This window comes from Flavobacterium aquidurense, from assembly GCF_002217195.1.
GTDB classification, from domain to species: domain Bacteria; phylum Bacteroidota; class Bacteroidia; order Flavobacteriales; family Flavobacteriaceae; genus Flavobacterium; species Flavobacterium frigidimaris.
Genome location: NZ_MUGR01000011.1, coordinates 1 through 57,671, shown reverse-complemented (window position 1 = coordinate 57,671; position 57,671 = coordinate 1). Strand labels below are relative to the sequence as shown.

At 35.9% G+C, this 57,671-nt stretch carries 46 protein-coding genes (1 of these 46 running past the window's edge); 18 read left to right on the top strand and 28 right to left on the bottom strand.

Annotation, left to right across the window (positions count from 1 at the left end; translation table 11 throughout):
- The 11 genes from B0A67_RS06845 to B0A67_RS06795 form a co-directional block, all read left to right on the top strand.
- On the top strand, positions 1–223 hold the 3' portion of the coding sequence (locus B0A67_RS06845; RefSeq protein ID WP_072956303.1) for a glutamine synthetase III family protein. 1,967 nt of this gene lie to the left of the window's left edge; the window shows 223 of its 2,190 coding nt (coding positions 1,968–2,190); its start codon lies off the left edge, out of view; it ends in the stop codon at positions 221–223.
- 395 nt (positions 224–618) lie between these two features.
- On the top strand, positions 619–1,464 hold the full coding sequence (locus tag B0A67_RS06840; protein ID WP_072956300.1) for a hypothetical protein: 846 nt from the start codon (positions 619–621) through the stop codon (positions 1,462–1,464).
- 70 nt (positions 1,465–1,534) lie between these two features.
- The gene (locus B0A67_RS06835; protein WP_072956297.1) at positions 1,535–2,056 is read left to right on the top strand and encodes a hypothetical protein; all 522 of its coding nucleotides are present in this window, start codon (positions 1,535–1,537) and stop codon (positions 2,054–2,056) included.
- Positions 2,057–2,065: 9 nt separating this feature from the next.
- Positions 2,066–2,470: a curli-like amyloid fiber formation chaperone CsgH gene (gene csgH, locus B0A67_RS06830; protein WP_072956293.1), complete on the top strand. Its 405-nt coding sequence runs from the start codon at positions 2,066–2,068 to the stop codon at positions 2,468–2,470.
- 23 nt (positions 2,471–2,493) lie between these two features.
- Complete coding sequence (locus B0A67_RS06825) at positions 2,494–2,796, top strand: CsgE family curli-type amyloid fiber assembly protein (protein ID WP_072956290.1); 303 nt, start codon at positions 2,494–2,496, stop codon at positions 2,794–2,796.
- 16 nt (positions 2,797–2,812) lie between these two features.
- Positions 2,813–3,217 (top strand): curli production assembly/transport component CsgF, encoded by a 405-nt coding sequence (locus B0A67_RS06820; protein WP_072956287.1) that lies wholly within the window; start codon positions 2,813–2,815, stop codon positions 3,215–3,217.
- A 1-nt stretch (position 3,218) separates the two neighbouring features.
- Positions 3,219–4,580, top strand: coding sequence for a CsgG/HfaB family protein (locus B0A67_RS06815; RefSeq protein WP_072956284.1), 1,362 nt, complete (start codon positions 3,219–3,221; stop codon positions 4,578–4,580).
- A 64-nt stretch (positions 4,581–4,644) separates the two neighbouring features.
- On the top strand, positions 4,645–6,129 hold the full coding sequence (locus B0A67_RS06810; protein ID WP_072956854.1) for a carboxypeptidase regulatory-like domain-containing protein: 1,485 nt from the start codon (positions 4,645–4,647) through the stop codon (positions 6,127–6,129).
- A 165-nt stretch (positions 6,130–6,294) separates the two neighbouring features.
- Positions 6,295–7,473, top strand: coding sequence for an AIR synthase related protein (locus tag B0A67_RS06805; protein ID WP_072956281.1), 1,179 nt, complete (start codon positions 6,295–6,297; stop codon positions 7,471–7,473).
- Positions 7,474–7,664: 191 nt separating this feature from the next.
- Complete coding sequence (locus B0A67_RS06800) at positions 7,665–8,021, top strand: hypothetical protein (RefSeq protein ID WP_072956278.1); 357 nt, start codon at positions 7,665–7,667, stop codon at positions 8,019–8,021.
- A gap of 105 nt (positions 8,022–8,126) precedes the next feature.
- Entirely contained in the window at positions 8,127–8,732 is a 606-nt protein-coding gene (locus B0A67_RS06795; protein WP_072956275.1) for a GNAT family N-acetyltransferase, read from the top strand.
- 110 nt (positions 8,733–8,842) lie between these two features.
- Here the strand turns inward: B0A67_RS06795 and B0A67_RS06790 are convergent, their stop codons facing one another.
- Positions 8,843–9,466 carry a M949_RS01915 family surface polysaccharide biosynthesis protein gene (locus tag B0A67_RS06790; protein WP_072956272.1) on the bottom strand — a complete coding sequence of 208 codons (624 nt, stop codon included), beginning with the start codon at positions 9,464–9,466 and terminating at the stop codon, positions 8,843–8,845.
- Between the two features lie 179 nt (positions 9,467–9,645).
- Here B0A67_RS06790 and B0A67_RS06785 point away from each other — a divergent pair, with 179 nt between their 5' ends.
- Positions 9,646–11,979, top strand: a complete 2,334-nt coding sequence (locus tag B0A67_RS06785) for a GH92 family glycosyl hydrolase (RefSeq protein ID WP_072956268.1) — start codon at positions 9,646–9,648, stop codon at positions 11,977–11,979.
- A 325-nt stretch (positions 11,980–12,304) separates the two neighbouring features.
- Positions 12,305–12,748 (top strand): hypothetical protein, encoded by a 444-nt coding sequence (locus B0A67_RS06780; protein ID WP_072956265.1) that lies wholly within the window; start codon positions 12,305–12,307, stop codon positions 12,746–12,748.
- A 141-nt stretch (positions 12,749–12,889) separates the two neighbouring features.
- Here B0A67_RS06780 and B0A67_RS06775 read toward each other — a convergent pair whose 3' ends face one another.
- The 15 genes from B0A67_RS06775 to B0A67_RS06705 all read right to left on the bottom strand — a co-directional run bounded on the left by B0A67_RS06775 (position 12,890) and on the right by B0A67_RS06705 (position 26,307).
- A complete protein-coding gene (locus B0A67_RS06775) occupies positions 12,890–14,749 on the bottom strand; it encodes a M61 family metallopeptidase (RefSeq protein WP_072956261.1) in 1,860 nt (619 codons plus the stop codon).
- A gap of 100 nt (positions 14,750–14,849) precedes the next feature.
- Positions 14,850–15,128, bottom strand: coding sequence for a DUF2805 domain-containing protein (locus B0A67_RS06770; protein ID WP_055098339.1), 279 nt, complete (start codon positions 15,126–15,128; stop codon positions 14,850–14,852).
- 120 nt (positions 15,129–15,248) lie between these two features.
- The gene (locus B0A67_RS06765; protein WP_072956258.1) at positions 15,249–16,076 is read right to left on the bottom strand and encodes a sterol desaturase family protein; all 828 of its coding nucleotides are present in this window, start codon (positions 16,074–16,076) and stop codon (positions 15,249–15,251) included.
- 140 nt (positions 16,077–16,216) lie between these two features.
- Positions 16,217–16,459 carry a GlsB/YeaQ/YmgE family stress response membrane protein gene (locus tag B0A67_RS06760; protein ID WP_072956255.1) on the bottom strand — a complete coding sequence of 81 codons (243 nt, stop codon included), beginning with the start codon at positions 16,457–16,459 and terminating at the stop codon, positions 16,217–16,219.
- Positions 16,460–16,490: 31 nt separating this feature from the next.
- On the bottom strand, positions 16,491–17,198 hold the full coding sequence (gene aqpZ / locus B0A67_RS06755) for an aquaporin Z (RefSeq protein WP_072956252.1): 708 nt from the start codon (positions 17,196–17,198) through the stop codon (positions 16,491–16,493).
- 30 nt (positions 17,199–17,228) lie between these two features.
- Positions 17,229–17,585 (bottom strand): DoxX family protein, encoded by a 357-nt coding sequence (locus tag B0A67_RS06750; RefSeq protein WP_072956249.1) that lies wholly within the window; start codon positions 17,583–17,585, stop codon positions 17,229–17,231.
- 87 nt (positions 17,586–17,672) lie between these two features.
- Positions 17,673–18,569, bottom strand: coding sequence for an EamA family transporter (locus B0A67_RS06745; RefSeq protein WP_072956246.1), 897 nt, complete (start codon positions 18,567–18,569; stop codon positions 17,673–17,675).
- Between the two features lie 209 nt (positions 18,570–18,778).
- The gene (locus B0A67_RS06740) at positions 18,779–19,921 is read right to left on the bottom strand and encodes a peptidylprolyl isomerase (RefSeq protein WP_072956242.1); all 1,143 of its coding nucleotides are present in this window, start codon (positions 19,919–19,921) and stop codon (positions 18,779–18,781) included.
- Positions 19,922–19,963: 42 nt separating this feature from the next.
- On the bottom strand, positions 19,964–21,043 hold the full coding sequence (locus B0A67_RS06735) for a peptidylprolyl isomerase (protein WP_072956239.1): 1,080 nt from the start codon (positions 21,041–21,043) through the stop codon (positions 19,964–19,966).
- A gap of 15 nt (positions 21,044–21,058) precedes the next feature.
- Entirely contained in the window at positions 21,059–21,715 is a 657-nt protein-coding gene (gene gldI / locus B0A67_RS06730) for a gliding motility-associated peptidyl-prolyl isomerase GldI (RefSeq protein ID WP_072956236.1), read from the bottom strand.
- Positions 21,716–21,722: 7 nt separating this feature from the next.
- Positions 21,723–22,727: a DHH family phosphoesterase gene (locus tag B0A67_RS06725; RefSeq protein ID WP_072956233.1), complete on the bottom strand. Its 1,005-nt coding sequence runs from the start codon at positions 22,725–22,727 to the stop codon at positions 21,723–21,725.
- A 252-nt stretch (positions 22,728–22,979) separates the two neighbouring features.
- Positions 22,980–24,218, bottom strand: a complete 1,239-nt coding sequence (locus tag B0A67_RS06720) for a voltage-gated chloride channel family protein (RefSeq protein ID WP_072956230.1) — start codon at positions 24,216–24,218, stop codon at positions 22,980–22,982.
- Between the two features lie 140 nt (positions 24,219–24,358).
- Positions 24,359–24,745: a RidA family protein gene (locus tag B0A67_RS06715; RefSeq protein WP_072956227.1), complete on the bottom strand. Its 387-nt coding sequence runs from the start codon at positions 24,743–24,745 to the stop codon at positions 24,359–24,361.
- 343 nt (positions 24,746–25,088) lie between these two features.
- Positions 25,089–25,394, bottom strand: coding sequence for a chaperone modulator CbpM (locus B0A67_RS06710; RefSeq protein WP_084074477.1), 306 nt, complete (start codon positions 25,392–25,394; stop codon positions 25,089–25,091).
- Complete coding sequence (locus tag B0A67_RS06705) at positions 25,387–26,307, bottom strand: DnaJ C-terminal domain-containing protein (protein WP_072956221.1); 921 nt, start codon at positions 26,305–26,307, stop codon at positions 25,387–25,389. The genes B0A67_RS06710 and B0A67_RS06705 overlap by 8 nt, the downstream gene beginning before the upstream one ends.
- A gap of 305 nt (positions 26,308–26,612) precedes the next feature.
- On the opposite strand from B0A67_RS06705, the gene B0A67_RS06700 reads away from it, so the two are divergent.
- A complete protein-coding gene (locus tag B0A67_RS06700; protein ID WP_072956218.1) occupies positions 26,613–27,329 on the top strand; it encodes a hypothetical protein in 717 nt (238 codons plus the stop codon).
- A 111-nt stretch (positions 27,330–27,440) separates the two neighbouring features.
- Here the strand turns inward: B0A67_RS06700 and B0A67_RS06695 are convergent, their stop codons facing one another.
- The 3 genes from B0A67_RS06695 to B0A67_RS06685 form a co-directional block, all read right to left on the bottom strand.
- Positions 27,441–28,700, bottom strand: coding sequence for an MFS transporter (locus B0A67_RS06695; RefSeq protein ID WP_072956215.1), 1,260 nt, complete (start codon positions 28,698–28,700; stop codon positions 27,441–27,443).
- Between the two features lie 121 nt (positions 28,701–28,821).
- Positions 28,822–30,558 carry a thiamine pyrophosphate-dependent enzyme gene (locus B0A67_RS06690; protein ID WP_072956212.1) on the bottom strand — a complete coding sequence of 579 codons (1,737 nt, stop codon included), beginning with the start codon at positions 30,556–30,558 and terminating at the stop codon, positions 28,822–28,824.
- Between the two features lie 245 nt (positions 30,559–30,803).
- Positions 30,804–31,331 (bottom strand): hypothetical protein, encoded by a 528-nt coding sequence (locus tag B0A67_RS06685; protein ID WP_072956208.1) that lies wholly within the window; start codon positions 31,329–31,331, stop codon positions 30,804–30,806.
- Positions 31,332–31,545: 214 nt separating this feature from the next.
- Here B0A67_RS06685 and guaA point away from each other — a divergent pair, with 214 nt between their 5' ends.
- The 4 genes from guaA to B0A67_RS06665 all read left to right on the top strand — a co-directional run bounded on the left by guaA (position 31,546) and on the right by B0A67_RS06665 (position 37,633).
- Positions 31,546–33,075: a glutamine-hydrolyzing GMP synthase gene (gene guaA / locus B0A67_RS06680; RefSeq protein ID WP_072956205.1), complete on the top strand. Its 1,530-nt coding sequence runs from the start codon at positions 31,546–31,548 to the stop codon at positions 33,073–33,075.
- Between the two features lie 64 nt (positions 33,076–33,139).
- A complete protein-coding gene (locus B0A67_RS06675; RefSeq protein WP_072956202.1) occupies positions 33,140–35,053 on the top strand; it encodes a lytic transglycosylase in 1,914 nt (637 codons plus the stop codon).
- A gap of 100 nt (positions 35,054–35,153) precedes the next feature.
- Positions 35,154–37,232: a LysM peptidoglycan-binding domain-containing protein gene (locus tag B0A67_RS06670; protein WP_072956199.1), complete on the top strand. Its 2,079-nt coding sequence runs from the start codon at positions 35,154–35,156 to the stop codon at positions 37,230–37,232.
- On the top strand, positions 37,232–37,633 hold the full coding sequence (locus B0A67_RS06665) for an OsmC family protein (protein ID WP_072956196.1): 402 nt from the start codon (positions 37,232–37,234) through the stop codon (positions 37,631–37,633). The genes B0A67_RS06670 and B0A67_RS06665 overlap by 1 nt, the downstream gene beginning before the upstream one ends.
- A gap of 64 nt (positions 37,634–37,697) precedes the next feature.
- Here the strand turns inward: B0A67_RS06665 and B0A67_RS06660 are convergent, their stop codons facing one another.
- From B0A67_RS06660 to B0A67_RS06620, 9 genes are all read right to left on the bottom strand, one after another.
- Positions 37,698–39,557 carry a glycoside hydrolase family 35 protein gene (locus B0A67_RS06660; protein WP_072956193.1) on the bottom strand — a complete coding sequence of 620 codons (1,860 nt, stop codon included), beginning with the start codon at positions 39,555–39,557 and terminating at the stop codon, positions 37,698–37,700.
- Positions 39,558–39,656: 99 nt separating this feature from the next.
- Positions 39,657–41,012 carry a Gfo/Idh/MocA family protein gene (locus tag B0A67_RS06655; RefSeq protein ID WP_394364333.1) on the bottom strand — a complete coding sequence of 452 codons (1,356 nt, stop codon included), beginning with the start codon at positions 41,010–41,012 and terminating at the stop codon, positions 39,657–39,659.
- A 220-nt stretch (positions 41,013–41,232) separates the two neighbouring features.
- Positions 41,233–43,416: a M1 family metallopeptidase gene (locus B0A67_RS06650; RefSeq protein WP_072956851.1), complete on the bottom strand. Its 2,184-nt coding sequence runs from the start codon at positions 43,414–43,416 to the stop codon at positions 41,233–41,235.
- A 207-nt stretch (positions 43,417–43,623) separates the two neighbouring features.
- Complete coding sequence (locus B0A67_RS06645; protein ID WP_072956188.1) at positions 43,624–46,719, bottom strand: DUF5107 domain-containing protein; 3,096 nt, start codon at positions 46,717–46,719, stop codon at positions 43,624–43,626.
- A 173-nt stretch (positions 46,720–46,892) separates the two neighbouring features.
- Positions 46,893–49,898: a glycoside hydrolase domain-containing protein gene (locus B0A67_RS06640; protein WP_242670935.1), complete on the bottom strand. Its 3,006-nt coding sequence runs from the start codon at positions 49,896–49,898 to the stop codon at positions 46,893–46,895.
- Between the two features lie 40 nt (positions 49,899–49,938).
- Positions 49,939–50,928 (bottom strand): c-type cytochrome, encoded by a 990-nt coding sequence (locus B0A67_RS06635; protein WP_072956181.1) that lies wholly within the window; start codon positions 50,926–50,928, stop codon positions 49,939–49,941.
- 50 nt (positions 50,929–50,978) lie between these two features.
- Positions 50,979–52,391: an aryl-sulfate sulfotransferase gene (locus B0A67_RS06630; RefSeq protein ID WP_072956177.1), complete on the bottom strand. Its 1,413-nt coding sequence runs from the start codon at positions 52,389–52,391 to the stop codon at positions 50,979–50,981.
- A 103-nt stretch (positions 52,392–52,494) separates the two neighbouring features.
- The gene (locus tag B0A67_RS06625; RefSeq protein WP_072956174.1) at positions 52,495–54,006 is read right to left on the bottom strand and encodes a RagB/SusD family nutrient uptake outer membrane protein; all 1,512 of its coding nucleotides are present in this window, start codon (positions 54,004–54,006) and stop codon (positions 52,495–52,497) included.
- A 39-nt stretch (positions 54,007–54,045) separates the two neighbouring features.
- On the bottom strand, positions 54,046–57,150 hold the full coding sequence (locus tag B0A67_RS06620) for a SusC/RagA family TonB-linked outer membrane protein (protein WP_072956170.1): 3,105 nt from the start codon (positions 57,148–57,150) through the stop codon (positions 54,046–54,048).
- Positions 57,151–57,671: the final 521 nt, after the last annotated feature.

The window sequence follows — 57,671 nt, the reverse complement described above, 5'->3', positions numbered from 1 at the left end:
TTCCGGCCATATTGAAGGAATCAATTCTAAAGTATTGGCGATGACAGACGAAAGAAGAACAGCCAATCATTTAACCGATGCGCAAAAAATGGCCGAGGCTTACTGTAATAAAGTGAAACCTTATTTTGAAGATATTCGTAATCACTGTGATAAATTAGAGCTACTTGTAGACGACGAAAGCTGGACATTAACCAAATACAGAGAGTTATTGTTTACCAAATAAATAGTAATTTAACAATTCTACCAAGCCCATCGAATTTAGGTGGGCTTTTTTTTGTTGTAATGTTAAAATAATGCATTGTTAATGTTGTTTTTAGCATATAATTAGGGGTAAATGTAAAGAAATTATGATAAGAAAGTAATTTCCTACTTATGTTTTTGCTGATTTCAGTAGTTCGTCGAGATAGTTTTACAGTTCATCGAAAAGTGGTTATGTTATTGTAAAATAGGTATTTATACTTGATTTGATTTTCGAGAAGTTTTCTAATTTTGGTCATGAAGAAAGAAAATAAGTCTTCTGATTTTATTTTCGAATGACGTTTTTTGATGGCTTGATTTCCCCAAATCACACTGACCTACATAATAAGTTGTATTAATAACCAATTAAATATATCTATTATGAAAAAAGTAATTTTGAGCATCTCAGCGATGCTATTGGTAGGAGCAGCGGCTTTTGCACAGGGAAACACATCATCAGTAAATCAAGTTGGTAACACCGACACTGGTATTGTAACACAAAACGGATCGCATAATGGGTCTCTTGTAGATCAATTAGGAGACAACAACAAATCTGAAGTTTACCAGGGAATTCAACCAGGTTTGTATGCAGCTAAAGACAACAAAGCTGATGTAAAACAAACCGGTAATAACAACGGCGCATTTATTTCTCAAAGTAACCATGACAACAAAGCGTACCAAACTCAAACCGGAAACAGCAATAAAGCTACAATATGGCAAGATCAAATTGCGGGAGCTTCAAGTGCATTAGGAGGATTTGACATCGCAACTCAAAAACAAACAGGTAACAGCAATACTGCTACTGTAGATCAGGGAACAACAGGAAACGAAAAACCAACCGGACTTCCGTTCAATGCTACTCAATTAGGACATGTTGCAGCTGTAAATGTTCCATTTGCTCCTCATAGCAAAAATGAGGCTACACAAACTCAAAACGGAGATAACAATGTAGCTTATGCTTCTCAAGGTGGTGTTCATAACCAATCTTGGCAAACACAAACTTCTCCATCTGGTACTTCTGTGGCAGACAAAAATACGTCTAACCACTACCAATATGGTGATGAGAACAAAGCTACAAGTGTACAAAATGGTACTAAGTTAACTGAAGACACTTTGCAAATTGGTAACTTCAATATAGCTACTGTTACACAAACTGGTGCAGCGCATTCTAGTATTGCATTTTCAAAAGGAAATACAAATACAATTACTGTTACTCAAAGTAACTAATACTCTAAAAAACAAATGAGATAGTTGCAGAACGTAACTATCTCATTTTTTTAATTTAAATAAAATCAAGATGAAAACTTTCATTTTAACCAGTATCGTTTTCTTGCTTTTTTCTCCGGTGTTTTATGCACAGGAAAAAGAGGATGATTCAGATTTTAAAAACTATAGCTCGTCTGTTTTTAATTCAAAACAAGTCGCTTTTAGTTTAGTTTCTTCAATGGATAAAAAGGCTCAGAATGATTTAAATCAAAAAATCCAATCGGGTATTAATATACAGCAAATCGGAGATTTAAATACAGTAACAGCATTTTTAAAATCAAAAGAAACCAAAGTTGCCGTCAATCAAATTGGAGATCGCAATCAGTTGCTTTTAGATAAAAATGCTAAAACAATCACGCAAAATGTGGTGCAAAGAGGCGATAATAACAAAATTTCAGATTTTACATTGTATACCAATTATAATGTAAATATGGAAATGGTCCAAAAAGGAGACAATCAAAACATTAAAAATATTGGAACCAATTCGATGTCTAAGAACATGAAAATTACCCAGACAGGAAATGGAGCTTCGATAATTCTTATCAATCAATAAATTTAAAACATGCGTTTTATATACCGACATATTATTTTCTCATTTCTGTTTTTAACTGCCGTATTATACGGTCAGGTCCCCCAAGACAAAATAAAAGCAAAACTCGAAATAGAGAAAGTTGAAGGCAATGTAAAAATTACCGGTACGGCAGAAAACCTTACAGAGGTAATCAGGAGTGCTGCCTACAAAATGTCTGTTATAAAAAACAATAGTAAAAGTAATAATCAGTCTAATAATGACCAAGTTGGTGTTTTTACCCTGCAGCCCAATGAACGACAAAAACTATCAACCTCACAAATCAATCTGTCAGAAGATGATGAGGTAATCGTATTATTATTGTTTTATGATGAAGACAAGCAAATAATAGCGAAAGATCGTGTAGTTCTGGGTCAGGAAAAAAAAAAGACGATGTAATAGTTCTTCCTGTTGACGGATTTGTGTTAAGAGGAATCATTACGGACGACACCAAAACAAAAATTGGTAAAGATTTTTATGATCGGTATTATTACAGGTACAATGATATTGGAATAAATGCTGAAAAGATAGTAACAATAGGTGAAGAATATAGTTTTGCAAGAAATACAGCCATAACAATAACCGTCGATAATGAGGTTATTTATGAGTTTTTAGCCAGACCGGATGACGAATTTTTAGACGCCGTTGCAGAGGAATCTGTAAATGCCACCTTTACTTATTTTAAAGAAAAAGAAAAACAGCGAAAATATTTCACTCAGTATTAATTTTATTATTAGCGACATGAAATTTATTATAACCCTCGTAGTATTGCTACTACTATCTCCGTTTATAAACGCGCAGGCTTTAGTTTATAAACCGGTAAATCCGGCTTTTGGAGGAGATACTTTCAATTATCAATGGCTCTTGAGCAGCGCAGAAGCGCAGAACAAGCAGAAAGATAAAACGGCCATAACAGCGCCACAAACTGATTTGGAGCGATTTAAAGCCAATTTAAATGCCCAGTTATTAAGTCAGATTTCCAGTTCTCTCTACAAACAACAATTTGGTACTGATGGTATTAAGGAAGGTTCCTATACTTTTGGAAGCTATTCTGTCGACGTTTATCCATCTGCAGACGGACTCACACTAAATATTTTAGATACCAATACAGGAGAACAAACCCAAGTTATCATCCCAAATAAATAACATGAGATTACATCACTACTTACTAATTTTATTCGGATTTCTTTTTTCGGGTTGCGGTGCTTATTTTAATCAGCCAACCGGAGTCGAAAAAGCAATTTTAGGCGAAGGTACGCCCGCGACTTCATTGCTAAAAGATTTGCCAAAACCAAAAGAACCCGTTGTCGTTGGTGTCTATAAATTCAGGGATCAGACCGGACAATATAAACCTCAGGAAAACGGAAGCAGTTTTAGTACTGCCGTTACGCAGGGTGCTACCTCAATATTGATAAAAGCGCTTGAAGATTCAAAATGGTTTGTGCCAATTGAGCGCGAAAACATTGGTAATCTATTGCAGGAACGAAACCTGATTCGGGCAACACGTCAGGAATATGTAAAAAATGCCAATCCTAATGAGCCACAATTAACTCCTTTATTATATGCAGGAGTTTTACTAGAAGGCGGTATCGTTTCGTATGATTCTAATATTATCACAGGAGGTTTCGGGGCACGATATTTTGGAGCCGGAGCGTCTGTAAAATACCGTCAGGATCGGGTTACGATTTATTTGAGAATGATTTCGACATCTAACGGAAAAATTTTAAAATCGGTTTATATCTCTAAAACCATTTTATCACAGGCAATTGATGAAAGTTTATTCAGATATGTAAATTTTAAAAGATTATTAGAAGTAGAAACAGGATATACCACTAATGAACCTGTGCATATGGCCGTAACCGAAGCCATCGAAAAAGCGGTAGAATCTCTTGTTCTGGAAGGAATAAAAGATAATATCTGGGAAGCAGACGCGCCCAAATGGGAAGTTGATAATTTGCTGAAGGCTTATGCAGAGGAAACTAAAACTGCTGATGCAACCCAACTTTACGGAAGAGTTCTGGAAAACAGAAGAAGCAAATTTGCCATCGAAATTTCAGGAGGAGCAACATTAATGGATGGCGATTATCAGGATCCGCTTTTAAGGCCTTTTGGCAGAGGAGCTCTAAAGTTTTTTATAACGCCCGGTTTTAATATCAGTGCCTCTACGAATGTGGTCAATCTCGCCAATAAAAATTTACTCGATGTTGGTTATATCACTTATGACCTTAATCTCGAATGGCTTTTACTGCCTAAAGATCGTTTTACACCCTATTTGTATGGAGGCGGCGGTTATGCCATGAACAAGAAATTCGAGAATACATACGGTAAGATTCAATACGGTTTAGGTCTTGAGTATTTAGCATCTGACAGAATTGGAATAAAATTATTTGCAGAGCAAAATATTAATTTCAGTGACAACGTCGACTATATAACGTCAGGAACTCGGGATGATTACTATTATAAATTCGGGATAGGACTCACTTATTATTTCGCAAAAAAGAAAAAATAAAGCAGTTTTAAACATCAGAATTTTAAAGATGAATCAGAATTTTCAATTTAAAAACAAATTAATAATGAAGTATTTATACAAAATAGCAAGCGTACTTTTTTTATTGTTTTTGGTTTCATGCAGTGAAGAGAAAATAGGAGAATTGGCCTATGGCACCGTTAGCGGTAGAGTGGTTAATGCGGATACTTTTGAACCTATGGAAAATGTAAAAATACTCTCAAGCCCAACTACAAGTACGGTTTTTACAGATGCTGACGGCAAATTTACAGTTGCGAACGTAAAAGTGGGAGAATACTCTTTTCAGGCTCAAAAAGATGGTTTTGTAGCAAAATTTGAAGCTACAACCGTGACGGCAAACAATACGTCGGAGATTATTTTTGAACTTAAAAAAGCAACCGCTAATAACAAACCGCCAACAGTTCCCGTACAGGTAAGTCCGGTTGATAATAGTACAGCTCAGGCAGTATCTTTAGATCTGACCTGGACAGTTACTGATCCTGATAAAGATGTGTTAACTTTTAAAGTAACGCTTAGAAATGACAGTAATAGCGAGGTGAAAGTGTATGATGCCATAAAAGAGCAAAAACTAACGCTGACAGATTTAATTTTTGGTACCAAGTACTATTGGCAAATTGAAGTTACAGATGGTATAAATACTCCGGTTTTAAGTGCGGTAAGTTCATTTACTACAATTGCTTTTCCGACTACCAGATTTTTGTTTGTTAAAAACATAAATGATAATAATGTGATTTTTACAGCTGATGATGCCGGTAAACAATATCAATTGACAAGTTCGACTAAAAATAGCTGGCGCCCAAGAAGAAACAATCAGGCCAAAAAAATTGCTTTTATAGGAACAAATGGTTCTCAAAACGACCTTTATACAATGAATTATGACGGGACGGAAGTTAAAAAAATAACCAATTCTGTTCCTGTTGCAGGTTTCAATTCAGATTATATTGGGTATTCCTGGAATGCTTCAGGAAGTGAACTTATTTATCCTAACTTCGATAAATTATACAAAATCAATAGTGACGGCAGTGGCTTGACCAAAGTATTTCAAACACCCAATGGCAAATTTATATCAGAATGTGACTGGAGTGCCGATGGATCAAAAATTGCTTTAAAAGTAAATGATGCCAATGGTTACAATGCTGAAATTTACGTTATAAATCCGTCAGGAGTCGTGACAGCTACAATTTTGTCGGGACAAACAGGAGCAGTCGGAGGATTGAATTTTTCAGTTACCGGACAAAAATTAGTCTATACGAGAGATGTTGCCGGTTTCGAAAACCTAAATTATCGTCAGTTAGATTCCAGAATTTTCGAATATAATTTTGGATCCGCAGTTTTAACTCAAATCCTGACAGAAAAAACCTTAGGAACAAATGATCTGGATGTTCGCTATTCACCAAACGAATCAGAACTTATTTTTACCAATACCTCTAATGATGGGCTTTCGGTAAAAAATATCGTAAAAACGACTATCGGAGTTGTCAATTCAAGAACCGTTTTATTCTCAGGAACGGCAATGCCAGATTGGGAATAACTTTTAGAGGCCAAAATTTTAAACCAGTTTTACTCAGGAAATTCGGCAGCGTTATCTCACCTGCCGAATTTTTTTGTGCGTCAAAATATTCAATTTTAAATAGTATAGCCCTGAGAATTAAAAAAAGGGATTATCTTTGCACCACATCAACACAAACTAAGTTTCATGAGTTCAGATTCTAGCAAAAGGTACGCACAAAGAGGTGTTTCGGCATCAAAAGAAGACGTACACAACGCCATAAAAAATATCGATAAAGGTTTATTTCCTCAGGCATTTTGTAAAATTGTTCCGGATTACCTTACCCAGGATGAGGAATATTGCTTAATCATGCACGCTGACGGAGCGGGTACAAAATCGTCTCTGGCGTATATGTACTGGAAAGAAACAGGAGATATTTCAGTTTGGAAAGGAATCGCTCAGGATGCTTTAATTATGAATATCGACGATTTATTATGTGTTGGGGCAACCGATAATATTTTGCTTTCTTCTACAATTGGAAGAAACAAAAACTTAATTCCTGCAGAAGTTATTTCGGCAATTATCAACGGAACAGAAGAATTAATCAACGAATTAAAATCTTTTGGCGTAACGATTCATTCCACAGGAGGCGAAACTGCCGATGTTGGAGATGTTGTTCGTACCATAATTGTAGATTCTACCGTAACAGCCCGTATGAAACGCAGCGATGTTGTAGATAATGCTAACATTAAAGCGGGTGACGTGATTGTTGGTTTGACTTCTTTTGGTCAGGCAACTTACGAAAAAAGCTATAATGGCGGAATGGGAAGTAACGGATTAACATCTGCCCGTCACGACGTTTTCGGGAAATATCTAGCTAAAAAATACCCTGAAAGTTATGATGCGCTTGTGCCGGAGGAATTAATTTACTCAGGACAGGTAAATCTAACCGATGAGGTCGAAAACAGCCCAATAAATGCAGGTCAGCTAGTACTTTCTCCAACCAGAACTTATGCACCAATTATCAAGAAAATTTTAGACACCTACACGCCAAACGAAATTCACGGAATGGTGCATTGTAGTGGTGGAGCGCAGACCAAAATTTTACATTTCGTACAGAATTTACACATTATAAAAGACAATTTATTCCCGGTTCCGCCATTGTTCAGGTTAATTCAGGAGCAATCAAAAACCGACTGGAAAGAAATGTATCAGGTTTTCAATTGTGGTCACCGTATGGAAATCTACGTTCCTGAAAACATTGCACAAGATATCATCGCGATTTCAAAATCGTTCAATGTCGATGCACAAATCGTAGGTAGAGTAGAAGCGGCCGACTCTAAAAAACTGACTATTACCAGTGAATACGGAACATTCGAATATTAATTTTTTTTGAGTTACAAAGTTACAAAGGTTCTGAGTTGCAAAGGTTTTATATACTGGAGTTTACAACAGAACCTTTTTTATTAATAATTAGCTTTTTTAGGAGCTAATCCCGCTATCCGTTACAATCTTTTATCCGCCGCGGCGGACAAAAGGATTTTCACTACTATCGGGGCTAAAAAAAACACCAGGCTATGTACGAATTACTTTTTTGGAAATATTTAGAGGAGGTTTACTTAAACCATCATGAAGTTTACGAAGCCCTTACAGAAAGAGAAGATGTCGAAGGCCTTGAAACGCTTCCGGTTGAGGTAATCATGAACAGAATCGCTTCGGTATTTTCGAAATGGGAAAGAGTCGATGAAAACAGCTGGCAAAATACTTCTGGGAAAGGTGCTTTTCAGGTAATCACAACACCTCAAAGTATCAAAATTGACTGTTACGGTACCGAAGGTAAAACCATGAATAAATTGGTAGAAGTGATGGAAGAATTCAAATTACCGTTGTACGATCCGCAAATTCCGGAGCGTTATGATGAAATGAGTGAGTAATTTTTTCTCTTTAAAAACTTTGTGACCCTTCGTGATTATTTCGTGCATCTCTGTGAAAAAGTTTTTACGCAAAGATTCACACAGAGCATCACAAAAAAATAGCTTATGACAACACCAAATTTCAATTTTTCAGACAATATCATTTTAAAAGACGACTTAGTTGTATTACGTCCGTTACAAGAATCAGACGTCGATAATTTATTAGCAATTTCAATCAACGAGCCAGAAACCTGGAAATATTCATTAGTAGGCGCAGACGGAAAAGAAAATCTCATCAAGTATATTCAGTCGGCAATAAAAAACCGTGAAGATAAAAGAGAATTTCCCTTTATAGTTTTCGATAAAAAATCTCAAAAATACGCCGGTTCAACACGTTTTTACGACATGAATCTGGAATTTAAAACCCTTCAGCTGGGATTTACCTGGTACGGCTCAGCTTTTAGAGGAACCGGGCTCAACAAACATTGTAAATTTTTATTACTTCAGTTTGCTTTCGAAACACTTGGGATGGAACGCGTAGAATTTCGTGCCGATAACGATAACGAACGAAGTATTGCTGCCATGAAAAGTATTGGCTGCAAAGTCGAAGGCATTTTACGAAGCCATATGCCAACAATAAATAAGGAAATACGCCGTGATTCGATCGTTTTAAGTATCCTGAAAAATGAATGGTTTGAAGAAGTAAAAGAAAATCTGAAGCGTAAACTCTAAAAAAGAGCCGTAGGCTCGGCTCATATTGTAGGGCTGGATTTTAATCCAGCTTAGGCAAGCAAGGATAAAAATACCGTTAACCAATATTTAAGTTGGAATTTATAATTTAACTATCCATCCTGCAAAATAAGATCCTGTTCTTTTCTCATCTTTACAACTAAAGCATCAATGTGGGTTTTTATTTTTTGAGGTAAAGAATTCCAGCTTGCATCTTTTTTGAAACTTCTGCAATAATCCAGGTCACATTCTACAGCGCGAATTGCATATTTTTTGTTTTTATAGACCGTAATAATTTTAACGCGTCTTATTCCGCCATACTCTGTTTTTGTCCCATAGACAATTACAGGATCTATGTAGCCATCGCCATCAAGATCTTTAGTGCTGCAGTATTTTGTCCAGAACCAAATTGTAGTTTCTTTAGGATCCGTAGGTTCAAGTAAATCATTAATTCTCCATTTTTCAAGAAAACCGCCATGATCAGCCATGGTATAAATAGCCTGAATTTTAGTGTTTAAAGTATCATTTTTAGTAATGTTCTTTTGGTTTTCGCACAAAAGCAATTCATAGACCCCGCCTTTATCAGAGCATTCAAATGCTTTATAGATAGGGAAGTCAGAAACTTCATTTAATTCACGTTGTTTTATTTCTTCTTTGGTTAACCTATAACTGTCTGTTTTTTGCGAAAACCCGAATGTACTATAAGAAAGGACTAGAAATAAAATATAATTTTTCATATATAAATGGCATTTTTAGATGCTTCAAAGATATTTAAAAGCTTTTGAGCTTCAAACAATTTATATTTTTTAAAGAGCATATTTTATTGTAATTTTCTGACCTGAAAGTATTGGTAAAACGTTTTAGGAAATGCGAGACACTACTTTATAGGAGAAATATTGATTTAAAAAAGAACCTGATGAATAGAATAAAATGTAGAAGTTTACTTTTTGGATTGTCATTTTTGGTGTTTGTTGCTGCAGCAAATGCGCAGAAAAAAACAATAGAAAAGCGAAACCTGATTCAGTATGTTGATCCTATGATTGGTACAGCCAAAATGGGACATACTTATCCAGGTGCTACAGTGCCGTTTGGAAGTGTGCAGCTGAGTCCTGAAACCGATACGATTGCTTATAGTTTAAATGGCAAGTACAACGGAGATGTCTATAAATATTGTGCAGGATATCAATACGAAGACAAGACCATTGTGGGTTTTAGTCACACGCATTTTAGCGGAACGGGACATTCAGATTTAGGTGATTTTCTGATTATGCCTACAACCGGAAAATTACAATTGAATCCCGGAGTGGCTTCAAAACCATTATCGGGTTATCGATCAGTTTTTTCACATAGTACAGAAAAAGCAGAACCAGCCTATTATAGTGTGCTTCTGGAAGATCATAAGATTAAAGCAGAGCTTACAGCAACAACAAGAGTTGGAATGCATCAATATACGTTTCCAAAGTCAGAGGAAGCACATATTATTTTGGATCTGACTTCCGGAATTTACAATTACGATAAAAAGAACGTCTGGACATTTGTTCGCGTAGAAAACGATACTTTAATCACCGGATATCGCCAGACCAATGGATGGGCGAGAACCAGAACGGTTTATTTTGCGATGTCTTTTAGTAAACCCATTAAAAGCTACGGACAGGCACCTCTTGAAAAAAGCGTCTACAAAGGTTTCTGGGGAAGGTTTGATCAGACTAAGAATTTTCCCGAAATGGCAGGCCAAAACCTGAAATTGTTTTTTGATTTTAATACTAAAGAGGGCGAAAAAATAAAAATTAAAATGGCTTTGTCACCGGTAAGTTCTGCAGGTGCTTTAGAAAATATGAAAAAAGAAGTTCCGGGTTGGGATTTCGAAAAGGTAAAAAAACAAAGCCAGGAAGTCTGGAACAACGAATTGAATAAAATTCAGGTTGAAACGGTTCAGAAAGAAGATTTAGTGAATTTTTATACGGCGATGTATCATGCCTTTTTAGGTCCAACAGAATACATGGATGTAGACGGAAACTATAAAGGTCTGGATATGAATGTTCATAAAGCCGAAAACTTTAAAAACTACACCAGTTACTCTTTATGGGATACGTACAGGGCTTTACATCCGTTATTCAATTTGGTTCAGCCTGCGCGAAATTCAGATATGATCAGTTCGATGTTGGCACATTCAGACCAAAGTGTCCATAAAATGCTGCCCATCTGGTCGCATTATGCCAATGAAAACTGGTGTATGATTGGCTATCATTCTGTTTCAGTAATTGCCGATGCGATTGTAAAAGGAAACGGGAATTTTGACAGGGAAAAAGCACTTCAGGCTTGTGTGAACACCGCTAAAGTGCCGTATTATGACGGACTGGAATATTACATGAAAATGGGTTATGTTCCTGAGGATAAAAACGGATCTTCGGTTTCTAAAACTTTAGAATATGCTTATGATGATTGGGCCATTGCTCAGGCAGCGAAAAAGTTAGGAAAAACTGATATTTATAATGAATTTATCGAAAGGTCTAAAAATTATAAAAATGTTTATGACGCCAAAACAGGTTTTATGCGCCCGAAATTAAACGACGGAACTTTCAAAAAAGAATTTGATCCGCTGGATACACATGGACAAGGTTTTATAGAAGGAAATTCATGGAATTATAGTTTGTATGTTCCGCAGGATCCTGCTGAAATGATTAAAATGATGGGCGGTAATGATAAATTTAATGTAAGATTAGATTCGCTGTTCAGCATGCATTTGCCGGATAAATATTTTGAAAATACAGAGGATATTACCAGAGAAGGAATTATAGGAAATTATGTGCACGGAAACGAACCTTCTCATCATGTGGTGTATTTATACAATTGGACGAACTCGCCGTGGAAATCACAAGATAAAATCAGAATGATCCTAAAAAAAATGTATCGAAATGGGGCCGATGGTTTGGGCGGAAACGATGATTTTGGGCAAATGAGCGCCTGGTATATTTTTAGCAGTTTAGGATTTTATCCCGTAGCACCGGGCTCTGATGAATATGCTTTGGGAAGTCCGTTGGTAAAAAAAGCGGTTTTTAATTTAGAAAACGGAACAACTTTCGAAGTTGAAACGGTGAATCAATCGGATAAAAATGTGTTTGTGAGTAAAGTACTTTTGAATGGAAAACAATTAGAGAAACCTTTCCTGAAACATTCGGATGTTATCAAAGGAGGGAAGATTACTTTTTATATGAGTGCTAAACCAAATAAGAAGAATTATCAAAATTAAATTGCCCACAGATTATGCGGATGAAACGGATTTATGCGGATTTTTTTATTGTAATGTCTCTCTGCGCGAAGTCGAAGGGCAATGCTATTAGAGCTCTGGTTGTATCGAAAAAGTTTCACGCAGATTCCGCAGATTTGAACAGATTAAAAAAAATCCTTTTTAATCCTTCTAATCTGTGGCAAAAATAAAAAGCTTCTACTTCGCTTAGCCAGACAAATATAATTCTTGAAAATTAGGGCAATTAGTGGCGAAAAAAATAATAAAATAGAATCGTGACGGACTTTGCAAAAACTTCACGAAATTTGCACTTTAAATAAAAGTAAATATGAAAATAAATCTAAAATCAGGAATTGATAAATTGCTTTTCGGAATGAAGCAAAACGATGTAACGGCTGCTTTAGGAAAACCGGACAAAAATTATACAGATGAAGATGATAATGTAATTTTTGTATACAACGCACACAAAATCAGATTGACATTTTATCAGGAAGAAGACTTGAAATTAGGTTATTTAGTAGCTTCAAGCAATGATCTGGAAGTTTACGGGTTCAGGTTAATTGGAAGAAAAATTGCTGACGTAAAGAAAGATTTAGCCACAAAAGAAATCACAAAATACACCCAGGAAACTTTTGATACGTTCGAGAACTATTTCAACGAAGACAACTGGTTTATTCTTCAGACAGAATTTGACGAAGTAGTAAAGTTTGAAATTGGAGCGATTATCAATGGTAAAGACGAATTTGACTGGAAGTTTCCAGTGAAGAAATAATCGTATTGTCAGACTGAGTAAAGAATAAGTCTCATCTGCTGAATCACTGTGCGGGACTTCGACTTTGCCCAATCTCACACACTAACATAAAAAAAACCGACAATCACTTGTCGGTTTTTTTTGTGTTATGATAAAAAGAAATTATCCTTTTAACCATGCGTTTTTAAGTTTTTCTTTTGAAGTGTCTGTTGCTTTAAAAGTTTCTTTTTCTTCAAACGGTACTTTCACAGTTCCTTTTATAGTCTGCTCTTTACCATCACGTTTTATCTTAATAGTAATTGGATCATTTTCTTTCCATATTTCACTTTCTGAAATCAGGTCATAAATGTTTTCTAAGTTGTATGTTTTACCATTTACAGCAGTGATTACATCTCCGGCTTTAAGTTTTAAGTTCGTAAAGAATATATTGAGATCAACATCAGGACGAACGCTTATGATTTTAGTTGCCGGATCAATACCAATATAAGGAGTTTGTCCTTTGATGAAAATGGATGCAGGGACTTTTTCAGAAGCTTTGGTTACGCCTACTTTTGCCAAATAGAAATCATAAGGAATTGGCGTTGTTCCTGCCACGTATTTATTTAAGAATTCTCCAACTTCAGGATAAGTCAATTCGGTGATTTTAGCAAAAAGTTCATTGTCATTAAATGGTTTTTCAACACCATATTCGTTTGCTAATTTATGCATCAGATCCAGAATTCCTCTTTCGCCATTGCTTTTTTCTCTGATGATAATGTCAATACACATACCAATTAAAGCTCCTTTTTGGTATACATTTAAGTATTGGTCTTTATAAGGCTGTACCAATACATTGGCACTCATTTTAGTAAAGGACATCGTATCGTTTAGTGCTTTTGCTTCTTCGATTTTTTCGGCAATACGAGTATAGAATTCATTTTCGGCAATTAGTCCCTGATTGATTTGGAAAAGATTGGCAAAATATTCTGTGACACCTTCATACATCCATAAATGCTCAGACATTTTTGGTGCATTATAATCAAAATACTGAATCTCTTTTGAGTGAACAGTAAGCGGCGTTACAATATGAAAAAACTCATGCGAAACCACATCTTTCATAGATTCTACCAATTTTTCTTTTGGCATAGATTCCGGTAAAACAACTGTAGTTGCAGTTGGGTGTTCAAGAGCTCCGAAACCATGGGCATCATCTTTGGCCATACTGGACAAATACAATAAAACCGTATATTTTTTGGTGGCATTTACTTTACCTAAAAAGTTTTTTTGCGCCGTCATTATCGTTTTCATTTCCGGAGTAATACTTTCGGCAGTAAATTTTCCGGTAGGAGAGTAAACAGCGATCAGGATATCCATTCCGTTTACGTTAAAAGTCGTATAATCCGGTTTAGAATACATGATTGGGTTTTCGACCAGAACAGCATAACGCGATGTTGTAAAAACGTCGCTTGTATTGCTCGCGTCTTCGTCTGTCATTGAGGTTGCTCCCCAAAGTGTATCAGGATGTGTAATGGTAACTTTATACGGAATATTTAATTTATCCTGAAAATAACCTACAAAACCATGGGTGTTGATCATGAAGTTAACTCCTGCATTGATGTTGGTTCCGGCTGGTGAAAAAATATCGTCATTACCAAATCCTGTTCCTTTTTCAGTATCAAAAGTATCGGCAACGAGGTAAGTGATTTTTTTTAATGCTTTTGCATTAGAAATAGACCATGAATTATCATCAATTCGTTTTACGGTTAATGGATTTCCTTTAGCATCAAAAGCTTTGAAATCATCTGAATTTTTACCGTAGTTATCTGTAGAGTAAGTGCCCGGAACTGTTTTTGGAATACTGTAAATTATTTCGTCAGTTTTGATCTGTGGAGGTGTCACAGTCACTAAAACCCTATCGTCTTTTACGTCAATAAGATTAATATTCACCTCTACAACATTGCTTTTTGCAGCGCCGGATGAGTTTCCTGTTTTGCAACTCCAGAGCGTAACAGCCAGAGCTAGGGTGTAAAGTATTTTTTTCATTTATTTGTGTTTAGTTATTTGTATTTGACTTGTAAAGTCTGAAAAAGTTACATTGACATTAAAAATATAAAAAAAACTCCTGAATTTCAGGAGTTCTGTTTTAGTCTAGCTTGTTTTTTATATAATATTTACCATCCAAATCTTCATCAAAATCATCTATTTTAACGGGTTTCGGTTTTGGTTTATTTGCAATTGCCTTCTTTTTCCACATCTCAAATTTTTCAAGTGGCATTTTCTTTTTCATGATTTCCAGAACTTCTTTTTCTGCCAATCCAAATTCCTTTTTTATGATCTCAAATGGATTTTTTTCTTCTAAGGCTAACGAAACAAGTTTTTCGGTTTGCTCCCAATTCAATTCTTTGCGGTTACTCTTTTTCATCACGTGAAAATTAATTCAAAATAGGGGTTAATGATTAATAGATTGATTTTCAATTTAAGTATCAATATTAATAAAAAAAATAATTACTTGGTTCGATGTGGGAGTTTTTTTTTAATGATTTTAACTGTTTTTTGCAGATCTCGATTTTTGAAACGGTATTTGCAGTAAATTTTTCAATTTGTTGTTTTCTTCCGGTGCCATATGAGTATCTACTCCATAAATTATTTCTTCTTTTGGCAGGGTGGTAAAAGTGCTGAAAAGACGGTCCCAGACTGAAAAAATATTTCCATAGTTACTATCAGTATACGGTAATACATAATGATGATGCACTTTATGCATGTTGGGCGAAATAATAAAATAACTTAGGAAAACATCTACTTTACCTGGCAAAGAAATATTCGCATGGTTGAATTGTGAAAAAATCACGGATAAACTTTGGTACAGGAAAACCATCCACATGGGGCTTCCTACAATTAAGACGCCCAGGGTTGTAAATATAAACCGAATGATACTTTCGCCGGGATGATGTCTATTCGCCGTTGTGGTATCGATCCAGGTATCTGTATGATGTATGATATGAAAACGCCATAAAAATTTTATTTTGTGCTGTACAAAATGGGCTAAATAGGCGCCAATAAAATCTAATAGGAGTAATCCGATGATGGTGTAAAGCCAAATTGGTATTTGGGGAAGCCAATTTAGAATTCCAAAATGATTTATGGTAGTCCAGTTTGCGGTTTTAATTAAGATAAAGGCGAGAACAAAATTGACGACAATTGTGGTAAAAGTCAAAAAGAAATTGATTCCGGCGTGCTGCCACTTTTGGTATTTCATTCGAAACAACGGAAAAGTGTTTTCTATTAACCAAAAAACAGTGATTCCGCCCACCAGAATTAAACTTCTATGAGCAGACGAAATGGTGCTAAAATAGGCTATAATATCATTCATAAAACTGAGAATTTAGATTGATAAATTTTTAATCTGTTTGTTATGAAGTTGATTATTGATGAGTTACAGGCATATAAAAAAGAGAAAACCGAATATAAATATATTTGATTTTCTCTTTAAAATGTAAATTATGAAGTAAATTATGCTTTTTTAATGAGGCTTATTAAGAATAACAGAACCCACGCACCTCCAACGGCAACTAAAATTTGCCAAAGCAGGCCACCGCCTCCGATACCAAGATTACCGGCGATCCATCCACCAATAATTCCGCCAACGATTCCGACGATAATATTACCCAATAATCCAAAACCTGCGCCTTTCCAGATCTGCCCGGCAAGCCATCCGGAAATTGCTCCTATAAGTAAAAAATATAAAAATGACATATGATTGTTTTTTAAGTTGAAATTGAACTGATTAAGCTGCGTCGTGATTTTGTAACAATGTTTTGTAAATGAATCCGGCTACAAGTGCGCCTAATATCGGTGCAACCCAGAACAACCAAACTTGAGATAACGGTTCTCCGCCTGTAAAAATAGCCTGAGATAAAGATCTTGCAGGGTTTACGGATGTATTTGTAATTGGAATACTGATTAAGTGAATTAGAGTTAATGCCAAACCAATTGCAACGCCGGCAAATTTGCCATTTGCAAACTTATCTGTGGCTCCCAGAATTACTAATAAGAAAAATAAGGTCAGTACAAATTCAGCGATGAAGGCAGATGATAAAGAATATCCGTCAGGAGAGAAAGCTCCGTACCCGTTTGAGGCAAAAGCTCCCGCTTGTGTGTTGTTTATCGCATTTCCTGCTTTACCGGTCCAGATAATAAACAACGTTCCTGCGGCTGCAAGTGCGCCAATACATTGTGAAATAATATAAGGCAGCAGATCTTTTGCCGGAAATCTTCCGCCGGCCCATAAACCAAATGATACAGCAGGATTAAAATGTCCGCCTGAAATGTGTCCAACAGCGTAAGCCATTGTCAAAACAGTTAAACCAAAAGCCAGCGCAACACCCGCAAATCCAATTCCTAAGTTAGGAATCCCGGCAGCAAAAAGTGCGCTTCCACAACCTCCAAAAACTAGCCAATAAGTTCCAAAAAACTCCGCAAATAATTTTTTCATAATAAAATAATTTTAATTAATAGTTGATTGTTAAAGGGTATATTGGTATGCCCAAAAAATCAAAACGATCTGTAGGGGCAAACGTACAAATAAAATCCACTTTGGTAAACCAAAACCTGCTTTTTTATTTTGATACATGAAAAGATTGGCAGGAAATACAGCAATTAACAACGCTATAATTCCCCATGCAGCAAAATGCATAGTTAAGGGAACAATTAAGAGAATGCCCAATATAAACTCGGCACCTCCACTTAAAATATTTATTAATTTGGGGTTTGAAAAAAAGGGAGGAATGATTTTAATGTACATTCCAGGGTTTCTAAAATGATTTAATCCGGCAATAATATAAAGCAAAGCCATGAGGTATAAATGCCAGGGTAAATTCATGATATTAAATTGTTTATCACGAATTTATAAAAAAATTAACAATTATTACATTACAAGTGGCTTTTTTTTAATAACACATAAAATAAGTTAATTTTTACGTTTGAAATTTACATTCATAATAATGATTGCAAGAATAATTAAGACGATTCCAATCCATTGAGAAAGAATTACTTTTTCATCTAATAATACATAAGCCATCATTACAGAAACAGGAAGTTCAAGGGCAGAAACGATACTTCCTAATCCAATTCCGGTTAACGGGAAACCTGCAGTCATTAACATTGGCGGAATAATAGTTCCGAATAAGGCAAGGATAATTCCCCATTTCATGAAAATCTCAAAATTAAAAGGAGTAACCTGAGTTGCTATTGCAAATGAAAACACTATTATCGATCCTCCTAAAAGCATGTATAAACTTCTTTGGGCTGACGAAATTTCAGTAGCAACACTATTTGCCGTAAACATAGTTGTAGTAAAAGATGCGGCAGCCAGAGCTCCCCACGCAAGGCCACGCCAATCCAGCTCTACGTCGTTATGGATAATATTAGTTGCTAAAACAGTACCAATAAGCACTATAAGTACAGCAATTACTTTTTGTTTCGAAGGTAATTTCTTTTCTAAGATCATCTCAAGTAATACGCCCATCCAGACAGTTTGCATTAATAAAACGATACCAATAGAAACGGGAATGTATTTTACTGCTAAATAATAAAACAAACTTGTCATTCCTAATGATGTGCCTGCAAGCATTAAGCTGAAAATATTTTTCTTGGTTGCTTTTACAACCTTGTCTTTGTGTTTGATTTTCTGGAAAGCATTGATTATTAAAATACCAATGATTCCTAATATAAATTGAGATGTAGTTACTTCGGCAGTAGTGTATCCTTCTGTATAAGCCATTTTTACAAAAGTGGCTAACATTCCGTAAGTTGTAGCGCCTATTGCGACTAAAAACACTCCTTTTAATACATTGTTTTGTGACATCTTACTTTGTTTGATTAAAAAATTAAAGCCGGCAAAGGTAAGTTATTTTGTTTAGGATTTAATAGAATAGGAGTATAAACATTATTATGAGTTCATTTTAAGGGTCGATTTCTACTGTATAATTATGAATTTGACAGGTTTAAAGAAAAATAAAAAACCCATCAAAATCTAAATTTTGATGGGTTTGAATATGTGCTATAAGATAAAACTTATTTTGTGACAGGCTGATCTTTGTATGTTTCGATTTCAAAAATCAAAGTTGCATTTGGCGGAATCACTCCTCCGGCACCTTTTTCTCCATATGCTAAATTTGAAGGAAGAAAGAATATTGCTTTTTCTCCATCAGTCATCATGTCTAATGCTTCAATAAAACCGGGAATCATTCCGTCTTTTTTACCTACTGCAAAAGGGAAAGACTGATATCCTTTTTGCGCATCACGATTCGCATCGTATTTCCCGTATGCTTTTGCTACGGTTGCCATGCTGCTGTCGAAAAGATCTCCATTCTCAAAATATCCTGCATAGTGAAAGTAAATATTCGACCCTTCAGCTCCTTTTATGCCCGTTCCTTTTTTAGTAACGACATATTTTAGACCAGAGGCTGTTGTGGTAGCTTTTGCTTTTGTAGCGGCAAAATAAGCGGCTTTATCAGCTATTACTTTTTTAGATTCGGCTTTTTTAGCTTCTTGTTTTTTTACATCGTCAGCCAAAACTTTTACTGCATTGAATTTTTTAGCAGCTTCACCTTTTCTGGTAATGGTAATTTTTGTCATGATATCATCCTGAACAATTTTGTTTACATTGTCCATTCCTGAAACTACGTGGCCAAAAATAGTATGTTTTCCGTTTAACCACGGTGTTTCCTTATGCGTGATAAAAAATTGGCTTCCGTTTGTAGCCGGGCCTGAATTTGCCATTGCCAGAACACCGCCTTTTTCAAATTTCAATTCTTCTACAAATTCATCTTTAAATGCAAATCCCGGACCTCCGGAACCATTTCCGTCCGGATCTCCACCCTGAATCATAAAGTCATTGATTACTCTGTGAAATTTTAATCCGTCGTAAAAAGGTTTTCCTTTCAGTCTTTCCACCTTTACATTAGGATTGTTTCCTTCTGCCAAAGAGATAAAATTAGCCACTGTTACAGGCGTTTTTATATATTCTAAAGACAAAACGATATCACCTTTTGTAGTTGATATAGTGGCAAAAATACCGTCGTTAGGATTTGTTGCAGGTGCTGCTTTTGCGACTGTTTTAGTTGCCGGAGCCTTTGGTTTTGCCGCTGGCTTTTTGGTCTGAGCCTGAAGGTTTACTACTGCCAGGCAAAATAAAAATAAAAATTTAAACTTCATTATTTTAAGAATTTACGTTTATGGTATTCTTTATATATATAATTATTGTGGCTTTTCTAATAATTGGATTTCAAAGATAATATTTGCATTAGGCGGAATAACGCCTCCTGCACCGGTTGCTCCGTAAGCCAAATGAGAAGGGATAAAAAGAATGGCTTTATCTCCAAATGAAAGTTGTTCGATTCCTTCAATAAATCCGGGAATCATACCATCTTTACGGCCTGCCTGAAACGGAATTGGCTGATATCCTTTTTGGTCAGCTCTTGCTGCATCAAATTTCCCAAAAGCTTTATTAACATCTTCAACACTAGAATCAAACAAAGTTCCGTCTTCAAGGAAACCTGAATAGTTAATGTATAATTGAGCTCCTGCAGCCGGTTTTTTACCCGTTCCTTTTTCTGTAATTAAGTATTCTAAACCTGAACTTGTTTTCGTTGTTTTTGGTTTTACAGCAGCAAAATAAGCTACTTTTTCTTTTTGAGCTCCGGCATATTTCCCTTTTTCTTTAGCGATTTCTGAAAAATAATCGTGAAATACTTTTACGGCATCAAACTTTTTAGCTGCTTCTCCATTTCTTATAATAGTTACAGCAACAATAGTATCGCCTTGTTTTACCTGATTGACTACTTCTTGTCCTTTTTCTACAACATGACCAAAAATAGTATGTTTTCCTTCTAACCACGGAGTCTCAACATGGGTGATAAAAAACTGACTGCTGTTAGTTCCCGGACCGTTATTGGCCATTGCTAAAACTCCCGCTTTGTCAAATTTTAAATCTGTGATTTCGTCTTTAAACTTATATCCTGTGTCTCCGGAACCAGTTCCTTCAGGATCTCCGGTCTGAATCATAAAATCTTCAATAACTCTGTGGAATTTTAATCCGTTATAAAAAGGCTTGTTTTTCAGGTAATCTTTTGTTACAAACTCGTTTTTACCTTCTGCTAAGGTTACAAAATTAGCAACCGTTACAGGCGCTTTTTTATAATCTAATTCTACAATAATATGACCTTTGTTGGTTTCGATATCAGCATATAAACCATCAGGCAAATTGCTGTGTTCGTCCTTACAAGAATATAATGAGCTAACGGTAACAGCTAGTAATAATAAAATACTCTTTTTCATTTTTAAGATGTTGTTTTATGGGTTTATTGTATCTTTTTTTGTTGGAGCTGCAGCTTTTGGAGTCACAGCTTTTGGAGCTGCTGTTGTCTGGGCCTGACCTGCTGCAGGTGCAGTTTTCACTGTTGGGTCCGGCACAAAATTACGAAGTGTAACAGTGCAGATTAAAGACTGATTAGTGCCAATTTTTTTGTTGTCTCCATGATATCCGTATGCAATATGCGAGGGAAATAAGAAGGTTACAGTTTCATTTTTATGCATCATTTTGATACCATCACGCAATCCCATCATGATATCCTGTTTGTCAACATAATAGGTTTGGGGTCCAAGATCTGCTTCAGAGTAAATAATTTTACCGTTTATGTCTTTTACCTCCAGATTAAAATAAGCAATATCTCCTTTTTTAGGTGTTGCCGTATCTGTCGTATTTTGTTCGTCATAATACAGCCAGTATCCTTTTCTTGTAGCGTAATATTTTGTTTTAGGATTGCTTTGGATGATCTTTTTGATGACATCCTCTTCATTCGCTACCAGTTTTTTATTTCGATCCGCTGATTTTTTCATAAAAGTACCGGAAGCTTGAGAAATTGGGCGTCTCGCTTCTTCGTGCTGTTTACAGCTTACCAATAAAACAGCAAAAAACAGGATATAGATGCTTCGTTTTAAGTAGTTCATAATGAGATTATATTTTTAGTTTATTTACTAAATCTTCAAACTTTTTCAGGGTTTCTTCCATCGAAACATCTGATCTTCCGCCTGCAGCATTACTATGTCCTCCGCCATTAAAGTGATCTCTCGCAAATTGATTAACATCAAATCCGCCTTGTGAACGGAAAGAAATCTTGATGATTTTTTCGTCTTTGTTTTCGATAAAAATAGCCGTAAAAACGATACCTTTTATACTTAGTCCGTAATTAACGATGCCTTCAGTATCCCCTTTTATATAATCAAATGAATCCAGTTCGTCCTGAGTAAGTGATGTATAGGATGTTTTGTGTTTTTCCAGCACTTTCATGTTCTGCAAAGCGCGGCCTAATAATTGCAGACGACTGTAAGAACTGTTATCAAACAATAAAATTGGAATTTGAGTGTTTTCAACTCCCAAATCAATTAACTCTGCAATGATTCTGTGTGTGTTTCCGGTAGTTCCCGGAAAACGGAAAGAACCTGAATCAGTCAATATTCCGGTATAAATGCAGGTAGCAATAGTTTTATCAATATCATCTTTTTTTCCTAAGAAAGAAATGAAGTTGTACACCATTTCGCAAGTCGATCCAAAAGAAGTATCAGAATAGGTATAAGCAGCATAATCATCCGGTTTCTGATGATGATCGATCATGATAAACGGAGCCGTTAGCCTGGCTAAAGTATGTTCCATTTCGCCCGTACGATGAAAAGCATTAAAATCTAATGTAAAAATCAGCTCAGCTTCTTCTAATATTTTGGTACAGTTTTCAGTGTCTTTTTCAAAGATTTTAACCGTTTCAGAACCCGGTAACCAGGCTAGGAAATCAGGAAAATCATTAGGAGCAATCACAGTTGGCTGATGATTGTTTTTTAATAAAAAATGGTATAAACCTAAGGTTGAACCCATAGCATCACCGTCAGGACCTCTATGCGGAATTATGGCGATTTTCTTTGGGGTTGCGAGTAACAATTGTATCGCTTGAATATCTTGTATTTTCATAGTGTGCGAATTTACATTTTTTTAATGTAATGTTGAAATCATTTTACAGATTAACACACTTTTATGTTGGTTGGGATTTGTAAGAGGTGAATTGTGAATTGTGAAATGCGAATTGTGAAATGTGAACGCCAGATTTAGAATTAGGAATTTACTTTTTGGGATTTAATTTTATACGCAGATGAAACGGATCGCTAAAGCGAAAATGCAGATTTAAACGGATTTATTTTTTGGAATTTTTTAAGATATCTGAATTTAAAAATTGGAATTTAATCTCTGATACAATTTATACTTAGCTCCTTTTACAATTTGTGATTTATAAATGCCCACAGGGCCTGACGAAAAATAAGCAACTGTACAGGCAATTGCAATGAAAATTCCGGGTTGAATTCCAAAAAGTTCCATGCCCATGATGGTGCAGGCGATAGGAGTGTGGGTCGCGCCGGAAAAGACCGCAACAAACCCTAAACCGGCCAGAAAAGCAATTGGTAAAGGAATTGCCAGAGACAAAGCACTTCCTAAAGTAGCCCCAACGAAGAATAACGGAGTTACTTCTCCGCCTTTGAACCCTGCTCCCAGAGTAAATCCCGTGAATAAAATTTTAAGTAAAAAATCATACCACGGATTAGGGTTCGAAAAAGAATCTACAATTACCGGAACACCTAATCCGGCAAATTTTGTAAACCCAAAACCTGCAATAGCAATAGCAAGAATAATTCCGCCTATAAAAGGGCGTAAAGGAGGGTATTTAATTTTAGAAAAAAGAGATCCCCAAAAATGAGTGCTTCTGGAGAATAGTAAAGCGGCCAGACCAGACAGGATCCCAATTATAATAACATAAAGCAAAGTGGTCAGGCTAATTTCAGGAACAGCAGGAATGCTGTAATGCGTATGTTTTACCTGCCAGAATTCTACTGTGAAGTAAGCAGCATAAGCTACGAGAAAAGACAGCATGACACTTTTAAAATTGATTTTACTGAAGTACAAAACTTCCAGAGCGAAAATAGCACCTGCCAGAGGAGTTCCAAAAACCGATGCAAAACCCGCACTGATTCCGAGGATAATTAGAATTTTTCTTTCAGAATGATCTAAATTAAAAAACCTGGTAAATTGATCTGCAATTGCACCTCCCATTTGTACCGCCGTACCTTCACGACCAGCCGAGCCTCCAAATAAATGGGTTAGTAAAGTTCCTAAAAGTACCAAAGGGGCCATTTTAAGCGGTATAACTTCTTTGGGGTTTTCGTATTCTTCCAGCAATAAATTATTGCCTTTTACAACAGATTCTCCCCAATAGTAATAACTCAATCCTACTAATAATCCTCCAAAAGGCAAAAGCCAGATAATCCAGTCGTGGTGCATTCTATATTGTGTAACCCATTCCAGAGCAACAAGAAAAAATGCCGAAGCAGATCCGGATAAAATACCAATCAAAACACAAATGAAAATCCATTTGAATCCTGAGAGAAGTATTTGTTTTAGGATTGTAGTCATTAAAAAAAGTTTGCCAAGAATTTCACCAATTTACACGAATTTTAAATTTTTAAATTCGTTATCAAAAATAATCTATTTAATTCTTTTAATCTGTGGCAAAAAAATAATTCGCGAAAATTCGTGAAATTCGTGGCAGAAAATTATCCCTGTACGACAGCTGTAAATTCAATTTCAACTAAATATTCGGGTGCAACTAATTTGCTGATTTCATAAAATCCCGTTGTAGGTTTTACATCTTTAAAGAATGAAGCGTGGGCTCTTGCGACTTCTTCAAAAGAAGTAATATCTGTTGTAAAAATTCTGGTTCTGATTACATCTTTCATTCCAACATTCAAATCTTCCAGAACTTTTTCAACACGTTCCAGAATATTATAAGTCTGAGCATAAGCATTGTCAGCTTTTACTTTTTCACCATCAACGATCGCCACAGTTCCTGAGACTTCGATGATATTGCCAATTCTTACGGCACGACAATATCCCATTTTGTCCTCCCAAGGTGATCCTGTTAAGATGTTTTCTCTTTTCATTTTTTTATAATTTTATTGAATTTGTTTCTTCGATTTTAAATCAAATTCCGGTTAGTTAATTTCGCTGCAATTTATAAAATATACAACTGATAAAGAACCAAATTAAATTGAAATCAATTCGTAAAACGTTCTTTTTTGTGATATTTTGAGGAGTAAGTTTTATTTTCTTGCCACAGATTAAAATGATTTTAAGGATTATTTATTGTGTAAAAAATTTTGCCACGAATTACACCAATTTTAATTCGTTTAATTTGTGTAATTCGTGGCGAAAAAACACTTACAGCATAAATCATTTTAATCTGTGAATCCCGATAGCTATCGGGAGTGGCAAAAAAAATCTTCTTTATTCAATTTGATGCTGTTCGTAAAGGCGAAGTTTATTCTGAGTTGACGTAAGGTTTTGTTGCAGGACTTCGATTTTGTCTAATAAGTTCGCGATAACATCAATCCCTTCTAAATTGATTTTAAGATCATAATGCAAACGGATCATCTTTTCAACGGTAGGCAGCTGTTCGGGTTGCAGGTATTCGTCTTCTTCCAGAATAATAATTTTTACTAAGCCATAATTATCCAATTCTGTTATAAAGGTATTTTCAATTTCGTGATACAAACAAAATTGTTTTATTTGAATTAAGTCTTTACTATTCATGATTTCTTAATTTAGCTAATTCCTGGAATAATTCTTTTTCTTTTGCAGATAAATTTGTTGGGATTTTTAAGGTGTAGGTAATGTATAAATCTCCAAACTGATTGTCTTTCTTGTAAACAGGAAAACCTTTTCCTTTCAATTTTACTTTAGTTCCGGGTTGGGTTTCCGGAGCGACTTTTATTTTTACTTTTCCATCAAAAGTATTCACATAAATTTCTCCTCCCAAAATGGCAGTATACAAATCGAGATCAACATCGGCATACAGATTATTGCCTTCCCGTTTAAAATCAGAATTATTATCGATTAAAAAAGTAATGTATAAATCGCCATTTGGTCCTCCGTTTGCACCGGGCGCACCATGATTAGGAATTTTTATAATTTGTCCGTTTTCAACTCCGGCCGGAATTGTAATTCGGATATTTTTCCCATTTACGATCAGGTTTTGTTTGTGCGTGGTGTAGGCAGCTGCGAGATCTAATTGCAACTCGGCATTAAAATCCTGTCCTCTGTACTTTGCCTGACCTCTTGAACCTCTTCCTGCAGAACCGTACATAGAATTAAAGAAATCAGAAAAATCACCTCCGGCAAAATCTCCTCCAAAATCAGAATAACTTTGATTCCCGCCTTGCTGCTGTCTTGAATATTGCTGTTGGTTAGGATCGTAACCTGCTTTCTCGAACTCATCAGCATGTTTCCAGTCTTTTCCGTATTTATCGTATTTTTTACGATTATCAGGGTTGCTTAAAACTTCGTTGGCTTCATTTATTTCCTTGAATTTTTTCTCCGCTTCTTTGTCATTCGGATTCAGATCAGGATGGTATTTTCGCGCAAGTTTTCGATATGCTTTTTTGATTTCGGCTTCTGTGGCTGATTTCGTGATTCCCAATGCTTTATAATAGTCAATGTAGTCCATTTGCGAGTAGTTTTAATAAATGGTAAATTAAAATTTGAAGTTAGTGAATAAGTTGCTAATTATCAAAATGATGTCTGTGTTTTTAAATAAATATTTGAATATTTTTTAGTAGATTTTTTGGAGTTTGAAATTTTTTATTGGAATTTAATTTGAAAATTGGCAGGTTTTTTGATTCCAAAAATTAGCCTAATATATTGTTATAATAGTCTTAAAGTTGTAGAGCCAAACTAAATTATGCTATTTTTGTGAAGCTATACTCTGATTTTTATAAAAATTATAAAAGCCGATTCGATAATACTTTTTCAATGAAGCACATTTTATTTTTCATATTATTTTTCACCGCTGTTACAGTATCAGCCCAAACTGAATTAGGTACTAAATTCAGGCCGATTGCGGCACCAAAATTTGGTGCTAAACCTAAGAAAACCCCAATACCGGAGGTTAAAGATCCGCAAGCGGACAATATGGACATACCTAGTATTAAGACGCCAAATGTTTTTGATAATACGAGTATTACGCCCAAATCGCAATTGCAGGTAGGAGCAGAGAAAAGCAAATTTACCATGTCTACAGAAACTGAATTTGCCAATCCGGGCGATCGATTTGTTCCTAAAATGGAAAAAGATCTGGACAAGGCGCTGAAAGATGCAGGACTAAAAGAAGGCCGTGGGCAATTGGTAAGACGAAATATTTCGTTAGGGGATTTTAGAACAAAATCGAAATTCTTTATTGTAAAACTCAGGGATTTTGGTGCAATCGATGGTGATTTGGTAAAAGTATCTTCTAATGATAAAGTAATCAAAGACCAGGTATTTTTAGAAAGTAATTTTAAAGAAGTAAAAATTATGCTGGATAACGGTTTCAATAAATTAGATTTTGAAGCATTGAATATTGGCGCCCTTGGCGGAAATACTGCTGAAATCAGGGTTTATGATGACAAAGGACAATTAGTAACCAATGATTATTGGGATAATCTTGCAGCAGGTTTTAAAGCTTCGATAGTAGTTACCAAAGAAGAATAGCAAAATCCCGCAATTACTTTTTACATAAAAAAAAACACATAGTCCCGACGTTTTAGCATCGGGACTATGTGTTTAATTAGATACAATAAATGCTACTTTCTGTCTCTTACTTTATTCTTTAGCAGTGACAAGTTCACTTTTTCCTTCGCCTGTTTCTTTGAGCATAAAACTTACCAGAATAGCAATCGAGATTCCTATGATCCAGAACAATCCTGCTTGCTGAAAATGAAGTGTTTTATCTAGATTACTCGAAAGGGTTTTACCGAATAAATGACTGAATAACGGACTTAAAAGTGTTGTAACCCCAAAAGTTATAAAATTAATAGCTCCTGTAGCACTTCCTTTTACATTATCAGGATTTGCTTCTTTGATGATCGAATACGGAATCATCGCAGCTCCTGAGGCAACGCCTAGTAAAAACATACTAATTTTTACAGGAAGCAGAGAAGGAAAATACAATAGCTGAACTAAGCTTAGAATCATCATTGCTGCCCCAAATATTAAAACGGGTTTTCGTTTTTTTATCTTATCAGTAATATATCCCAGTAACGGACAACCAAATACCCAGCCAAAAGCGACCATGGCACTCGAAATGGTTGCGGTATGAAAGTCCAGGGCGCGGTCTTTCTGAAAAAAGTCAACTGCCCAAGTCATGGCAAAGATTGTAGTTGGTGCAAACAATAACCCTGAAACGATACCACACAACCACGATTGCGGATTACTGAAAACAACTTTGTAAGGACTTAATAGGCCTTGTTTCTTCTGCTCAGGTACTGTCTTTTGTTCGGCTTTATTTTCCGGAGTTATAAACCAAAGTCCAAAAGCTACGATAATGGTAAAAATACCAATATACAACCAAAAGGCAGAAATGTCTATTCCTTTTTCTATTAAGGGACCTACAACAAATTGTCCTGCTGAGCCTCCAAGCATTCCAAGACATTGGGTGAATCCAATTGCTGTGGCCAAAGATTTTGCCGAAAATCCTTTGCTGGCAAGATAAACACAGCCGGGAAATGCAAAAGCACATCCGGCGCCCTGAAATAATCGTCCCGTTACTCCGCTAAACTGACTTGAAGCCATAAATAATAAACAGCCAATTCCTAAAATAAGTGCTCCCGCAAAGAGCGAATATTTAGCTCCAAAACGGTCCAATGCAATTCCGGCAATTAAACTGCAGGTAGAATAGGTATAATAATAGGTTCCGATAATAGTCACTAATCTGATTTCACTTACGGAAAAACTGTGAGAAAGTTCCGGAATCATCACAGCCGGTGCAGAGCGTATTACATAATCTAAAAAATAGAAAACCAAACCAAATACCCATGCAATGATGTAATATTTGGTATATGATTTAGTAGTATTGATATCCATAAATTGTATTTCTTTTATTTGAGCTTAAATGATATGAACACGAATTGCACAAACTAAAGCAGTTCTTAAAATTTGTGACTATTTGTGCAATTCGTGTTTATTTTCGCCTCCAAAGATAGTTTTAAATGCCTTCTTTCAGATGTTTATAATTGGATTTAATAGTCTCAAGAACTTCATCCATTTTCCCGCCAAGCATTAATCGCGTCATCGATTTTGCCATACCTGCCACTTGTTCCCATTCTACTTTTGGCGGCATTGCCAATGCATTTGGATTGGTGAAGATGTTTAGTAAAACAGGGCCGTTATGCAGAAATGCATTTTCGATTGCTCCCTGAACTTCTTCTGGTTTGTGCACATTTACACCCTGAAAACCCATTGCCTGAGCAATCAGCCCAAAGTCGGGATTCACCATGTCGGTTTCATTATCAGGAAGACCATTTACTTCCATCTCAAGTTTGACCATTCCCAAAGCCCGGTTATTAAAAACAATAATTTTTATTGGAATATTATATTGATGAATGGTGGCTAAATCACCTAATAACATAGATAAACCACCATCGCCACACATGGCAATAACCTGCCTTTCAGGATGTGAAAGCGCAGCACCTATAGCCATTGGCATTGCATTGGCCATTGATCCGTGATTAAAGGATCCCAGCATTTTGCGTTCTCCGGTACCTTTTATAAAACGAGCTCCCCAAACACAAGTCATTCCCGTGTCTACAGTAAAAATGGCATCTTTAGTCGCTAATTTATCAATAATGTGAGCAACGTATTCGGGCTGAATCGTATCTTCTCCGCCATTATCATTAATGTAGATGTTCATGTTTTCTTTTACAGTTGCATAAAATTTAAGCTGTGCCTGTAAAAAACTGTCGTCTGTTTTGGTTTCCAGTAAAGGTAATAAAGCTTCAATAGTATCGGCTACATCGCCGCATAATCCCATGTAGAGATTGGCTCTTCGTCCTAAACGTTCGGTACTGGTATCGATCTGAATGATCTTATTGCCTGAAGGCATGAATTTATCATAAGGAAAGTCGGTTCCTAATAAAAGCACTAAGTGAGACTCGTGCATGCTATGATATGCAGAAGGCTGGCCGAGTAAACCTGTCATTCCTATTTCGTTAGGATTATTAGGCTGAATGCTCATTTTTCCGCGGAACGAATAACCTACGGGAGCTTTGATATGATGGGATAGCTGAACTACCTGATCGTGTGCTTTTTCGGCACCAATTCCGCAGAACAAAGTAATTTTAGTACTCTCGTTTATCGCTTTTGCTAAATGTTGTAATTCAGCATCAGAAGGTCGGATAACAGGATTGCAATGAAAATATTGAGTAGAGATATTGCTTTCAACAGCTTTTAATTCAGAAACGTCTCCCGGTAAACCTATAACGGCAACACCTTTTTTTCCTAAAGCATGCTGTATGGCAGTTTGTATAATTCTGGGTGCCTGTTCAGCAGTCATAATCATCTGATTGTAATAACTGCAATCGTCAAACAATTTGATGGTGTTCGTTTCCTGGAAATAATCCATTCCCATTTCGCTCGTATTTATAGTTGATGCAATGGCCAAAAGGGGAACGTGTGAGCGATGTGCATCATACAAACCATTGATTAAATGAACGTGTCCCGGGCCACAGCTTCCCGCGCAAACCGCAAATCCGTCTAATTCGGCTTCAGCTGCTGCGGCATAAGCGCCTACTTCTTCATGACGGACATGAATCCATTTGATCTTGCCATTTCTTCTTACAGCATCATTAAAATGATTTAAACTATCACCGGTAACTGCGTAAACACGTTTTACTCCGGCTTCTACCAACATGTCAACTAATTGTTCTGCAACTATTTTACTCATGGATTATATTTTTAAAATTAATATTAGATTGTACAAACATTGGTTATGGTTTACTTTCTTAATGATTATATTTTAAGATACACTGGTTATGATGTAAAAGCGGACTTTGGTTTGGTTTGGTTTTATAAATTTAAGGAAAAGAAATGGGTTTTTTGAGGTTCAAAGTGACAAAGGTTCAAAGGAACAAAGTTTTTTACACTTCATTTATCTTTGAACCTTTGTTATTTTGCAACTTTGAACCTTTTTTAGAAAGGATCCGCAGTTACTCTAAACTTCATGTCTGCTTTTACCGTTACATCTTTGGTAAGCGTTTCTTTTAAGGTAACTTTTGTTCTGATTTTATATTTATCGGCTTTGATATATTGGTCTAATCTTGCGTCTGTACAAATTAAGTCGATTGTATTGGTAGTAGAATTGATATTATCCTGGTAAGCCAGTTCAATTTCGTTAGAATCATTGGTTGAGATATACAAATGAATTGACTTTAAAAATGTAAATGTCTTGTCTGACGGATCAGAAACCGATAATCTAATTGATTTTATTTTTACATCTTTTACTAAACTTGCCTTGGTTTTGTTGTTTTGAAATTCAGTTGAAGAATTGGTTGTGACATCAGGAGTAATAATTTCCAAGGGTAAATTAATGGGAATAGTGCTTTTTATTTTAATAGAGGTTTCATTAGAAATAGTAAAGGTCAACAAGTCATCAACAGCATCACAGGAACTTAAAAGCGCAGCTAAAAAGAGAGAAAGGGCAATTAATTTGGATTTCATAAGTATGGTTTTTTCTTAAATACGATGTTTTTTGAAGGTTGGATTTTTCCTTTTTAGGTTCAAAGTGGCAAAGGAACAAAGAAAAGACTTAAATCATAGATTTTAAACCTTTGAACCTTTGTTTCTCTGAACCTTTGTCGCTAAAAATTGGAACAATGAAAANNTTTTCATTGTTCCAATTTTTCAAATTCGAATATAAAAAGTATTTTTGCGCATGCAACACAACGTACTTATTTTAGATTTCGGATCGCAATATACTCAGCTTATTGCGCGTAGAGTTCGCGAATTAAATATATTCTGCGAAATTTTTCCTTATAATCACTTTCCTAGTGATTTATCACCTTATAAAGCCGTAATTTTAGGAGGAAGCCCATTTTCTGTTCGTGCAGAAGATGCTCCACATCCTGATTTATCTCAAATTAGAGGCAAGCTTCCAATGTTGGCAGTTTGTTACGGAGCACAATATTTAGCCCATTTTAGCGGCGGTGAAGTAGCAGCTTCGAATACCAGAGAATATGGTAGAGCGAACTTATCTTATATTAAAGAAGATGAAGTTTTCTTTAAAGGAGTTTCAGAAAACAGTCAGGTTTGGATGAGTCACAGCGATAGTATCAAGGCTTTGCCAACCAATGCAGTAAAATTAGCAAGCACACATGATGTAGAATTTGCTGCTTATAAAATTGAAGGAGAAACTACATATGCTATTCAGTATCACCCGGAAGTTTTCCATTCTACAGATGGATCAAAAATGCTGGAGAACTTTTTAGTAGACATTGCCGAAGTACCTCAAAACTTTACACCAAATGCTTTCGTTGAAGAAATGGTGGGAGAATTAAAAGAGAAATTAGGAAATGATAAAGTAGTTTTAGGATTGTCAGGCGGAGTAGATTCTACTGTAGCAGCAGTTTTATTACACCAGGCAATTGGTAAAAACTTATATTGTATTTTCGTAAATAACGGTTTACTTCGTAAAAACGAATTCCAAAATGTATTAGATCAATACAAAGGAATGGGATTGAACGTAAAAGGAGTAGATGCAGGAGATCGTTTTCTTGGTGAATTAGCCGGAATCAGTGATCCTGAAACCAAACGTAAAACTATTGGCCGTGTATTTATCGAAGTTTTTGATGATGAATCCCATTTGATTGAAGACGTAAAATGGCTGGCGCAAGGCACTATTTATCCTGATGTAATCGAATCTGTATCTGTAAAAGGACCATCGGCAACGATCAAATCACACCACAATGTTGGTGGATTACCGGATTATATGAAATTAAAAATTGTAGAACCACTTAGAATGTTGTTTAAAGACGAAGTTCGAAGAGTAGGTGCTACTTTAGGAATAGATCCTGAATTATTAGGAAGACACCCTTTCCCGGGACCAGGATTATCAATCAGAATTTTAGGAGATATTACTCCTGAGAAAGTTCAAATCTTACAGGATGTTGATGCTGTTTTTATCGACGGTTTAAAATCATGGGGATTATATGACAAAGTTTGGCAGGCCGGAGCAATCTTGCTTCCGGTAAACAGTGTTGGTGTGATGGGCGATGAACGTACCTACGAAAAAGTAGTGGCGCTTAGAGCTGTTGAATCAACTGACGGAATGACTGCTGACTGGGTTCATTTGCCTTATGAGTTCCTGATGAAAGTGTCTAATGATATTATCAATAAGGTAAAAGGCGTAAACAGAGTGGTTTATGATATTAGTTCAAAACCACCGGCAACAATTGAGTGGGAATAATACTATATTTCAAATTAAGGCGTTACATTTGTAACGCCTTAATTTTTTATACCTACCCATTTTTATGAGAGAACTTTTAACCCTTTCTCTTGTGTTTATTTTGTCTTTTAATAAGATAACTGCACAGGATTTAATTATTGAACACAGAATTCAAAAAGGAGAAACTGCTTATTTTATTGCCCAAAAATATAAGGTTTCTATTGATGAAATTTACAAACTCAATCCTGAGTGTCAAAAAGGAATCAAAGACAATCAAATTATCAGGATTCCTGTTTACTCTGCAGAAAAAGAAAATTCAAAACAGCAAGTTACTCATGTTGTTGGAGCAAAAGAAACCCTTTTTGGTTTATCAAAACAATATAATGTTTCGGTTGAAGCCCTTCAAAATGCAAATCCTATTCTTGCTAACGGACTTCAGATTGGTCAGCAGTTAATTATTCCGCAAAATGCTGTAAATCTTCCCAAAACAGAAGTTGTAACTTCTTCAAAAGCGATACATCAGGTTACTGCGAAAGAATCCTTATTTAGTATTGCCAGACAATATAATGTATCAGTTCAGGATTTAGAAAACCAGAATAAAGAAGTGCTTCAAAACGGATTGCAGATTGGTCAGACAATTTCAGTTCCAAACAAAAGAAAGACCTTAGACGGAAGAGTGCGCGTAATCAATCAGGAAACCCTTTTTCATGTGGTAGAACCCAAAGAGACAAAGTTTTCTATTGCAAAAAAATACAACATTTCGATCGACCAGTTGGAATCTCAGAATCCCGAAATTGTAAACGGACTAATTGTTGGCAATAAATTAGCGATCAATACTAAGGAAGTAAAACCTGCCAATGAAGGTGAAGAATTGATGCTGGCGCTTGCTGAAAAACAAGTTGTGGTTGAAAAAGGAAAAGCTAAAACAGTTGAATTAGAAGATCTGAAAGACAGATTGGTAGTCCAGAAAGAAATGAATCAGAAAATTATAAAGATTAATGATTTAAAAGTGAATCTGAATGATATGCATGGTTCCAGGGAAAATTCTGTCGAAAAACTGCGACTGGTTCTCGAAGCAAATAAAAATGTACAGGATATTTTGATGGCAAAATTAGATTCGTTAGTCAACACGATGAATGATGACTTAATTGATCTGAAAAGAATGGATATTTTGAATGTGAATGAATCAAAAAGACTAGAGAAACAATCGTATCAAAGTATTGAAAAAACGAGTGAATTATCTTCTCAATTGAAGAAAGAACTGGCTGAAAACCGAAAAGTATATGCAGGTTTAATGAACAAAGTAGAAAAAATTGCTGTTGAAGAAAATCAGGAGTATAAAAAGAAAATCCGCGAAAGCGAAAAGAACAACAATGTAGCTTCTTTGCAGCAGCGTCTTTCTTTAGAAGATATAAAACGTTACAAAACGCAACAGGAACAAGGGGATACAAAAAATCAAATTCTGATTGCTAAGATTGATTCGCTGGATACCCAAAAGACAATTGAAATAAAGCGACATATCAGTAAAGCTACTTATTATAGTATGGAAGCCCGAAAGTTTGATGACAAACTGGCCTTGATAAAATTGGAAAAATATCAGGATGAGGCGATTAAAAAACAAGACAAAACGAGTCCGGCTGAATCTTCAAAAACAATTTCATTGGAAGAAATGAAGCAGGAGCTAAAAGAAAATCCGCTCAGAACCGATAAAACGGTAAAGGTTGAAGTTTATGATAATCTTAAAGAAGTTTCAAACGGCTATTACTTAGTTTTAGGTATATTTACAGATTCTTCGGTAAGAGATAAGCTCATTATGAAACTCATTGATTCTGGTGATTTTAACGCTAGTTTCTTCTTTAATATAAACAGTCTTTCGTACTTTGTTTACTCAGATAAGTACCAAAATATGGAAGAAGTGCTTTATAAATGCAAGAAAAAAGAAGAAGATGAGTTATATAAAGAGATCATTATTGCTAAGGTTGAAACAGATCTTAGATAATAATCTTTGCAGAATCAACAAGTGGCAGGAATCTTGCTTTGAAGAAAAATTAGTAACTTGTTTTTTTGAATTAAAAATTAAATTGTTTTAAGTCTTATTTATGAAATATTATTCAACATTATTGTTTTTGGTCTTTTTTGTAACATTTTCTGCTTTTTCACAGGAGAAGGTCATAAAATATACGGTTGCGAACGGAGAAACGATTAACCAAATTGCTGTAAAATTTAAGGTTACGCCTTATGATATTTATGCATTAAATCCAGATGCGAGAAGAGGAATTTCAGCCAATACAGTTTTGTTGATTCCAACCAGTAATGCAAAACCGGCTGCGGTTAAATCTGAAACAGCTGTGGCAAAAACGGTCAGTAATACAAAAGAAATTATTCATGAGGTACAGCCAAAAGAGACTTTTTACAGTATCGAAAAAAAATACGGTATCTCTGACGCTGCTTTGAAAGCTGCAAATCCTACTTTGGAGAAAACCGGAGTTCAGACTGGACAAAAACTGGTGATTCCTGCAAAAGGAGCAGCACCAAAATCTCTTGCAGCAACAGAAAAACCTGCTAAAGAGAAAGCACAGGAAAAGTATGTCTACCATGATGTAGTAGCAAAAGAAACTAAGTTTTCGATCGCAAAACAATACGGAATTACCATTGAAGAATTAGAAAAACGCAATCCTGAAATTGTTTCTAATCTGCCAGTTGGTTACCGATTAACGATAAAAGGAAAAGCGCCTAAAACAGACGCATCAGTTGCTGCGGTTACTAACACTGTAAAACCTGCTGAAACGGCTAAAAAAGCAACTTCTTACATGGAGTATCAGGTAAAACCAAAAGAGACTTTTTACAGTTTAGGAAGAACATTTCATATCAGTCAGGAAGAGTTGACGGCGTTAAATCCGTCACTTTCTGAAGGTGTAAAAGAAGGAATGGTTCTAAAAGTTCCGGCAGGATATCTGGCGCCATCTCCAATAATTGCACAACAGCAGCCTGTAGAAAAAACAGTCGAAAGACAGTTAGAAAATACCGGAGGAGGTATACAGATTGTGGATAAGGTAAAATCTGAAACAGTTTCAGCCAATCCCGAAGTCGTAGAGCTTACTAAAAAGAGAGGTGAAAACGAACGCAAAAAATTAGTTTTATTATTGCCGTTCAACTTAGCTAAAATGCAAAATGATACGATGAGTTCTGTTAATCGTATTAAAAATGATAAATTTCTGAATATGACTCTTGATTTTTATTCGGGAGCGATGATGGCAATTGACTCTGCGAGAACTTTAAAATTACCAATTGATGTGGCAATTTATGATTCTCAGGAAACGAAAACAACATCGAATGTTTCGACTTTGATTTCACAAAATAAATTGCAGGATGCCAATGCGGTTATCGGACCATTTTATCAAAATAATGCCGAAGCTACGGCCAATACTTTACGTTTGTACAATGTTCCCGTAATTTCACCATTGTCTAAAGATAAAGCGAACCCAATCGATAATTTATACCAGACTATTCCAGGAAATGATGTGGTTCGAAATGCCATTTTTGACTATATGCGTGCTAAAAATGGAAATATCGTTGCCGTTGTAGATAAAAAGAAAGAATCTGTTATTAGCTATATCAAACAAAACCAAAAAGGAGTTGTTTTTGCCGCTTTGACTGAAACAGGAGGTTTGGATGTGGCGAATTTAAAAAGCTTGTTATTACCGAACAGAATGAATTATGTGGTAATGGAAACAGGAAATACCGCAATGGTAAAAACTACGATTAAAGCTTTGATCGATTCTCAGAAAACATGCCAGGTACAATTGGTTATTTTAGAACCAAACAGTACTCTGGATACAGACGAAATTAGTTTTGATAATTTAGTAAAACTGAAATTAATGTATCCGTCTGTAACACGAGAAAGTGATGAAGCAGGAGTTTTAGTTTTTGAAAAAGAATACAGGCTGAAAAATAAAGTGAATCCAAATACCTACGCAACACGCGGATTTGATGTCACTTTTGATACGATGATGCGTTTGGTACAAGGAAAAACATATCAGGAAACGGCAGATTTAATGACAACGGAACAGGTTGATAATAAATTTCAATTTTATAAAAAAGAAGATGGAGGACACGCCAATAAAGGAGTGTACATTTTATATTACGATACCGACTTAACTTTAAAAGTAGCAAATTAATGACATCAAAAGTAACCTATTTAGGAGATTTAAGAACAAAATCAATTCACGTGCAATCAGGAAGCGAAATCATCTCTGATGCACCAGTAGATAATAACGGAAAAGGAGAAGCATTTTCTCCAACAGATACAGTTGCTAATGCTTTAGCGAGCTGCATGATGACAATTATGGGAATCAAAGCACGCGATCTAAAAGTAGATTTTATTGGTTCGACTGCCGAAGTAACGAAAATAATGAATGCTGAACCAAGAAGAATTGGGGCTATCGAAATTGTTTTTGAAATGCAGGGTGTTGAAGATGAAAAAAACAAAACTATTCTGGAACGTGCCGCAATGACTTGTCCGGTATTTTTAAGTTTAAGCAGCGAAATTGAAAAGAAAATCACTTTTAACTGGAAATAAATTTCTAAAGAAATTAAACAAAGAAGCCATTCACCGCAGTGAATGGCTTCTTTGTTTATATAGGTTATTGTCCTTTCTCTGGTTTTAAATCTTCCAGAATGGGAGTAAGGATTGTCTTTATCACTTTCTGAATGGTTTCATTTTTTTGTTCAAAAATAACAATAGTGTTTTTACCTTTTTTAAGCCAGCATCCCGGCAAATACAATGTTTGCTGCGGACCAACACTCCAATATCTGCCAATGTTAATTCCGTTTATAAAAACAATTCCTTTGCCCCAATCTCTCATGTCTAAAAAGGTATCTCCTGTTTTAGTAAGATTAAATGAGCCTTGGTATAAAGTGGGACGGTTGGGTTTAGCAGAGTTTTTATAAGACGTTAAATCAGGCGCCGCAGCCATAGGTAATTGATACATTTTCCAGTCTCCGGTAATCGTTTCTCCATTAATAATTATTGGACTGATAATTCCTTTGTTGTTGTCATTAATTTGTGAACCATAATTAATACGGCCCATATTTTCGACCACAATATCCAGAGTAGCATTAAAGGGAACCTCAATTTCGCAATCGTATTTTTTATAGTAACGGTTTAATTCAGCAACTTTTTTGCCATTTACATACACGATAGCGTAATCACGTAATCCTTTTAATTCTAGTTTTCCACTAATAGGCTGTGTGAATTTTTTGCTGTACCAAACATAACCATCACCTTGATTTAATTGCTCAAATGTTAGGGGATTGTCTTCAATTACCGGAGTTATTTTTGATTTTAAATCAGCCAGATCAACAGCAGTGGTTAATGTAATATTCGGAATGGTAATTACAGGTGTTCTTGCAGGAACGTTTGGTGTTTTATCAGTTTTTAAGATTTCTCTTAAAGCATTATATTTAGGAGTTGCCCATCCGGCCTCGCTAATTGGGGCATCATAATCATAAGAAGTCATGTCAGGCTGAATGTCGTGTTCTTTATCATAGTTGGCACCTGATGTAAAGCCAAAATTGGTTCCGCCATGAACCATATAGTAGTTAAATGAGACCTGATTGTCTAAATATTTCTGTGTCTGGCGTACTGTTTCTTCCGGAGTTTGTGTAGGGAAAGGTTCAGCCCAATGGTCCAGCCAGCCGGGATAAAATTCAGCAACCATATAAGGTCCCTCTCCATTATTGAATTTATTGACAACCTCCTTTAGTTTTTTGATATCGCTTTCGCCATTGGCAGTGGGCAAGGCACCGGGAAGAGCGCCGCCTTCAAACAGCCAGCTTCCGTCTGAAGTAAAGAAAGGAACTTCAAAACCAATATCTTTTAATTGCTGAAAAACGGCTGCACTGTATTTTTTGTGGTCAGCCAACGCAATGTCTTTGCGTTGCGTAACATAAGAACCAAATTCATTCTCACCCTGCACCATAATAATTGGACCGCCTTTGGTAATTTGTAAATCCTTAACCTGATTGTATAACTCCGAAAAATAGGCTTTTGTAGCAGCTAAATATGCGGTATTGTTGCCGCGAATAACCATGTTGGGTACATTTTGTAAAAACCACGGATAACCGCCAAATTCCCACTCGGCACATACATAAGGACCGGGACGTAAAATAACAAATAATCCTTCTTCCTGTGCTATTTTAATATATTCGGCTAAATTTTTATTGCCCGTTTTAAAATCCCAAACACCGGGAGAAACTTCATGGTAATTCCAAAAAACATAAGTTGCAACGGCATTTAAACCCATTGCTTTCATCATTTGTAAACGATGACGCCAGTACGGCTGGGGAATACGTGAATAATGCATTTCACCGGAATGAATTTGAAACGGTTTTCCATCCAGTAAAAAATTCCCGTCTTTTATAGCAAAAGTTTGTTTTTGTTGTGCTGATGCAGTGAATAAAAGAAAGAAAGTAAAAAGGAGGGCAAGGTAAACTTTTTTCATTTTTTATTATTTTAAGTATTAATCAGGTAATTGGTATAACTAAAGAAGAGAGCACTTTGAATTGCGCTCTCTTAGTGCTACTAACTAACCCATAAATATTTACTCTGAAAACTCTAATTTTTTTAATTTGTTCCATCCTCCACGGGTGAAATCGGGAATCTCTACAGGAACAGAACCTTTATCGAGTGATATTTCTGTTAACGGACCTAAACAAGACCATTCGGCCAGATCGTAAACATCCATATCCAGCGGAAGCCCTTTTTGCAGGCAATGAATTAAACGATAATCCATTACGAAATCCATTCCGCCGTGACCGCCTACTTTTTTAGCCTGTTCCTCAATGTTTTTTACAATCGGGTGTTTGTATTTTTCCATCAAAGCTTTTTTAACTTCTTCAGGAACAAACTTGTGTGCACTTAGTTTTTCGTGATTCGGTTTTACGTCATCACCTAATGCAGCACCGTCTAAAGCATAACCTTCCAGCGGATATTTGTTTGCAAAACCTTTAGTGCCGCTCAGTTGATACATTCTGCTGTAGGGACGTGGAGAAGTAACATCGTGCTGAATCTGAATTGTTTTTCCGTTTTCAGTACGAATCATCGTCATGGTGTGATCCCCGTTTCTAAAATCCTTAATTTCCTGACCGGACTTTTCTTTGATATACGCCGGATTGCCAACCGCTTTGGTGTCCATAGAAACCAGAAAATTCATTTTGTCACCACGGTGAATATTCAAAGCCTGACAAGCCGGACCCATCCCGTGCGTGGCGTATACATCGCCACGGTGTTTGATGTTGTAATCCATTCTCCAGTTGTTCCAGTATTCGCCCCAAAAAGGCTGAAGACCGTGAATGTAAGATCCCTCAGCATGCAGGATTTCTCCAAATAAACCTTGTTGTGCCATATTCAGTGTAGTCAGTTCGAAGAAATCATAAACGCAATTTTCAAGTTGCATACAATGTTTACGGGTTTTTTCTGAAGTATCGATAAGGTCCCAAATTTCCTTCATGGTCATGGCTCCCGGAACTTCAATAGCAACATTTTTACCGTCTTTCATCGCCTGAACGCCAATAATAGCATGATGTTTCCAGTCGGTTGCGATATACACTAAATCGACATTAGGTAAAGCGGTTACTTTTCTCCACGCATTTTCATCTCCAAAAAATTCCTGAGCTTTAGGAAGCCCTTGTTTGGTTAAAATCTCATTTGCCGATTGGGTGTTTTTTTCCAGCATATCACAAAGTGCTACAATTTCGACTCCGGGAATGTGTGTCATGCGTTCTACCGCCCCCGGACCACGCATTCCTAAACCAATAAAAGCAACACGAACAGTTGGAATTGGATCAGTCGCCAAACGCAAAACATCTTGTTGACCTTTTGCACGGGCAGGAGTTTTTGTCTTGATCATTTGTGCCGATGCCATTGTTCCCTGAAACAAAATGCACACGACTAACATGAATTTTAAAAAAGTAACTTTCATAATTGAATTAATTTTATTGGAGTGACTGATATTCTAAATACGGATTATCAGGTTTTTGTATACGTAATTTTTCAAATTGATTATTTACTTTTTGGATTGCCTCTCTAATGAACCAAATTAGAGAGGCCCCAAACAACAAACAATATTTAAAAAAAAATACTAATGGTAAGGCAATATTACCTGAACATGAAATTGCCTAATATTTTTGATTATTAAATTTTTTGATCAGCGGGTTTACATGATTTTTGGTGTCTTCGTCTAATGCTGCTAAAGCTTTATCTGCTTCATCTGTCGAGAATTTTGATAATCCGCATATTCCGGCAGCGATTACATTATAAGATTGATTTTTAGTGCTTTCAACCATTAAGGTTTTATAAGAGCTATCATTTGTCGAAGCCAGTTTTATAATTGCTGCTGCTCTGGCAATTGTCTTTTTGTCGTTTTGGGCAATGTTCAGCAAGGTTTTAATTGCTGCATTCTTAATCTGATTATCTGCTAAATCAATTGCTTTAATGCTCAGCACTCTTAGATCCTCTTGTTGATCTTCTAAACCTGCAAGAAGGATCAATTGCGCTTCGTGGCTTTTATCTTTAGATGCAAATTTTATAGCTTCAATTCTATTATAATATGATGGAACCTTTTTGTATTGATACAAATAGTCGGTTATTTTTTTGTTGTCTAAAACCTGACCCACCAAAATTTTATCCGGATCAAGATCTATAAAATCCGGTTGGGATGGAATGTCAAAACTGAAATTCTGTTCGCGTTTTTCAATCAAAATATCCTTTGTTATTTTAGTTCCGTTTACATAAAAATCTACTTTTAAAGGAAGATTAAACGTTTGAACACTTTTGTCCTGAATTTGTTTTACCGCCATTGTCACTTTTCCGTTGGTATAACCATACTCGATATTCAGGATTGGATTTCCTCCCTGATAGTACCATTGATTAAAATAAGGACTCCAGTCTTTTCCTGTTATTTCTTCCATCGACAAACGCAATTGGTGTGTTTCTCCGGATTTATAAGCATTGGTAGTCAAATAATGATGCAGCGATTTAAAAAATGCGGCATCACCCATTTGGTTTTTGGCGGCATATAATATGATAGAACCTTTTGAGTAGCTGATATTATCAAACATATCATCTCTGTTTTTATAATGAAAACGAGCTAATGGCGGGCTTATTCCGTCTTTGGATGAGCGCAGGCAGTTTTGTAATTTTTCATAACGGGATCGGTCTTCAGCATCCTGACCTGCGTCATGTCCGTGCCAAAGTACTTCTCCAAATGTGGCGAAAGATTCATTCATTGTTAAGTTCGACCAGGATTCTGCCGTTACATAATCGCCGAACCATTGGTGAAAAAGTTCGTGAGCTACAGTACTTTCCTGATTGTCATCTAATAATTCTCTCGCTGTTTTCTGAACATATTCGCCATGCAAAGTGGCAGAAGTATTTTCCATTGCGCCTGAAAAATAATCCCTGCATACAATTTGTGCATATTTTGCCCAGGGATATTCTACATTTAACATTTTGCTGTAGAAATTCATCATATCCGGAGTTTTCCCGAAGATTTGCTTGGCGTAAGGAGCATATTTGGGCTCCAGATAATAATTTACTTCTTTGCCGTTGTACGAGTCTTTGTATATTTTAAAATCACCAACTGCCATCATAAACAGATAAGGAGCGTTGGGCTGTTCCATTTTCCAGATGTCCGTTCTCGTTCCGTTTTTATTGTCTTTTTGCAACGCCAATTTACCGTTAGATAACGTAGTATATTTTGCATCAACAGTCATTGCGATTTCTGATGTTGTTTTCTGATTGGGTTTGTCAATAGTAGGAAACCAGCAAGAAGATGCTTCGGTTTCGCCTTGTGTCCAGATTTGTACCGGTTTATCGCCTTTTCCGTCCGGATTTACAAAATACAATCCTTTTGAATCCGTGATAGATTCACCGCCTTTTGTTTTTAGTTCTTCTGGTTTCGCGGTGTAATTAATGAAAATAGTATACTTTTCCGTGCTTTTATATTTTCTGTTTAAAGTGATAAAAAGCTGTTCGTTATCATACGTATACTTTAGCGGAATATTCTTTTTGCCATCAATCATGACAATTTCTTTAAAATCCATTCCTTTAGCATCTAAAGTAAGGGAATCAGTTTCATAAAAGTGAGGTTTTAGCGTAAGCCATTCTTTCCCGTACAAGTATCTTTTGCCATAATCAAACGAAACCTCTAATTTGGTGTGCACTAAATCATTTACTTTTAATGCCGTAACTCTGTAAATTGACAAAGGATCTTTGTTTGAATCAGCGTTCTGAGCCACTGTTTTTTGGCTTATCAGACAGATAAGGCTCAAAACGGAATATTTTAAAAATAGCTTGTTCATTTTATTTTTTGTAAAGTTTATTTTTTTGATAACTGTATTTTTAAACACATAGATCCATAGATTTTAAGTTGAGACTGAAGATGTTTGCAAAAAAAATCTCAATTCTTTCACATAGTATTATGTGATTTATTGAGAGTAAAACGCCTTTCTCTTACTTTATAAATTATGTTTCTATGTGTTAAAAATAATATGCCTAATAGCGCTTAATTAAAGTTTTTCGATAATTCGAACTTCACCATCTTTTTCGTCAGCAGTTAATATATCCGATTGTTTTTTAGTGTAAACCAATAAAGACCATTGAACGATTTTATTTTCAGGATATAACTTTGCCTGATTTTGCAGCCATTCTTCTGCTTTTTGTGCCGAAGATGTTTTCTCGATTGCCCACGCAGAAACCAATTGATTGGCTGGTAAAAAGTTCATTACGGTATTGTCTATTTTTGGATTGAAAGCGACGATTTTCTGTAATGATTGTGTTGCTTTATCAGTATTGCCAAGGCTTGTATAACATTGATAATCTAACCAGTTTTCCAATCTTTCATCGATATCTTCCTCATAAGGTTTTCCTACACCTAAATTTTGCGGCCACAATTTGGCATCAGCAATAAATTGTAATGCTTTTTTGTATTGCTTGTTTTTCATTTCGGCCAGGGCCTGCATTAGCTTTGCTTCATGATACAATTGTCTTCCGGCAGTTGCTCCTTCAAACGGAAGAATGTCGAGTTTGGTGAGGAATGCATCCGCAGCAGCGTACTTTTTATTCAGCAATAACGTTTTGGCATATAACATTCCCATCAAATAATTTTCTTTATGCTTTTTATAGAATGGTGCTGTAATTGCCAAAGCCTTGTCAAATTGTTTGAGAACGATGTAGTGTTCTGCGAGCAGTTTATGATATCTCCAGCCTTGATTGTCTAATTTAAGGGCTTGTTGCAAACTTGTTATGACCAACTGCGAATCGTCTTTGAATAATGAAGCTTTGGCAGCATAAAAAGCAGGATCATTGGGTTTGGCACCACATTGCGTAAATAATTCTTTTGCTTTTAGAAGATTATCGCGATTCCATTCGATCAGTCCTAAATGATATTTCAATTGCCACTGATCATTTTTCTTGATTAGATCTTCAAGAATTACAGCAGTTTCTCCACGGAAAGGAAAACTAATTCCGGGTTGAATTTGACGCAAATCGACAGGTTTATTTTCTAAAAAGGCTTTCCAGTATATAATTTCAGCATTTGGAGCCGCTATCGAAAAAACTTTTAAAGCTTCATCATTACGGTTCAGATGGTGGTACCAGATTCCTAACTCGAGATAGGTTTGCTCCGGCATTTCATTTTGTATAAGCGATGTAAAATGTCCTTTTGATGCATCTGATTTCTCCCAAAGAAACTTTTCAAAACCAGCAAAATGATTCAATGGATCAACTTTTATAATGGTATTTAATATCTCGGAAGCTTTATTAGAATTGTTTTGCAAGCGATAGAGCACCGCTAACAATTGTAATCCTTCTAAATTGTATTGATTGTTTACTAAACTTTTTTCGGCATATTCAAGAGCTTTAACCTGATCGTTTTCAGTAAAATAAATTGTACTTAAAGCTGTATAAGCCGGACTGCGAAATTCAACGCTTGAAGCGGCAATATCAAAACCGTCTTTTGCATCTGTGCTGTTTCCTAAATGTAAATTTGCCAGTCCGTAGTAATAGTTTGCCGCAGGATCATAAGTATTAATCGCCAAAGCTTTGCTTGCTGAAATGACGGCGTCGTTGTATTGCAATTTACGAGTCTGTAAAGAAGCAAGATCAGACAGGGCAGGAGCATAGTTAGGATCTTTTTGCAGACAGGCTTTTAGTTTTTCTTCCGCTTTTACGTAATCTTTAAAACTGATATAGTTTTTTCCCTGCAGGTATAATCCGTAAACGGAGTCGTGGTCAAAATCCTTAGGAATTTCTACAGGTCTGTTTAGGTTACCGTCTTCAGGAGCAGAATTCCAAACCAGCTTGTTTTCGCCAATTGTCAATCTCAACTTATTTTCGTCAACAGCAACCTGAATAGAATCTTTGAATACTTCTAAGGTTTTTACTGAGATATCTTTAGAATAGATTTTCTTTCCATTATCAAAAACTTCCAGTTTTTCGTTTAGTTTTTGAAGCGGTGAAAAATAGATTTTCAGCCAGCCGTTTTCGTTTTTTACATTTACGGCACCATAATTATTGGCTTTTACAAAACCTTTTGTTTGTTTTACCGGAAACCAGTATTCTGTCCAGGAATCAGTTTGATAAGGCGCAAAAGAGCGTTGTTTGAACGGGGTCAAACTGCTGGTTTCACTCGCCTGATTAAACAATCTTCCGCTTTGTACTTCTACATATTGACCGTCAGTATCTGTCAGTAATTTTTCCCAGATCATGCCTTGCTGCGACAATCCCCAAATCCATATTTTTTTACCGGGTTTATCATCGTGATTGCCATATCTTCCCATTCCAAAATCTTCGTCATGATAATATCCTCCAAAGAAATCATCGTATTTCCCAAAGACATGATAGGATTTATAACCGCCAAAATTATTGTTTTTATAAAAGGATAAATCTTTACCATTTTTCTTGTCCATTGGCCAAGGATTGTGCTCGCCATTATGCCCGATATAACTTTGTCCGGGATAAATAAACTGTAAATCGTTTGCGGCTTTAATCCCTGTATTCATCCAGGTATAATAAGGCTGTTCAGCCTCAGTTGAGTTGAACCAGAATGAGTTGGTTGTAAAATAAGCTTTGTCTTTTGGCAAATTGATGTCGAGCTTCCAGGAAGTACGGGTCAATAAATCCAATACTCCAATAATGCAGCTTACACTTCCGTCTTCTCTGGTTATAGTGGTATAATCTACAGGAGTAGCGCAATTAGGCGTGTGCCCAATGATACCATAATTGCCTTCAACGCCGCCGCTTGTCCACGGACCACGCATCGCAATATCCCTGAATTTGATAACATGATTGTTGTAAACAATATCTTTTCCGGTTGATTTTTCTATCGCTGACCAGACTTTTCCACCTATTTCAGGCAAGATTGTTAATTTGATATAATCGTTCTCCAGTTCAATAACTTTCCATTCCTTCTGAACAGGTTTATCGGTAAAACCATCAAAACGAAAATACGGATATGTTTTGGTATCCGGTTTCGGAATCGGATCGGGATCTGAAAACGGATAGGTAGTGAATACTTTTTTATATTCCTTAATAGTGGGGTTATTTTGTGCGTTGACAAACAGGCTTCCAAAAAGCAAAATAGATATAAATGGTCGTAGTTTCATATGGAGAGCTAATTTTTGTGGTTATTTTTTTGCCACAGATTAAAAATTAAAGGATTTTTTTAACCATCTAAATATTAATCTGTGTTAATCTTTTTAATCTGTGGCATTAAACTTTTTGGTAATCTTGTCATTTCGGGCAACGAGAAATGACAGACAATATGTGACAATTGTTATTATTTAACAATCAACAGCCAGCCTTTTCCTTTTGTTACCGGTATTTCATCTTTTGCATTAAAAGTTTGTGCAGGTTGAAAATGGGTAATTTCCGGAGCAGTGATTGTTGCTTTTGCAGGATTGATTCCCAGTTTTTTCCAGTCAATATTCAGTTTCACTTTTACATCAGTATCTGCCCAGCTTGCAATAGAGATCAAAGCTGTTCCGTTCTTTTTGTACACTGTTGCCAGTACTTTATCATTAGACGTTTTTACCGGACAGTTTTCGCTCCAGTATCCAATCATTTCAGAACCTTTGATTCCGAAAGTATCCCATAATTTCCAAATATTTCTTGGGTCAGCATTATCGCTCCACGGCAATCTGTTGGTCATTCCGTAAACCATTCCTCTCCACGGATTTCCGCCATCCTGCAGCATTTCTCCCATTAAACCAAAAGGGATTCCGCTTACTTCTGTTAAGAAAAAGTCAGGTTGATTTTTTTCATAATCAAAGTATTCTCCAAACCATAATTTATTGATGTACGGAAAGTGTTCCATATATAAATTAGCACTATTATTAAATCCGTCGCTTTTATTGTACTGATTAGCACTGTGTAAATCGATAATTCCCGGATGGCCGTCTTTTGTCAAAACTCGTTTGACACGTTTCATCGTAATTCTGTCAAAAGCAACATCATCAAGATAAATTCCGTCAATACCAACATTTTGTGTTAGCCAGTTCATTCCTTCAACATAGTAATTGTGCCAGCGGTTCATACCGCTGTTTACAATTGCAGCATCTTTAATTTCAGGTACAAACCAAGCCGCGATATAATCGTCGCCAACGTGTTCCTGTAACCACGAGAATCCCCCGCCTTTTCCCGGAGAATAAATCTCATGACCTAAACTTCTTAGGGCAAAAGTCTCATACGCTTTATTCGAAACCTCTCTAACGGTGTTGTAAATCTTAACTTTTAATCCTTTTTCATGTGCTTCATCGATATAACTTTTCATCTTTTTAAATTCAATAAAAGGATAATTAATATACGGATTGATGGCATTAGCATGGTGAATGTTGATTACCGTTGCGCCAGTTTTGGCAATTGAATCGATTGGACTGTATTTGTGATAGAATTTAGTATCCCATTGAAAATCTGTGTTTATCGTGTGAAATGGCGTAACTAGTAATGTAAAATTGTAATACAGCACATCTCCTTTTTTCATGTTGCGGGCTCCACTGTAAGCATTTACCAAAACTGATTTTTGGTTTGGCGTGATTGTAATTCCTCCTTTGTTGTCGTTACCCCATGAAGTTGGTAATAATAAAGGTTTTTGTAAATAGAAATTCGTGTTTAACGGACGGCTGTATTTTTCATCTCTTAAAGAAAATTGCAATCCTGAATTTACATTTCCAATCCAGGCTCCATCCTGATTTTTATGTGCCACATCCCATTTCCAGTCTAAAGCAGCAGGACGATCACCGCCTTTTTGACCTAATCCCATCATGTATTTTGCTGATGAAGGCTGCATTGGGATTTGAAAATTGATATCATTGAAAGCAGCATCTTCAAGAGCTGTAATTTTTACGGTATAATGTAGGAAACCATCAAATTCGATAGCTGCATTCACATCCATTTGAATAGACTGAGAAGTAGAAGTACTTTCCCATGAAACGGTTCCGGCTTCTTTTTTAGTGAATTTAAGTCCTGAGTTTTTCCATTGTGCCGTTTCTTTTCCTGCAGCATCTATAAAATGAAAGGCAAAAGGAGCGCTTAAAATATCGTTTGCTTTTGTACTTGTAGTGGTCATTTCAGAAGTAAAGAAAGTCTGAATCTGAGTTGGAAAACCATTTGCTCCTAAAACCAATTTTCTGCCTAATAGAGATATTTCGCTATCTTTTACAACTAATGGCGTATAAGGTGCAATCACAGTATTTTCCTGGGCTAAAGTAGAATTTAGCCATTTTAAGCGTGTCATTTTCTCCGGAGAATCGATTCCTCCGTTTTTAGTAACTTCATTCTTTACAGTTATCTCAAGTGTGATTACTGCAGGTTTTCCATCAGCAACAACAGTCGCTTTTCCGGTATAAGTTCCTGCAGCGGCAGTTTGAGGAACATCGATTCCGCACCACATTGCCTGTACTTTTCCTTTTGAAACTGATACAGTATTCGTAAAAAGATTTCCGTCATATTTCACTCCGTCTGTATTGATACAATTGATGTTTTTTGATGAAATAGTTGCTCCGTTACTATTTTTTAAATCTGAAAAAGTAACTTTTACATTCTTTAAATCCTGTAAAGCATAAACGCCCAATTGAAAAGCAAGATATTCGCCTTTTAAAGCAGTATCTGAAAAAGTATTCTGAACGCCTTTTTGAATCCATCTTTGTGGTAAATCATTTTTCATTCGGATTGAATACAATCTGTCTTCCGGGAAAACCAAAAATGTATTACCGCTGTTTTTAGCAATAAGATCTTTCGTTTCTGCTGCTGTTGCAATTACTTCCATTGGATAAAAACTATTAAAAGCATTTATACTCTGAATTTCTGTAACACTGCAATTGTCAGCCATATTAGATTTGATTTTAGACAACCATTGTGGATCAGCTTTATTTTCGGGTTTGGCATAAATTCCTTTAGGATAATTGGCCGTTCCTTCGTCAATATAGGGCATGTAGTACACGTAATACGTTCCTTTTCCTGAAACAGGTTCAAAGAAAATAGTTCCGCTTTCTCTATTACTATTTTCGATTTTGGTATTTTGTATTTCTTTTCCTGCTGCATCCTGAACAATAATTTTTTTGAGTTCAGGGTTTTCATCCCTTCTGCGCCATTCGATAGTGGTTTTAGCAATATTTCCTGTACCGGAAAATACTACTGCTACACGGTGATTTCCTAACAAATTAGGATTCCAGCTGTCCTTGCCATCCGTGTATTTGATTTGTGCAGCCATTGGAATACTGAAAATACAAAGGCAGATGATCAATAGTCTACTCAAAATTGATGTGTTTTTTAGGTTTGGTTTCATTTTATATATGTTCAGGTTAATAGGTATGCTAATTTAAAAGTTAGTAAACAGCTTTCCAGCCATTCTTTTTCCAGTAGGCAATAATTGGTTTGTATGGTCCGTATTTATGTTGTTCTGCAGAAAAATTATCGATAAAAGGGCTGTGTGCATAATCAATAGGTTTTCCCATTTGGTTAGGATAATCCAGTGTTTTTGGGTTTGGTCTTGGATGTATTTTATCATCATTTACGTATGCTGCGATGTCAAGCGCCTGCATATCTGTAAGGTACGGTTTTCCTATTGCGACTTTATCATAAGGCATATTATTTTTTAGCCATTGTGCCTGTTTGATCACTCTGTGCATACTTGAACCAGGCTGGTAACCATAATCTCCCCAAAGTGGAGGGTACGTGTAACCGGATTTATCAGCGTTGTAAAGTCCCTCGCCATTATTGCCGTGACAGCGCGCACAGTTTTCCGTAAAAAGAGCTTTTCCTCTTTCAGGACTTGCAGCTACATCCGGGAATTCTATTTCTAGATTTTTGGCTCCTTTAAAGTTCCCGTCTTTAGGAACAAATTTGCTGATCCATTTAAAGTATGATAAAAAAGCCACCATTTCTTTTCCGTCAAGCGGAAGAGGTTTTCCGGAATGAGGGCGCATGATACAATTATTAACGCGTTCAGCAAGCGTAAGTACTTTATTCTCACGTCCGCGGTATTGCGGATAATTATCATGAGACGACATTAAATTGAAGGCATAAGGTTTTGTACCGGCATCCTGATGACAATTGGTACAATTCATTTTATTGCCTAAATATTTTCCTTTGGTACCATTTGGACCAATATAATACGCTGTTTTTAACATCAATTCTCTTCCGTAACGCACTGATTCTCCAAATTCATCATCAGGAATTTTCGATGTATCAATTGTAATGTACGAATCATCAGTGGCTGTTTTTGCCGCAAGTGTTTGAGAATTTGAAGTATTGCAGGAATTGAAAACAACAATTGGCAATGCTGAAAACAGACCAATAAGAATTATTTTTTTCATGTTTACTATTTTTAATCTGATTCTATAAATCGTAAAATGGAATTGTATTTTTAATTAAGAAGAAAGGGTTTCATCTTTTCTTCCGGAATAAATTCTACACGATAAGGCGGGATTTCTGATTCTAATGCCCAAAGCAAAATTCCTTTTTTATTGGTCAAAACGGTGATATGTCTTTTTGAACAGCAAACTAAAAAGGCATCTTTATCAATCATATAAGCGCTTCCCATTCTATCGTTGTAAATATCTTTTGGAAGTTTGATGTGGAAATCCAGTTTTACAGTTTTTTCTTTTTCATCTAATTTCAAAGCAAAAACCGAAGATTGTTTTTTCTCTACCCCATTGTCAAAAAATAGCAGACTTCCTTCGCTATTAATGTGAGCGGCATGGGCTTGAGAGAAATTACTATCGTCAGACATTTTCATATTGCCTCCTTTGCCTAATTTCCAGAGTACTTTACCTGTTTTGGCATCTACTTTCCAGATCTGTCCGTTGTTATAAAAAGAGATTAGAAAATTACCGTCTTTATCATAATTAAGGCTATTGGCATGCGTCCAGTCCTTTTTTGTTTTTAGTAAATTTTTATCTTTCATTGGATCTAAATCATCAAAAACGCTCCATTTCCAGAGTTGTTTTCCTTTACGGTCTAAAATTAAAATTCCGTCTCCGTTGATCGTATCGTTCTTTTTTCCTCCAATAGAAGTTAAATCCATTATCTTTTGATCGACAGTTATAGTGACAATTTCGTTCGCTGATTTTTTAATAATTTCATGATGAATCACTTGTTTAAAATCACCTTGTCCTTTTTTAATATATGTTAGTGTATCTCCTTGTAAATTGATTTCAAGAATTTCACTGCCATAACTTGTTGGTTCATCATTTTTTCCCAGAATGGCGATAATGCTTTGTTCTTTGGTAAAATGAGTAACCTTAAAACCTGTTCCTTCTACGGTATGATACCATCTTAGATTGCCTTTATAATCTACAATGTATGCTACTCCGGGTGTTTCTCTTTTGGCTAACAGCATAAAACCTTTTTTGAAATTTTCAGGTAATAGTTCCGGTTTCGGGCAGTTTGCCTTGAATTGTTTTTGCAGCCATTCCGGTAATGCTCTGGACTTAAACGTATATACTTTACTGGTATCTTTTTCTTTGTTTTGAATGGTAACCAACTGAAAACTATAATTGGTTTCCGGAATAATATTGCAAAGTACCAAAGAGTGGGAGAGTCCTGTTTTTGAAACTGGAGAACTTATTTTATTTTTGATTCCATCTTTGTCAGACCAATATTCTGCAAATACCTGAACATTGTCATTCGTAGTAACATCGATTTGAATTTTCAATTCGTTGTTGCTATGAGTTCCAATAATGATATTTTTAATCTGATTGCCCTGATTTTTAGAACAGCTTACCAAGGCAAGTAGCACCAAAATAAAACTCCCTTTTATTATTAATTTTTTGATCATCTGAAAGGCTTCTTTTTATGATACAGAAAAGTACTTTTTTTTTGTTTAAAAATCAGGAACAGACAGGCTTTTAAGGATATCTGTTCCTGATTAGGTTTCTTTTTTATTGTCTGTCGGCGTTGCTTAACTTAGGGTTAAGATCAACCTGACTTTGCGGATAAGTATAATATTTATTTTGTGGCATTTTGATTTGTGCAGCTTCACCAACTCTTAAGTGATAGGCATTTACAAGAACATCGTATTTGTTCATTCTGATTAAGTCAGCACGACGTTTCCCTTCAAAGAAAAGTTCCCATCCTCTTTCCTGTAATATCGCATCTCGTAATGAGGCTTGAGTGTGGTCTGATAAAACCAAAAGTTTTGCATGTGATCTTCCTTTAACCTGATTAATAAGGTCGATTGCTTCAGATGTTGGGCCACTAATTTCGTTTAATGCTTCGGCTCTGCTTAACAATACATCTGCGTAACGTAAAATGTTTACACTATGACCGTCGTAATAAGTAGTAGTCTCATCATCAGCATATTTTCGAGTTGAAACGTCCGGCATATAAAGCACACCTGCTGGTGGCTGAGCACCTAAAGAAGGAGCTTGTTTGTGCAACAAACCATCTGACCCCATAAATTCAGGGAAAAAGCATTTTTTTCTGTCATCTTCATCACCAAAAGTGTTGTAGAAATCCCAGTTTACAGTATAATATTGCCATCTGTTTTGTACAACGGGATGATCAGTTGGCCCAAAGTGATTCAATAATTCAGTTCCGTTTGTATTGGCATCACTTAATGAAGAAAAGATATTTTCGCTGCACCATTTGTTACTTTCTTTAAACAAACCTAAATAAGTAGGGAAAAGACTGTATTCGTTCAGATTCATTACTTGCTGTGTCAATGTAGCTACTTTTTGCCAATCGTGATTGCGCAGATATAGTTTTGCCAATAAAGTCAGTGCTGCACCTTTTGTAGCACGACCTACGTCATTAGTGCCATAAATAGCATTTTCTTTGTAATTAACCGGCAATACATCTGCAGCTTCATTTAATTCTTTGATCATAAAAGCATCAATTTCTTCAACAGATGAAGGTGGTGTCTGGTCTAAATACCCCGGATTTCCCAAATTGGCTTCTGTAATTAAAATTACCGGGCCCCAGGCATCCGTTAAATCCATGTAAGCTGATGCTCTTAAAAATTTAGCTTCGGCTATAAATTGTACTTTTTCGGCAGCAGTAATTCCTGACATTGGTGTAATGTTGAAAATGGCACTGTTGGCGTTAGCAACTAATTTATACATGGCGTTCCAGTCTTCTTTAAGCAAACCATTTGTCGAACTCCAGGTTCCTAAAGACAATTGTCCCGGATCTCCACCAAATTGGCAATGACCTAAATCTGTTGCAATATCTGTCAATGCAAAGTGTCTTGTTGCCCAGTACGAAAAGTTATCTCCTACTGACGGACCTTTTAATCTGCCATAAATTGAGTTAATGGCTGCTACAGCATCTGACTTGGTTTGATAACCGTTTGTATTGGTCAGGTTACTATACACCGTAGGATCAAGATCCTGATTACAGGAAAACTGTGTTCCTGCGGTAAGTAGCAGTAATAGTATGGTATATTTTTTCATTTTAATAAATTTAATGTTACTACAAAAGCTTTTTTTAGACTAGTGAATGGCGACTTTTATTCCCAAAATAAAGGTTCTTGAAGCCGGGAATGAGTTGAAGTCGATTCCTCCGCCTAAGTTTTGCTTTGTGGTGTTGTCAGGAGTAAAATGACCATTTACTTCAGGATCATTTCCGGAATAATTGGTGATCGTAAACAAATTTTGTCCAATAGCATACAATCTGATACTATCGATGAATTTTGTAGGTTTCAAAAGGCTTTCCGGGATAGAATATCCAATAGAAACATTTTTCAAACGGATATAAGAGGCATCTTCAACAAATTTTGAATTTACATAACTACCGTATTTACTTTTGTAATATCCGTCTCTTGGAATATCTGTGTTTTCATTTGTTCCGGCAACCCAACGATTCAAAGCATCTGTACTCGTAGATGATTCACCAACCATTTTTGTCATATTATAAACTGAATAATCAAAAGCACCCTGGAAAAAGATATTTAAATCAAAATTTCCATATCTGAAATCATTGTTTAATCCGGCTGTATAGTGTGGCGTAGAATTTCCTAAATATGTTCTGTCATCAGCATTAATAACGCCATCACCATTTACATCTACATATTTTGGATCTCCCGCTACAGACAGTGGTTGAGCTGCATAAGTTTCTCCGGTTTTGATTACTCCTGCATACTTATAGCCGTATAATTCGCCCATTTCTTTTCCCGGAACTAATCTGGTAAATTCCTGACCTGAAACTGTACCACTAGGATTTGAAGTATTGGTACTAATGATTCTTACATTGTCAGCAAGTGATATGATTTCTTGTTTATTGTAAGCAACATTCAAAGAAGTAGTCCATAAGAATTTATCATTTCTAAAGTTAGTACTGCTTATTCCAAGCTCAATTCCTCGGTTTTGAATTACTCCTGAATTTATTCTCTGAACATCAAATCCCCACCATCCCCCAACAGGAACATTCAAAAGGGCATCAGTAGTTCTTTTTTCGTAGACATCAATTGTAGCAGTAAGTTTATCATTGAAGAATCCCATGTCTAAACCAAAGTTGGTTTGAGCAGTTTGTTCCCATTTTAAGTTCGGATTTGCTAAATTTGCTGGTTCCGTACCGCCAACAAAGTTGCCTTCTCCAATAGTTACTCCCCACGATTTTAATCTGTTCATGTAGGCATAATCCCCAATACCGTCATTACCGGTAATACCGTAACTGGCTCTTAATTTAAGCTCAGAAAAAGTAGTTTGTTTTTGCATAAAAGGTTCATTCGTTATTTTCCAGGCAATAGCTCCTGAAGGAAAAATTCCGAATTTATTATTAGGACCAAAACGAGAAGAACCATCTTTTCTTATCGTGAAAGAAAGCAAATATTTATCATCAAAACCATAGTTCAGCCTTCCAAAATAAGAAGTCAGTTTCGTTTCTGTTTTTTCCGTTTCAGGTTTCAGGTAAACTGCCGCACTCTCAAGATTGTAATACGTTAGCAAATCATTAGAGAAACCGGAGCCGGAAGCTTTCATTCTTTCGAAAGTATCTTTTTGATTAGAAGTACCAATCATCGCAGAAAAAGAATGCTGTTCTTTTATATTGAATTTATATGTTAAATATTGCTCTGTACTCCATCTAAAATAAGTCTTGTTTTCTTCAGATCCCGTACCATTCAGAGCAGCTCCGGCCACCAATGTTCTTGGTGTATATTTTCCCTGAATATTTTCCTGCCATTCCGCACCGGCACCAAAATGATACGTAAGTCCTTTTATGATTTCATAATCCAAAAACATGCTGCCGTTAACCAGCCTGTTTATCGTATGATCTGTTGGTTCAAGCAAAAGTGCAAGCGCATTATCTTTTCCCTGATATTTATAATAAGTTCCGTCTGCATTATAAATAGGAAGATTAGGCGGAGCGGTCTGAATAGAATACATAGGAGATAGAATATTATCACCAAAGTCACTATTATGTCCTTCGCTGGCAGCACCGTAAATATTAGTTCCGATATTTAATTTGTCACTGAATTTTTTCTCACCACCCATTCTCACAGAATATCTTGTAAAATCAGTATTTTCTAATGCACCTGTTTGTTTTAAATAATTTCCTGATAGAAAAAATTTAGAAGTTTTATCGCTTCCGCTAAAGTTTATCGTTCTGTTCAGTACTTCTCCCGGACGTGTTGCGGCTGCAAACCAATTGGTATTGGCAACCGGAAAACTTGCAGGAAATACTGGAGGCCTTCCATTTTCAGCAGCGATTGCATTCTGGATGTTAGCATATTGCTGACCTGTTAGTAATGAAGGCTCTTTTATAATATTTTGAAAACCATCAGAGATTTCAGCTTCAATTTGCATTTTTCCTGATTTTCCTTTTTTAGTGGTAATCAATATTACCCCATTTCCACCTCTGGCACCGTAAATAGCGGTAGAAGAAGCGTCTTTTAGAATCTGAATGTTTTCAATGTCATTGGGGCTAATTTGTGCACCCGTACTTGTAATAAATCCATCAACAACATATAATGGCGCATTAGAAGTGTTTAGTGAGTTTCCTCCTCTAATTACAATCGATGGGCTGCTTCCCGGAGCATAGCTATTTTGCTGTACCTGAACTCCTGATGCACGTCCTTGCAAAGCTTGTCCCACATTAGAGATTGTACCGCCTAAGTTCAGATTGTCTTTTCCAATAGAACTCACAGAACCGGTAAGATCTTTTTTCTTCGCTTTTCCGTATCCAACTACAACTTCCTCTAATTTTTGCCCAACCTCTTTCATGACAACTTTTATAGGAGAAGATCCAATTGTTACTTCCTGATCTTCCATACCAATGTACGTCACGATAAGTTTAGTCACATTATCAGCAACAGTAATGGCAAAACTTCCATCAACATCTGTTTGAACACCAGTAGAACTGCCTTTTACAATAACATTCGCACCTGCTATAGGAAGTCCGTTTTGATCCGTTACTTTTCCTTTTACCGTTTTTTCAAAAAATATTGAAGTACTGTTTTTGTATGACATATTTATTGGTGCAGCCGCTGAAGCCTGAAACGTAAAAGCTAGTAAGGAAAGAATCGTGAGTTTGATTTCCTTACCGGATAGATTGTTAATCCTAAAATCCCTGGGTTTTTTTTGGGTTAATAATTTCATACTTTAAATGGTTTTGGTTAATGATTAATTTGTTTTTTCTGTTTGTAGGTTTTAGATTTCTTTTTTTAGTTGAAAATTCATGTTTTGTTTTTTATTTGGTTTGTAATTGAGTTATTCTCCGGATAAAAAAGAAGCTTAAATTCTAGTCTGATTCGTTATTATTCCTTCCCTTTTTCTTCATTTTTTAATGATAAAATCCACCTGAAAAAACGGTTAATTAACTTAGTTTTAAGATTAATCTGTGACGAAACTATCGATTATATTTTTATTAAACAAGAAAAAACACAAAAAATGTGCTCGAACACACAAAATTAATGTTCTCGAGCACATAAAAATATGCAAAACGTTTTTTTGGACTTAAATTCTTGTGATTATTATAAAATAATTGAGAAATAAAAGCGATTGGTAATTTGAGTATTTTTTATAGTATTCTGTTGTTTAGATCATTTATAAAAGGTGTTTGTTGAAAATGTTGTGAATTTCGCATTAGCCACATTAAAAGATTAATAGTTAAACAGTGT

Excerpts from the sequence above, each read along its gene's own strand:
- B0A67_RS06840 (WP_072956300.1), top strand. The coding sequence starts at position 619 with ATGAAAAAAGTAATTTTGAGCATCTCAGCGATGCTATTGGTAGGAGCA.
- B0A67_RS06835 (WP_072956297.1), top strand. The coding sequence starts at position 1,535 with ATGAAAACTTTCATTTTAACCAGTATCGTTTTCTTGCTTTTTTCTCCG.
- csgH (WP_072956293.1), top strand. The coding sequence starts at position 2,066 with ATGCGTTTTATATACCGACATATTATTTTCTCATTTCTGTTTTTAACT.
- B0A67_RS06820 (WP_072956287.1), top strand. The coding sequence starts at position 2,813 with ATGAAATTTATTATAACCCTCGTAGTATTGCTACTACTATCTCCGTTT.
- B0A67_RS06815 (WP_072956284.1), top strand. The coding sequence starts at position 3,219 with ATGAGATTACATCACTACTTACTAATTTTATTCGGATTTCTTTTTTCG.
- B0A67_RS06810 (WP_072956854.1), top strand. The coding sequence starts at position 4,645 with ATGAAGTATTTATACAAAATAGCAAGCGTACTTTTTTTATTGTTTTTG.
- B0A67_RS06805 (WP_072956281.1), top strand. The coding sequence starts at position 6,295 with ATGAGTTCAGATTCTAGCAAAAGGTACGCACAAAGAGGTGTTTCGGCA.
- B0A67_RS06800 (WP_072956278.1), top strand. The coding sequence starts at position 7,665 with ATGTACGAATTACTTTTTTGGAAATATTTAGAGGAGGTTTACTTAAAC.
- B0A67_RS06795 (WP_072956275.1), top strand. The coding sequence starts at position 8,127 with ATGACAACACCAAATTTCAATTTTTCAGACAATATCATTTTAAAAGAC.
- B0A67_RS06790 (WP_072956272.1), bottom strand. The coding sequence starts at position 9,466 with ATGAAAAATTATATTTTATTTCTAGTCCTTTCTTATAGTACATTCGGG.
- B0A67_RS06785 (WP_072956268.1), top strand. The coding sequence starts at position 9,646 with ATGAATAGAATAAAATGTAGAAGTTTACTTTTTGGATTGTCATTTTTG.
- B0A67_RS06780 (WP_072956265.1), top strand. The coding sequence starts at position 12,305 with ATGAAAATAAATCTAAAATCAGGAATTGATAAATTGCTTTTCGGAATG.
- B0A67_RS06775 (WP_072956261.1), bottom strand. The coding sequence starts at position 14,749 with ATGAAAAAAATACTTTACACCCTAGCTCTGGCTGTTACGCTCTGGAGT.
- B0A67_RS06770 (WP_055098339.1), bottom strand. The coding sequence starts at position 15,128 with ATGAAAAAGAGTAACCGCAAAGAATTGAATTGGGAGCAAACCGAAAAA.
- B0A67_RS06765 (WP_072956258.1), bottom strand. The coding sequence starts at position 16,076 with ATGAATGATATTATAGCCTATTTTAGCACCATTTCGTCTGCTCATAGA.
- B0A67_RS06760 (WP_072956255.1), bottom strand. The coding sequence starts at position 16,459 with ATGTCATTTTTATATTTTTTACTTATAGGAGCAATTTCCGGATGGCTT.
- aqpZ (WP_072956252.1), bottom strand. The coding sequence starts at position 17,198 with ATGAAAAAATTATTTGCGGAGTTTTTTGGAACTTATTGGCTAGTTTTT.
- B0A67_RS06750 (WP_072956249.1), bottom strand. The coding sequence starts at position 17,585 with ATGAATTTACCCTGGCATTTATACCTCATGGCTTTGCTTTATATTATT.
- B0A67_RS06745 (WP_072956246.1), bottom strand. The coding sequence starts at position 18,569 with ATGTCACAAAACAATGTATTAAAAGGAGTGTTTTTAGTCGCAATAGGC.
- B0A67_RS06740 (WP_072956242.1), bottom strand. The coding sequence starts at position 19,921 with ATGAAGTTTAAATTTTTATTTTTATTTTGCCTGGCAGTAGTAAACCTT.
- B0A67_RS06735 (WP_072956239.1), bottom strand. The coding sequence starts at position 21,043 with ATGAAAAAGAGTATTTTATTATTACTAGCTGTTACCGTTAGCTCATTA.
- gldI (WP_072956236.1), bottom strand. The coding sequence starts at position 21,715 with ATGAACTACTTAAAACGAAGCATCTATATCCTGTTTTTTGCTGTTTTA.
- B0A67_RS06725 (WP_072956233.1), bottom strand. The coding sequence starts at position 22,727 with ATGAAAATACAAGATATTCAAGCGATACAATTGTTACTCGCAACCCCA.
- B0A67_RS06720 (WP_072956230.1), bottom strand. The coding sequence starts at position 24,218 with ATGACTACAATCCTAAAACAAATACTTCTCTCAGGATTCAAATGGATT.
- B0A67_RS06715 (WP_072956227.1), bottom strand. The coding sequence starts at position 24,745 with ATGAAAAGAGAAAACATCTTAACAGGATCACCTTGGGAGGACAAAATG.
- B0A67_RS06710 (WP_084074477.1), bottom strand. The coding sequence starts at position 25,394 with ATGAATAGTAAAGACTTAATTCAAATAAAACAATTTTGTTTGTATCAC.
- B0A67_RS06705 (WP_072956221.1), bottom strand. The coding sequence starts at position 26,307 with ATGGACTACATTGACTATTATAAAGCATTGGGAATCACGAAATCAGCC.
- B0A67_RS06700 (WP_072956218.1), top strand. The coding sequence starts at position 26,613 with ATGAAGCACATTTTATTTTTCATATTATTTTTCACCGCTGTTACAGTA.
- B0A67_RS06695 (WP_072956215.1), bottom strand. The coding sequence starts at position 28,700 with ATGGATATCAATACTACTAAATCATATACCAAATATTACATCATTGCA.
- B0A67_RS06690 (WP_072956212.1), bottom strand. The coding sequence starts at position 30,558 with ATGAGTAAAATAGTTGCAGAACAATTAGTTGACATGTTGGTAGAAGCC.
- B0A67_RS06685 (WP_072956208.1), bottom strand. The coding sequence starts at position 31,331 with ATGAAATCCAAATTAATTGCCCTTTCTCTCTTTTTAGCTGCGCTTTTA.
- guaA (WP_072956205.1), top strand. The coding sequence starts at position 31,546 with ATGCAACACAACGTACTTATTTTAGATTTCGGATCGCAATATACTCAG.
- B0A67_RS06675 (WP_072956202.1), top strand. The coding sequence starts at position 33,140 with ATGAGAGAACTTTTAACCCTTTCTCTTGTGTTTATTTTGTCTTTTAAT.
- B0A67_RS06670 (WP_072956199.1), top strand. The coding sequence starts at position 35,154 with ATGAAATATTATTCAACATTATTGTTTTTGGTCTTTTTTGTAACATTT.
- B0A67_RS06665 (WP_072956196.1), top strand. The coding sequence starts at position 37,232 with ATGACATCAAAAGTAACCTATTTAGGAGATTTAAGAACAAAATCAATT.
- B0A67_RS06660 (WP_072956193.1), bottom strand. The coding sequence starts at position 39,557 with ATGAAAAAAGTTTACCTTGCCCTCCTTTTTACTTTCTTTCTTTTATTC.
- B0A67_RS06655 (WP_394364333.1), bottom strand. The coding sequence starts at position 41,012 with ATGTTAGTCGTGTGCATTTTGTTTCAGGGAACAATGGCATCGGCACAA.
- B0A67_RS06650 (WP_072956851.1), bottom strand. The coding sequence starts at position 43,416 with ATGAACAAGCTATTTTTAAAATATTCCGTTTTGAGCCTTATCTGTCTG.
- B0A67_RS06645 (WP_072956188.1), bottom strand. The coding sequence starts at position 46,719 with ATGAAACTACGACCATTTATATCTATTTTGCTTTTTGGAAGCCTGTTT.
- B0A67_RS06640 (WP_242670935.1), bottom strand. The coding sequence starts at position 49,898 with ATGAAACCAAACCTAAAAAACACATCAATTTTGAGTAGACTATTGATC.
- B0A67_RS06635 (WP_072956181.1), bottom strand. The coding sequence starts at position 50,928 with ATGAAAAAAATAATTCTTATTGGTCTGTTTTCAGCATTGCCAATTGTT.
- B0A67_RS06630 (WP_072956177.1), bottom strand. The coding sequence starts at position 52,391 with ATGATCAAAAAATTAATAATAAAAGGGAGTTTTATTTTGGTGCTACTT.
- B0A67_RS06625 (WP_072956174.1), bottom strand. The coding sequence starts at position 54,006 with ATGAAAAAATATACCATACTATTACTGCTACTTACCGCAGGAACACAG.
- B0A67_RS06620 (WP_072956170.1), bottom strand. The coding sequence starts at position 57,150 with ATGAAATTATTAACCCAAAAAAAACCCAGGGATTTTAGGATTAACAAT.